We start from the raw sequence: 57,671 nt of genomic DNA, 5'->3' as shown, positions 1-57,671 counted from the left end.
CCAACTGGAACGTCATGAGTCTCTCTGTCCTCAACGAAGGCCGCGAGCTGCCTGCCGAATACACGGAGAAGATGAAGCTGGGCTGGGGACCTGTCCGCGTCATCATTGCCGCCCGCGAGCTGCATGGAGACGAGTACATCAAGCCGCTGTACGACGCGATGGGTTCCCTCATCCATCACGAAGGCATCAAGGATTTCGCCGAGGTCATCTCCAAGGCACTCGCTGAAACCGGGCTGCCGGCCGAGTTGGCCCGCTTCGCCGATTCCGAGGAATACGACGTCCACTTGCGTGCCAGCCACGAATCGGGGATCTCCCTGGTGGGCCAGGATGTCGGCACCCCCGTGGTCGCCGTCAACGGCACGGCCTTCTTCGGCCCTGTCCTGACCCGCATTCCCCGCGGCGAGGAAGCCGGCCGGATCTGGGACGCCACCGTCACCTTGGCCGGTTACCCGCACTTCTTCGAGCTCAAGCGCAGCCGCACGGAAAGCCCGGAATTCAACTAGCCTGAATTCAACCGGCCTGAATCCAACTAGCCCGGGCCGCGGCGGTCGTCTGAGCCGCAGGCACGGCTATTTCAGGAAACGCGACGTTCTACGGTCCGCCAGGATCTTTCCGTTCGTCTGGCAGCCAGGGCAATATTGCAACGCGGTGTCGGCAAAGGACACCTCGCGGATGGTGGTCCCGCACACGGGGCAAGGCTGACCCGCCCTGCCGTGCACCCGCATGGTGTTCCGCTTCGTGTCCTTGAGTTCGCTTGAGGCTTTCCCGACGGCGGCGGCCACAGCCGCACCCAGGACGCTTTCGATGGACTCATAGAGGACATGGGTGGTTTCCTTGTCCAGCGATTTGGCGCTCGCGAACGGTGAAATCCTGGCTGCGTGAAGGATCTCGTCACTGTAGGCGTTCCCGATTCCCGCTATGACACCTTGGCTCCGAAGGAGTCCCTTGATCTGATGCGTGCTTGTGGAAAGGATTCCGGCCAGGGTTTCTTCGGTGAACGCAGGGCTCAGGGGGTCCGGACCGAGTGTCGCGATCCCGGGAACGTCCACGGGGTTGCGCACCACGTACACGGCAAGGCTCTTCTTGGTTCCGGCCTCCGTGAGGTCCACGCCGACGTGGGTTGAGCCGTCGCTCTTGGTGAAGCCGAGCCTCGCGGCAATGTTGCTCCCGCCCATCCGTAGCTGGGTCTGCGATGGCTGCTCCGTGTAGCGGAGCCACCCGGCCTTGGCGAGGTGGAAGATGAAATGGATGCCCTCGGCGTCGAGACTGACGAACTTTCCGAAGCGTTCCACGCGGACGATTTTGCGACCCTCGAGGGCCGAGTAAGGGGGATCGGCTGTCTTCAGTACGGCAAAAGAGGTGATCTGGATCTTCGTCAGTTCGGCACCGAGAAGATTCCTGCCCAGGAAGGCAGTCAGCCCGGCCACTTCGGGAAGTTCTGGCATAGCAACACTGTGCCACAAAGCACCCAACCCCAGTACCCCGGGGGAGCACCACGGGGCGCCCGAATTACATACCAGTAGTTCCTGAATGGGGCTTGTGCTGGCTGGGGAGCGGGTCAACAATAGAACTTACCCACTTCGAAAGAAGAGGGACACGGAAACCAGAGATTCAGTGATATGCATCTGACGCAGCCTTCGGCAAAGTTGGATGCAAGCTACCAGTGACGAGGTAGGAAGACCTGAAAGTCCGAGGATTCCGCCAGACTGCCAAGACGTCACCAGGCAGCCGAAAAGTCGAAGCCCCACCAACGGCTAAACGCTGATGGGGCTTCCCCTTTGCCCGGAAACTCCCCGGCTGTCTTACCCGTAACTACGCTTGAGCGGGCTCCTCGGCAGGTGCCAGGACCACGTCGCTCACCGTAAGTTCGCCGTCGCCGGATACCAGTGAGATCTCCTGCGCGTTGGCCGCGGCCTTCAGGTCTCCCAGTCCGGCTTCCAGCTGTGCAACGAACGACTCGGTAGCGGTGATGGTGGCCGAGAGGACTTCGGTGCGCTGCTTGACCTTGGCCTCGGACTTGGCTTTGCGGATGCCGCTCAGCGCGATGCCGACGGTGCCCAGCATGGTGGTGTCGCCGTCGACGATTTCCACGGCTGCCGGCCACGCCGCGCGGTGGACTGAACCCGTGCGCCACCAGCTCCAGACCTCTTCGGTGGCGAAGGGCAGGAACGGCGCGAACAGGCGCAACAGCGAGTCCAGCGTGGTGGCAAGGGCAGCAAGGACGGATGCCTGCTCAGTCTCGCCGGCGGCACCGTAGGCGCGATCCTTGATGAGCTCCACGTAGTCGTCCGTGAACTGCCAGAAGAACGATTCGGTGATCTGCAGGGCGCGGGCGTAGTCGTAGTTGTCGAACGCCTTGGTGGACTGCGCCACGACGTCGGCCAGCTGGGCGAGAAGCGCACGATCCAGGGGGTTGGTGAGCACTGAGAGGTCGGAGGAGACCACCGAGTTCTCCGTGGCGCCCAGGTTCAACACGAACTTGGAAGCGTTGAGCAGCTTGATGGCCAGACGGCGGCCGATCTTCATCTGGGCGATCTCGTAGGCGGTGTCAGCACCGAGCTTGGCCGAGGCGGCCCAGTAACGGACGGCGTCGGAGCCGAATTCGTTCAGGACGTCGGTGGGAACAACCACGTTGCCCTTGGACTTGGACATCTTCTTGCGGTCCGGGTCCAGGATCCAGCCCGAGATGGCGGCGTGCTTCCACGGCGCGCTGTTCTGCAGGGCATCTGCCCGGACAGCCGAGGAGAAGAGCCAGGTGCGGATGATGTCGTGGCCCTGCGGGCGGAGGTCGAAGGGGTAAACCTTGCCGAACAGATCCTCGTCACGGCTCCAGCCGCCCACGATCTGCGGGGTCAGAGACGACGTGGCCCAGGTATCCAGGACATCCGCGTCACCGATGAAGCCGTTGGGCTGCTCGCGCTGGGACTCGTCGAAGCCGGGGGCCGCGTCCGCCGCAGGGTCCACGGGCAGGGACTCGTCGGATGGCAGGATGGGGTTTTCGTAGTCCGGGTTGCCCTGGGCATCCAACGGGTACCAGACGGGGATCGGCACGCCGAAGAAGCGCTGGCGCGAAACGAGCCAGTCGCCGTTCAGCCCGGAGATCCAGTTCTCGTAGCGGGAGCGCATGAAGGACGGGTGGAACTCGATCTCGTGTCCGCGCGCGATCAGCCGTTCGCGGCGGTCTTCGTCCCGCCCGCCATTGCGGATGTACCACTGGCGCGACGTGACAACTTCAAGGGGCTTGTCGCCCTTCTCGAAGAAGTTCACGGGGTGGGTGATCTTCTTGGGCTCGCCATCCAGCAGCTCGGAGGTAATGAGAAGCTCAACCACCGTCTCCTTGGCAGAGAACGCCGTCTTGCCGGCGATTGCAGCGTAGGCTTCCTTGCCGGCGTCGGTGGTGATCCACTCAGGTGTCTCGGCGATGATGCGGCCGTCGCGGCCCATGATGGCGCGGGTGGGCAACTGCAGCTCGCGCCACCAGGTGACGTCAGTGAGGTCGCCGAAGGTACAGACCATGGCGATGCCGGACCCCTTGTCCGCCTTGGCGAGCGGGTGGGCTTTGACCTCGAGCTCGACGTCGAACAGGGGGGACCTGACGGTCTTGCCGAACAGCGGCTGGTAGCGCTCGTCGTCGGGGTTTGCCACCAATGCGGCGCACGCGGCGAGCAGTTCCGGACGCGTTGTTTCGATGTAGATCTTCTCGCCGTCGGCGGTGAAGAAGGGGTAGCGGTAGTACGCGCCGGCAACTTCGCGGTCCTCCAGCTCGGCTTGCGCGACGGCGGTACGGAACGTCACGTCCCACAGGGTGGGGGCCTCGGCCATGTAGGCGTCCCCGGCGTTCAGGTTGGCGAGGAAGGCGCGCTGGGACACCGCACGGGAAGTGTCGTCGATGGTGCGGTAGGTGAGGTCCCAGTCAACGGACAGGCCGAGGGTCTGGAACAGGTTCTCGAAGACCTTCTCGTCCTCGACGGCGAGTTCTTCGCAGAGTTCGATGAAGTTCTGGCGCGAGACGACGTCGAAGTCGCGCTGGTTCTTCGCCGGCTGTGCCGGCGGGCGGTAGTCGGCGTTGTAGGGGATGGCGGGATCGCAGCGGACGCCGTAGTAGTTCTGGACGCGGCGCTCGGTGGGCAGCCCGTTGTCGTCCCAACCCATCGGGTAGAAGACGTTCTTGCCGGTCATGCGCATGTAGCGGGCCTGGACATCCGTCTGCGTGAACGAGAACATGTGGCCCACGTGGAGCGAACCGGATGCGGTAGGCGGGGGAGTGTCGATCGAGTAGACCTGCTCCCGCGTGGTGTCCGGGTTGAACTTGTAGGTTCCTTCGTCCAGCCAGCGCTGCGTCAGGGCAGCCTCAAGGCCTTCAAGGGCCGGCTTGTCGGGAACGTTGATGGGGGCGGTGGCGGGCGTGTCTGTACCCTGCGTTGATTCAGCCATGGGCCAATTGTTTCATGGCGCCCTTTGTTCCGTGGCACGCGGACATACAGTAGCATGCGGGCCATGACCGAACTCAAGGATGTTTTGGCTATCAAGCGCATCTATGACGAAGCAGCCGACGACGACGGCTACCGGGTTCTGGTGGACCGGCTCTGGCCGCGAGGGGTATCCAAAGAACGCGCACGGCTGGATCTCTGGCTCAAGGAGATCGCGCCCTCGCCGCCGCTGCGCACGGAGTTTGCCCATATGCAGGAGCGATTTGAGGACTTCCGCCGCTCTTACGAGGTCGAACTGGAACAGAATCCCGCGGTGGAGCAGATGCTGGAGCTGGCCGCCGGGAAGAAGCGTGTGACGCTGCTCTACGGCGCCAGGGATCCTGAAGTAAACCACGCCCGCGTGCTGCTCGAGTTCCTGCTGGGAGCCGGGGCGGCGGACAAATGACGACGCCGCAGCATCCGCGCTTTGCCCGGGCCTATGCACGGCCGTTCCGGCGATCAACCTCCGCGGCGGAACTGAGCACCGGCGCAGCTTGCTTGCCGGCCTGCGGGGCCGCGTCATCGAGGTCGGCGCCGGTGAGGGATCGTCGTTCGGACTGTACCCGGCCACCGTCGAAAGCGTCCTTGCGGTTGAACCTGATGACTACCTCAGGGAGCTTGCGGGAGCCAAGGCACAGGCCGCTCCGGTGCCGGTCACGGTTGTTCCGGGAACCTCCGAAAGCATTCCAGCGGCCGACGGCGGGGCGGACGCCGTCGTGGTCAGTCTTGTCCTCTGCAGCGTCGCCGACCAGGCGGCGGCGTTGGCGGAAATCCGCCGCGTGCTGCGTCCCGGCGGAACCCTGGCCTTCTACGAGCACGTGCGCTCGGACAAGCGGTTTCTGGCAGCAGTCGAAGATCTGCTCACTCCGGCCTGGCAGCACATGGCCGGAGGCTGCCATCCCAACCGCAACACCCTCCAGGCGATCGGCGCCGCAGGCTTCCAGGTGGTGCACAACGAGCGGTTCGGCTTCTCTGCCGGTCCGGTGTCCCCGCCGATCGCCCACATCCTTGGCCGTGCGGTTTCTCCTGCTGAACCGCGTTAGGGTGGTGCCATGACTGAGGAAGCACAGACGAAGACCGCAGTAGTGACGGGTGCCAGCACCGGAATCGGCGAAGCCACAGTGCGGGCCCTCACCGCCGATGGATGGAAGGTATTCGCCGTCGCCCGCCGTGCGGAGCGGCTTGAGGCACTCGGCGCTGAGAGCGGCGCTGTGCCGTTCGCCGCGGATATCACCAACGACGACGACGTCGCGGCCCTGCTCTCCGCCGTCACCGAGGCAGGGGGAGCGGACACGCTCATCAACATTGCCGGCGGCGCTCGGGGCGCGGACACCCTGGCCAATGCGCAGACCGAAGACTGGGACTGGATGTACCAAGTCAACGTGCTCGGCACCCTGAAGCTGACCCGGGCCTTCCTCCCCATGCTGCGGGCCAACGGCGAGGGCACAGTTTTGAACCTCACGTCGACTGCGGGATTCACGGCCTACGAGGGCGGCGGCGGGTACAACGCGGCCAAGTTCGCCCAGCACGCCATGACCGGCGCCCTGCGCCTCGAGGAAGCCGAGAACAACATTCGCGTCATCGAGGTGGCGCCAGGCCTCGTCCACACTGAGGAATTCGCTCTCAACCGCCTCGGCGACGCAACTGCGGCAGCCAAGGTGTACGCCGGCGTCGAGAAGCCGCTCACGCCCGAGGACGTCGCCGACGTCGTCAAGTACGCGGTCTCAGTGCCGCACCACATCAACCTGGACGAGATCATCGTCCGCCCGGTGGCGCAGGCCGCTACCCACAAGTTGATCCGCAAGGGCTAAGTTTCCGGCGGCGCGCGCCCCTGCCCTCAAGTGGAGCTCGCGGCGCCGCTGCCGCTAGACTTGTGGCACAAGCTTTGACCCGGACATCACCGGTGAGCTTCCGGAAGAACGCCCCCGCCACCATGGGGGTCAGTAGAACCGGACGGGTAAGCCCGTCACAGCAGCAATGAGCGGCCGACGCCGGAACAGCTCCTCTTCACAAGGGGCAGTGCCAGCGGCGGTAAGTGAGGTGGTACCGCGGTACCGGCGCTGTTGGAAACAACGCAGCTGGCGCCGTCCTCGCATCCTGAATGAAACTTTGTGTTCACCGGCTCAACCCAGGATGAAGAGATGACGTATTACCCGAAGGCCTCCACAGCTCTCTCCGGCACCCCGCGAGGGGTGTCTGCCTCCGTGAAGTTCCCGGAGATCGAAGAGCGCATCCTCAAGTACTGGGATGAAGACGGCACCTTCCAAGCCAGCATCGACAACCGCAGCGCGGGCCACGACGGCAGCAACGAGTTCGTCTTCTACGACGGTCCTCCCTTCGCCAACGGACTGCCCCACTACGGGCACCTCCTGACCGGCTACGCCAAGGACCTCGTAGGCCGCTACCAGACCCAGCGCGGCAAGCGCGTCGAGCGGCGCTTCGGCTGGGATACCCACGGCCTGCCCGCCGAACTCGAAGCCATGAAGCAACTGGGCATGACGGACAAGACCCAGATCGAAGCGATGGGCATCGACAAGTTCAACGACGCCTGCCGTGCCTCGGTTATGAAGTACGCGGACGAATGGAAGAGCTACGTCACGCGCCAGGCACGCTGGGTGGACTTCGACAACGACTACAAGACCCTCAACGTCGAGTACATGGAGTCTGTTCTTTGGGCCTTCAAGCAGCTCCACGAGAAGGGCCTCACCTACAACGGGTACCGCGTCCTGCCGTACTGCTGGAAGGACGAGACGCCGCTGTCCAACCATGAGCTGCGCATGGATGACGATGTCTACAAGAACCGCCAGGACCAGACCGTCACGGTGACCTTCCCCATCGAAGCAGGGGAGTCGGAACTCTCGAAGTCCCTTGAAGGGGTGCAGGCGCTCGCGTGGACCACGACCCCCTGGACGCTGCCCACCAACCTGGCGCTCGCCGTCGGGCCTGACATCTCCTACGCGGTGGTTCCGGCCGGTCCCAACGGCATCAAGGCCGCCTCCCCGGATGCGCCGGTAACGGGCAGCTTCCTGCTGGCCGCCGATCTGCTCGGCACCTACGCGAAGGATCTTGGGTACGGTGATGGTGCCGATGGCGTAGCTGCCGCCACCGCCGCTGTCACGGCCAGCTACACCGGCACCGAGTTGGCCGGCCTGGAGTACGAGCCCCTGTGGGACTACTTCTCCGACACCGAGAAATACGGCACGCAGAACGGCTGGCGTTTCCTCGTCGCTGACTATGTCACCACCACTGACGGTACGGGCATCGTCCACCAGGCTCCGGCCTACGGTGAAGATGACCAGAAAGTCTGCGAGGACGCGGGTATCCCCGTGGTCCTTTCGGTCGACGAAGGCGCCAAATTCCTCCACCTATTCGCGCACGGACCCCTCGCCGAAATCTCCGGGCTGCAGGTGTTCGATGCCAACAAGCCGATCACCCAGGCACTGCGTTCCGGCGGTCGTTTGGTTCGCCAGGCCAGCTACGAACACAGCTACCCGCACTGCTGGCGCTGCCGCAACCCCTTGATCTACCGTGCCGTGTCCTCTTGGTATGTGGAGGTCACCAAGTTCAAGGACCGGATGTCCGAACTGAACCAGGAGATCAACTGGATCCCTGGCAACGTCAAGGACGGACAGTTCGGCAAGTGGCTGGCCAACGCCCGCGACTGGTCCATCAGCCGCAACCGTTACTGGGGCTCGCCCATCCCGGTGTGGCAGTCCGATGACCCCGAGTACCCGCGCACGGACGTTTACGGCTCGCTCGCCGAGATGGAGGCCGATTTTGGCCGCCTTCCGATGAACAACAACGGCCAGGTTGACCTGCACCGCCCGTTCATCGACGAACTCACCCGGCCCAACCCGGACGACCCGCGCTCTCCTGAAGAGGGCCAGTCCACCATGCGCCGAGTCGAGGACGTCCTGGATGTCTGGTTCGACTCGGGTTCCATGCCCTATGGCCAGGTGCACTATCCGTTCCAGAACGAGGAATGGTTCGATACCCACAACCCCGCAGATTTCATCGTCGAGTACATCGGGCAGACCCGCGGCTGGTTCTACATGCTGCACATCCTGTCCACGGCACTCTTCGACCGCCCGGCCTTCCGCAATGTGATCAGCCATGGCATCGTCCTGGGCTCCGACGGGCAGAAGATGTCCAAGAGCCTGCGCAACTACCCGGACGTCTCCGAGGTCCTGGACCGCGACGGCTCCGACGCCATGCGTTGGTTCCTGATGTCCAGCCCCATCCTGCGTGGCGGCAACCTCGTGGTCACCGAACAGGGAATCCGCGACGGCGTCCGCCAAGTCATCCTGCCGTTGTGGAACGTGTACAGCTTCTTCACGCTATACACGAACGCCTCCAATGGTGGCGCCGGCTATGACGCCAAGCTGCGCTACGACGGCTACACGGACACCCTGGACCAGTACTTGCTGGCAAACACCGGGGACCTCGTCCGCAACATCACCTCCAGCCTGGACGAATACGACATTTCCGGAGCCTGCGATGAACTGCGCAGCTACTTGGACATGCTCACCAACTGGTACGTGCGCCGCAGCCGTCAGCGCTTCTTCGATGAGAACACCGACGCTTTCGATGCACTCCACACGGCCCTCGAAGCCGTCTGCCGTGTCGCGGCATCGCTGTTGCCCCTCGTTTCCGAGGAGATCTGGCGCGGCCTGACCGGCGGGCGCTCCGTGCACCTGGCTGACTGGCCCGAGGAGTCGCTGTTCCCGGCAGATCCGGAACTCGTCGAGGCCATGGACCGGGTCCAGCAGATCTGCTCCACGGGTTCCAGCCTTCGCAAAGCCGCCAACCTTCGCGTTCGCCTGCCGCTGCAGGAGCTCACGGTAGTGGCACCCGGCGCGGATGCGCTGGAAGGCTTCGCCGCCGTCGTCGCGGATGAACTGAACCTGCGGTCCGTCCGACTCCTCGACGCCGCGACGGCGTCGCCGGAGGAATTCGGCATCGAGCAGAAACTCGTGGTCAACGCCCGCGCGGCAGGTCCGCGACTGGGCAAGAACGTCCAGCAGGCCATCAAGGGTTCCAAGTCCGGCGACTGGTCGGTTTCCGACGCAGGAGTGGTCACGGCTGGCGGCCTCGAGCTCGAACCGCAGGAGTTCACGCTCGAGACCGTCGTGGCGGAGTCTGCTGACGGTTCGTCCGCGGCCGTCGCTGTCCTTCCGGGCGGTGGCTTCGTGGTCCTGAATACCGAAGTCACTCCGGAATTGGCTGCCGAAGGCCTGGCGCGCGACATGGTTCGTGCCATCCAGCAAGCGCGCAAGGACGCAGGACTCAACGTCAGCGACCGCATCCACACCACGGTCCTGGCTGTCCCCGACGTTGTTGACGCCTTGCGCGCCAATGAAGAGCTGGTCAAGACCGAAACCCTGTCCCTCAAGCTCGACCCCGTCGTCTCCGGCGACGCGGCCGAGCCGCAGATCACCGTGACCAAGATCGAGGCCTAGTACATGAGCGACGAATTCTCCGTAGAAAGCGTCTACGCCGAACTCCTGGGCCGCGCCCCGGAAAACAAAATGGAGCCGCGGCTGGCGCCCCTGTACCGGGCCATGGATGTGCTGGGTGAGCCCAACAAGGCATTCCCGATCATCCACATCACGGGCACCAACGGCAAGACATCCACCGCCCGCATGATCGAGGCGGGGCTTCGCGCCCACGGCTTGAGCACGGGCCGTTACACGAGTCCGCACCTGTCGAAGGTCACCGAGCGCATCAGCATCGACGGCGAGCCGGTGTCGGATGAGACTTTTGTCCGGATCTGGGACGAGATCCGTCCGTACCTCGAGATCGTGGACAAGGAACTCGAGGCCGATGGCCAGCCCAGGCTCACGTACTTCGAGTGCCTGACCATTCTTGGCTTCGCGATCTTCGCTGACCAACCCGTCAATGTCGCTGTGATTGAAGTGGGGTTGGGCGGTATTACCGACGCCACGAATGTGGGCGACGGGCAGGTGTCCGTGGTGACGCCGATTTCGCTGGACCACACGGACCTCCTCGGCGACACCACCGAGGACATCGCCCACGAGAAGGCCGGAATCATCAAACCCGGCGGCTTCCTGATCAGCGCTGCCCAGCCCGTGGACGCCGCCCAGGTGCTCCTGGAGAAGGCACGCGAGGTGGGTGTGCCCTTCCGCTTCGAAGGTGTCGAATTCGGCGTTGAGTCGCGCAGCGTTGCCGTCGGAGGTCAAGTGCTGACGATCCAAGGGCTCGCGGGCCGCTATGAGGACTTGCTGCTGCCCCTGCACGGCGCCCACCAGGCCGAGAACGCCGCGGTCGCCGTCGCCGCCCTGGAGGCTTTCTTCGGCGGCGGCGAGAAAGAGCTCGACGGCGACCTCTTGCGTGAGGCTTTCGGCAACGTCACGTCGCCCGGCCGTCTTGAGGTGGTGCGCACTGCTCCCACGATCATCGTGGATGCCGCGCACAACCCTGATGGCATCCGCGTCTCAGCCGAGGCAATCGAAGAGGCCTTCAGCTTCAGCAAGCTGGTGGTGGTCGTCGGGGTCCTGAAGGAAAAGGACGCGGAAGAAATCCTGCGGCAGCTCAAGGAATCCTTGGGCGGACTGGCAGAGGAATTCTGTTTCACGCAGTCGAGCTCGCCGCGCGCCATCCCGGCCGCGCAACTGGCCGATCTCGCCGTCGACCTTGGCTTCGGTGCCGACAATGTCCACATTGCCGAGAAGCTGGACGACGCGATCGAGTGGGCCGTGGAGCGTGCCGAAGCCAACGATGACCTGGCCGGCGGGGTACTCGTCACGGGTTCCATCACCGTGGTGGCCGAAGCCCGCATGCTCCTCGGGAAGGTTGGTTCCTGAGCATGGCCAAACTCACCAAAGCCCAGCGCGAATGGCGGCCCGGGATGCCCAAGAAGCGCCGCTCCACCAAGGTGATGTTCGCTTCGACCGTTCTGCTTCTGGAGGCCTTCGTCGCGTTCTTCGCCACCTTGGCGGTCTTCGGACTGAAGCGTGGAGAGGTGCAGCCGGCGCTGATCCTGACATTCGGCATCACCCTGAGCCTTGTGCTGATCCTGGCTTGTGCCGTCCTCAGCAAGCCGTGGGGCATCGGTGTCGGCTGGGTATTGCAGCTGGTCTTGATTCTTTCCGGCTTCGTCGAGCCCACGATGTTCGTGGTGGGAGTCCTCTTTGCGGCCTGCTGGTGGTACGGCATCCGTGCCGGCATGAGGATCGACCGCGAGAACGCCCAGCGTGATCGTGAGCAAGCCGAATGGAATGCTTCGCGCGGGGAAGACTCTGCCGGGCAGTCCGCCTGAGCGAAACCCCGTAAACTGGCTGGGAAACCCACACACTCAACATTGGAGCAACCGTGAGCATTGAGCGCACCCTTGTACTGATCAAGCCCGACGGCGTCGCCCGCAACTTGAGCGGCAGCATCCTCGCCCGCATCGAGTCCAAGGGATACTCCTTGGTCGAATTGAAGAAGGTCGACGCCACCCGCGATCTGCTGGAGCAGCACTACGAAGAGCACCTGGGCAAGCCGTTCTACGAGCCGCTGGTTGAGTTCATGCTCAGCGGCCCGGTTGTGGCTGCCATCTTCGAGGGCCACCGCGTGATCGAAGGCTTCCGTTGCCTTGCTGGAACCACGGACCCGACGACGGCGGCGCCCGGCACCATCCGCGGCGACTTCGGCCGTGACTGGGGTCTGGCTGTGCAGCAGAACCTGGTCCACGGTTCCGACTCGGTGGATTCCGCCGAGCGCGAGATCAAGATCTGGTTCGGCGCGTAGCTTCCCGCCAAGACCAACATGGAAGGGGCCCTTGTTCAAGTGAACAAGGGCCCCTTCCGCTGTTAATGGGATAAGTGCTCAGTAACCGGACGTGCCGATGAAGACATTGATGAAGGCGAAGAAAATGCTCGCGATCACGGCAACGTAGAGCAGCGCGGAAATGATCCAACCGGATTCGCTGAGGATCCTGGCCAGGCCCGCGGGGGCTGGAATGACCCCGTGCGCCACGTTCCTGATGGTCACGAAGACGAAGAGCGGGATCATGCAGGCCCACACCACCATGCAGAACGGGCACAGGATGTGAATGACATACAGTGCCTGGGACCACAGCCAGACGATGAAGATGAAGCCCAGCGTGACGCCCGTCTGCAGTCCGATCCAGTACCAGCGGGCGAACTTGGCCCCGGCAAAGATCGCCATGGCGGTGGTGATGATCACGGCGAAGGCGACAATGCCAATGAACATGTTGGGGAAACCGAAAACCGAACTCTGCGGTGTCTTCATGACGCTGCCGCAGGATACCCACGGATTCAGGTCGCAGGCCGTGATGTGGTTGGGGTCGATGAGAACCTGCAGCTTTTCCAGCACGAGCGCCCCTGATGCCAGCCATGCTACGGCGCCGGTGGCGAGCAAGAGCCACGCAAAGGGGCGGTCGCGGACCATGCGTGGCATGGCCCCGTCGGGGCTCCTCCCGGTTTTCTCCTGCCGGAGGGAGCGGGCATCGTTATTGGCCAGGTTCGGGCTGGCGGGGCTCGGCATGGTTGGCTGTCCTTTTCTGGATGGCCCGGCGCAGGACCGGGGACTGCTCTTGGGAGGATTCTAGCCGCGGAGGCTGGAGGACGCGTCCAGCGAGGGTGGCGGCACGGAAGCCTTCAGGGCGTGTTTCCTGCCGGGGGTGCGGGCGTGTGAGAGAATGAACATGGCCGGAAGCCGATCCACATGCGGAATCCGGTCCGGTATCTTGTTCCCAAGACCGCCAGTCATATGCAGGGCATGCCCAGGATCCGATGATCCCCGGTAGGGCCGCAGTGACAATGGACGGCACCTGGTTGTGGCATTAGAACAACGGGTTTGGAGCGAAGCCGGCTTTCCGTGGATGCCGCACCCCCATGCTGGTGCGAACCGGAAAGACTACTACTGACTTCTGTCAACGCCTGCGGGTTTTGACAATATTGCCCCTCTGGGCACCGGATGTGGCGGTTGCGCAAGGGCAGGAGTGTTGCCACATATGGATAACGAGCAAGTTGTAGCCGCCGCCGAAGATGCGGCGTCCACCGAGACCACCGAAGCACCCAAAAAGGTCACCCGCACCCGCCGCAAGGCGGCACCGAAGACGGTCGCCGCGGATGAAGCCCCCGACGCCGGAGCTGCCGCAGCCGCCGCTGAGCCCCTCGCGGAAGCGACGGACACCGAAGCGCCCAAGGCTCCTGTCCGGCGCACCAGGGCTCGAAAGAAGGTCGAAACTTCCGAGCCGCTGCCAGGTTTCGCCGAAGAAGCTTCCACGGAAGGCGGCGAGGCCCCGAAGGCTGCCGCCGTCGTCGAGCCTGAACTAGCGGCAGAAGCCGAAGCTGCCCCCGAGAAGCCGGTCCGCCGCCGTCGTACGACGAGGGCGAAGAGCCCCGAACCCGTCGCCGAAGAAGCCCCGGTTCAAACACCGGCTGCCGAGGTTGCTCCGCGCGAAGAACACGCTGTGGTCGCGGAAGTTGCGCCCGAGGAAGCCACCGAGGAGCCGGCCGTCGAGGCGGAAGCTGCAAGCCCGATCGCTTCGCTGTTCCTGGAACCTGGGTCCGTCACCTCCATGATCTTCCAGGCACCGGACTTGAGCGCAGTTGCCAGGCCGGCCGTCGTCGAAGAAGAACCGCAGGCTGACGCTGAAGAAGTTTCCGAGGACAACGAACTGGACGAAGCCGGCAGCCGCCGTCGGCGTCGCAGCCGTGGGCGTCGTGGACGCCGGGGCAACGAGCGTGATGAAACCGCGGGAGAAGAAGCGTCCGCGGAGTCTGAGGACGAGGCAGAGGCCGGTACCGAGGAGGTCCTCGAAGAGGGCGTGACTTCCCGCCGTCGTCGGCGCCGCCGTCGCGGCGATCAGGACCTGGAGCTGACGGGCGGCGGAGACGACGATCCCCCCAACACCGTCACCCGTGTCCGCGCTCCCCGCGCACACGTTGAGTCCACCACCGGCTCCGACCGCGTCACGAGCGTCAAGGGCTCCACCCGCCTTGAAGCCAAGAAGCAGCGCCGCCGCGAGTCCCGCGAGACCGGCCGCCGCCGCCAGGTCATCACCGAGGCCGAATTCCTGGCTCGCCGTGAGTCCGTCGACCGCCAGATGATCGTCCGTCAGCGCGACGACAGGATCCAGATCGGTGTCCTGGAAGACGGCGTGCTCGCGGAGCACTTCGTGTCGAAGACACAGCAGGATTCCCTGATCGGCAACGTCTACTTGGGCAAGGTCCAGAACGTGCTGCCGTCGATGGAAGCTGCGTTCGTCGACATCGGACGCGGCCGCAACGCCGTGCTGTACGCCGGTGAAGTCAACTGGGATGCCGTCACCCTGGAAGGCAAACCGCGCCGCATCGAAAACGCCCTGAAATCAGGCGATTCCGTGCTGGTCCAGGTCACCAAGGACCCCGTGGGCCACAAGGGCGCACGCCTGACGAGCCAGATTTCGCTTCCCGGCCGCTACCTTGTGTACGTGCCCGGCGGTTCAATGACCGGTATTTCCCGCAAGCTGCCCGACGTCGAGCGCAACCGCCTGAAGAAGATCCTCAAGGATCGCCTCCCGGAGAACGCGGGCGTCATTGTCCGCACCGCCGCCGAGGGTGCTTCCGAGGAAGAGCTGACGCACGATATCAACCGCCTGCGGGCCCAGTGGGAAGGCATCGAAAGCCAGTCCACGTCCACCAAGGTCCTGGCTCCGGAAGTGCTGTACGGCGAACCGGACCTCACCATCAAGGTTGTCCGCGACGTCTTCAATGAGGACTTCTCCAAGCTCATCGTCTCCGGCGATGAAGCATGGGACACCATCGAGGCCTACGTCACCTACGTGGCGCCGGATCTGGTGGGACGCCTCGAAAAGTGGACCTCGGATCAGGACATCTTCTCGGCATGGCGCGTCGACGAACAGATCCACAAGGCATTGGAGCGCAAGGTCTTCCTGCCCTCCGGTGGTTCGCTCGTGATCGACCGCACCGAGGCCATGACGGTTGTTGACGTCAACACTGGGAAGTTCACCGGCAGCGGTGGCAACCTTGAGGAAACCGTCACCAAGAACAACCTTGAGGCTGCCGAGGAAGTGGTGCGCCAGCTTCGCTTGCGCGATATCGGCGGAATCATCGTCATCGACTTCATCGACATGGTCCTGGAATCCAACCGCGATCTCGTGTTGCGCCGCATGGTCGAGTGCCTCGGCCGGGACCGCACCAAGCACCAGGTCGCCGAAGTGACGTCGCTTGGATTGGTGCAGATGACCCGCAAGCGCATGGGCACCGGCCTGCTTGAGGTCTTCGGCGAGCAGTGCGAAACGTGCGCCGGTCGCGGAATCGTCACGCACGACGAGCCTGTGGAGCACCGTCGGGCCAACGTGGTGGCCGCTGAACACCACCACCCGCGGACGGAATCACAGCCGGCCGTCCGCCCGGAGCAGCGCAAGCGTCGCCGCGGCAGGGGGACAGGGCAGGGGACGGCCGAGCTCCCGATCACCCCTCCTGTGCCGGTCCATACAGTGGAATCCACTGATCCGAATCGCCAGGCAGCCACCCGCGCAGCCCTTGCCACCATCGCGGCTGCGGCCCACGCTGCCCACCTGCACGACGACGAGCTCCACCACGCGGCGGAATTGCTCGCCGACCGGCACGTAGCGGAAGCGGCCCCGGTCCAGGCCCCCCCGGCCCCGGCCCAGGCTCCTGCCGCTGCTTCGAGTAGCGAGGAACGTTCGAAGCCTGTGCTGCGATTCGGCGGCGAGGAAGTTGCGTTGCCCTTCGTCCACCACGAAGAGCAGCCAGCGAGTGGTGCACCTGCCATGAGCCTGGACCTGTTGGCACAGGCATTCGCGGGCCTCGGAGGAGCTCCCGACACTGCGACGACGGCAACTGAGGCCGAGGAAGCGCCCGCAGGGACCCCCGCGGCCGTTGCAAGCGGGGAATCCCCGGAAGCGGGTTCGCGTGGACGCCGAGGCCGTCGCAACCGCAGCGCCAGCCGGGCCCAGGGTGCCGCCAACGCCACCAACGTTGAGCACCACGAGGTTGCCGCGGCCGCCTCCGGTGGGGCCGCGCACGAGGCCAAGGCGACGGACGCTGCTCCAGCCAAGTCGACGGCGGCAGCGGAACCGATCATCCTCGGAGTCGGCGTGCCCAAGTCCGAGCTCTAAACGCAGTACCCTGTCCGAAGCCCCGGCCCTTTCCGCTCATGTGGAAACCGCCGGGGCTTCGTCGTTGCCGGCCGATTCACCGGACGGTCAGCACGGTTGCATAGCGCGATTTCAGCGGGCGAGGTGTGATCCGGGTTAAGCTAAGGGACTGACACGGGGTGCCGCGCACCAAGCCGGCTGAGACCAGACCCGTTGAACCTGTCCGGTTAGCACCGGCGAAGGGATGTCTCGCATGACTGTTTCAGCGCAATCAGCTGTCTACCCGCTCAAGGCCGTCCAGCGGGCTATCCCGAGGGTCCTCAGCATTGCCGGCTCTGATCCTTCGGGTGGTGCCGGGATCCAGGCAGACCTCAAGAGCATCGCGGCCAACGGCGGCTATGGCATGGCCGTCATCACTGCGCTCACCGTACAAAACACCCGGGGAGTCACTGCCGTCCATGTGCCTCCCGTGGAGTTCCTGCGCCAGCAATTGGATGCCATTAGCGACGACATCACTGTTGATGCTGTCAAAATCGGCATGCTCGGGGACGCCGCCGTCATCCATGAAGTCCGTCGCTGGCTCGGCGAGGCGCGCCCCGCCGTCGTCGTGCTGGATCCGGTGATGATCGCGACCAGTGGCGACCGGCTCCTCGCGGAGTCCGCTGAAACCGCGCTGCGGGAACTTCTGCCCCTCGCTGACTTGGTGACCCCCAACCTTCCTGAATTGGCCATGCTGCTTGGCGAGCCTGTTGCCATTGACTGGGCATCGGCGTTGGAGCAAGGCAAACGCCTGGCTGCAGCCTGCGGAAACACCGTCCTGGTGAAGGGCGGCCATCTGCAGGGAGAGGGCTGCCCCGACGCCCTGGTTAACACCGAAGGAGTCCTGAGCCAGGACGTGGTGGAATTCGCCGGTCAACGCGTGGAGACCCGCAACAGCCATGGCACGGGATGTTCCTTGTCGTCGGCCATGGCGACGGCCAAGGCACGGCTCGGCGATTGGGAGTCTGCGCTGCGCGTAGTCAAGCCCTGGCTTCAGGGGGCGCTGGCCCAGTCCGAGGTGCTGGAAGTGGGGAAGGGCAATGGGCCGATCCATCATTTCCACGCGCTCCAGCAGGACCTTCATCCGGGGGACTTTGCCGTCCGGATGTGGGACGCCGCCCAAACGGAACTTGCGGCCATTTATGGCCTGGACTTCATCCAGCACTTGCAAACCGGCGGCCTCAGCGAAGCGCAGTTCAGCTATTACCTCTCGCAGGATGCCATCTATCTCAACGGCTATTCCCGGGTCCTGGCGCGGGCAAGCGCCCTCGCCCCCAGCGAAACCGAACAGCTGTTCTGGGCCCGTGGCTCGCAGATGTGCCTTGAAGTCGAGTCCGAGCTGCATCGGAATTGGCTCAGCGGACGCCAGGTAAGCGGAGAGCTGGGCCCAGTCACCAAGGCCTACGTGGACCACTTGCTGGCGGCGTCGGCGTCGGGAAGCTATGCCGTCCTGCTGGCTGCCGTGCTTCCCTGCTACTGGTTGTACGCCGAGGTGGGTCAGCAGCTCCACCTTCGCTATATTCAGGCGGGAGCGTCGGACGAGCACCCTTACGCGGATTGGCTGCGCACCTACGCAGACGAGGCGTTCGCAGAGGCCACCCGCAAGGCGATCGACATCACGGATGCCGCCGCGCAGGCCGCAACACCCACGGAGCGCACGGCGATGATGGAGGCTTTCACCCAATCGTGCCGCTATGAAACGGCCTTCTTCGATGCTCCAAGGTTGCACGGCTGAGCCCGGTTCCTGGCGTGGAAGCACGGGATGATGCGCCTGCTCCGGCGGCGCCGCAGCGTGTCGGGGCGGGGATCCGAGCTTTTTCCCGCCGGCAGGGTAAGGTAGACGGGCACGGTACCGGATGGCGACATAGCCAGTCTGTGGCAGCCATCACGTGGCAGCCTCCGGACCTGGCCTCATTTGCAGCCGAAGGCGAAACTAGCGTAATCTAGATCTTCGGTGCTTACGCCAACACTTGGGTTATGCCCCTAGAAACCTTCATTTGGAACTGACCTTTCATTTGGAACTATTCGAGGGATGACTCATGGATTCCGTACCGGAGTCCACGGCGTTGAGGCACAGCGTGAACCAGGCCCGTTTTCGGATCGGGGTTCCGCACGCAAATTTAGTAATAAACGTCGAGAGAAGTGAGTGCCCAAGTGGTGTACGCGATTGTCCGCGCAGGCGGCCGCCAAGAAAAGGTTTCCGTTGGAGACTACGTAACCCTGAACCGCGTCCCCGGTGGAGCCGGCAGCACCCTTGAGCTGCCCGCACTGCTCCTGGTGGACGGTGACAAGGTCACCTCCGCTGCTGCGGATCTGGCCAAGGTCAAGGTTACGGCTGAGATCCTCGAAGACCTCCGTGGTCCGAAGATCGTCATCCAGAAGTTCAAGAACAAGACCGGCTACAAGAAGCGCCAGGGTCACCGTCAAGAACTCACCAAGATCAAGATCACCGGTATCAAGTAACCACTGGTTGCTGTTCAGGTTTTCAACAGATTCCCCAGAATTTTAAAGGCAGGCATTTCAAATGGCACATAAAAAAGGCGCGAGCTCCACTCGCAACGGTCGTGACTCCAACGCCCAGTACCTCGGCGTAAAGCGCTTCGGTGGCCAGGTCGTTTCCGCAGGCGAGATCATCGTCCGCCAGCGCGGCACCCACTTCCACCCGGGCGCCGGTGTCGGCCGCGGTGGCGACGACACCCTGTTTGCCCTGCAGGCAGGTGCGGTTGAGTTCGGTACTCGCCGCGGCCGTCGCGTAGTGAACATCGTTGCTGCTGCAGCTGCAGAGTAATAACACGTTCTGAACGGGTGGAGCGGGCCGTATGGCCCGCTCCACCTGTCTTTTTAACCGCACTAGAATTTACTAGTGCGGGCGGCGGCGCATCAGCCCGCAACACGCACTTCAAGCAGTAATTTCCAGTTAGAGGAGAAACACGTGGCGACCTTCGTAGACCGGGTAGTACTTCACGTATCCGGCGGAACAGGCGGCCACGGCTGTGTCTCTGTTAAGCGCGAGAAGTTCAAGCCCCTGGGCGGACCCGACGGCGGTAACGGCGGTAACGGCGGCGACGTCATCCTGCGCGTTGATGCCCAGACCACCACTTTGCTTGATTACCACCACGCACCGCACCGCCACGCAACCAACGGTGGCCCCGGCATGGGTGACTGGCGCGGCGGCAAGAACGGTGAAACCCTCGTGCTTCCCGTACCGGACGGCACCGTGGTCAAGACCAAGGACGGCGTCGTCCTTGCTGACCTTGTAGGTGAAGGCACCGAGTTCATCGCCGCTGCAGGCGGCCTGGGCGGCCTTGGCAACTCTTCGCTGTCTTCGCAGAAGCGCAGGGCTCCCGGTTTCGCCCTCCTCGGCACTGAAGGCGACTCCAGCGACATCGTCCTGGAATTGAAGTCCATCGCGGACATCGCGCTGGTCGGCTTCCCCTCCGCGGGCAAGTCCAGCCTTGTCGCGGCGATGTCAGCGGCACGGCCCAAGATCGCCGACTACCCATTCACTACCCTGATCCCCAACCTTGGCGTGGTCCAGGCCGGTGAGGTCCGGTTCACCATTGCAGACGTTCCCGGGCTGATCGAAGGGGCGAGCGAGGGCAAGGGCCTGGGCCACAACTTCCTGCGCCACGTGGAGCGTTGCGCCGCGCTGGTGCACGTGCTGGACTGCGGAACCTTGGAAGCGGACCGGGATCCGCTCTCGGATCTTGCGATCATCGAGCAAGAGCTGGACAAGTACGCGGTGGACATGAGCTACGCCGGCGTTGACGGCGAAGTGGTCCCCCTGAACGAACGTCCCAAGCTTGTTGTCCTGAACAAGGTGGACCTGCCTGATGGTCGGGACATGGCCGAGTTCGTCCGTCCCGAACTGGAACAGCGCGGCTACCGCGTCTTCGAAGTCTCCGCCACGAGCCATGAAGGCCTGCGCCAATTGAGCTTCGCCATGGGCGAGATCGTCATGGCCGCACGCAAGGCGGTTGCCACCGCGCCTCCCAAGGTCGCGGCGCCCGTCCTCCGCCCCCGTGCCGTCAATGAGTCCGGCTTCAAGATCCGCCGCGAGGAGAAGAACCTCGAGCCGCTCTTCCGCGTGCTGGGGGAGAAGCCGGTCCGTTGGGTCAAGCAGACCGACTTCACCAACGAAGAAGCCATCGGCTACCTGGCCGATCGCCTGGCCAAGCTCGGCATCGAAAACGAACTGTTCAAGATGGGTGCCGTCCCGGGCGACACCGTGGTGATCGGCGAAGAGGACGGCGTCGTCTTCGACTGGGAGCCCACCATGATGGCGGGCGCCGAACTGCTGGCGACGCCTCGTGGCACGGACATCCGTGTTGCCGACATCGGCGACCGCCCCACCCGTTCGCAGAAGCGCGACGAGCAGCTCGAACGACGCGAAGCCAAGGCTGCAGCACGCGCCGAGCTCGAAGCCGAGCGGAAGGCGGGCATCTGGACTGAGTCCGTCAGCGGACGTCGTCTACCCAAGCCCCTGAAGGAAAGCGGCCTGGAAGCCGAAAATGACGACTAGCACGGCCCGCATCGCTGAAGTCACCGAAGGCGACGACTCCGCCGAACGCCAGGCACTGGCCGGCGCCAAGCGGATCGTCGTCAAAGTGGGTTCGTCTTCGCTGACCAGCATCAAAGGCGGCATCTCGGAGAAAGCGCTGACGGCACTCGTCCACGCCCTGGCTGAGAAGCGCAATTCCGGGACGGAGATCATCCTCGTCTCTTCCGGTGCCATCGCGGCGGGTCTCGCGCCGCTCGGCCTCGCCAAGCGTCCCAAGGACCTCGCCACGCAGCAGGCTGCGGCCAGTGTGGGCCAAGGGCTTTTGATGGCGCGCTATTCGCAGGCTTTTGCCGCTCACGGGGTCACGGTCAGCCAGGTCCTCTTGACGGCGGATGACTTGATGCGGCGCACGCAGCACAGCAACGCATACCGTGCGCTGGACCGTTTGCTGAACCTCGGCGTCGTGCCCGTCGTGAACGAAAACGACACCGTGGCAACGCACGAAATCCGTTTTGGCGACAACGATCGCCTGGCCGCTTTGGTGGCCCACCTTGTCCGGGCGGACGCCTTGGTCCTGTTGTCTGACGTCGACGCCCTCTACGATGGTCCGCCGTCATTGGGTGCCAAGCGCATTCCGCTCGTCACCGGTCCCGCTGACCTCGTCGACGTGACCATCGGTAAGGCCGGTAAAGCCGGCGTCGGAACCGGAGGCATGACCACCAAGGTGGAGGCTGCGTCGATCGCCGCAGGCTCCGGCATCCACGCCCTCGTCACCTCCACGGCCAATGCCGCCGCCGCACTGGCAGGCGAGGACGTGGGCACGTGGTTCGCCATCAACGGCAACCGCAAACCCGTCCGGCTGCTCTGGCTGGCCCACCTCGCTTCGGTCCGGGGCCGTTTGGTGCTCGACGACGGCGCCGTCAAGGCCGTGCGCGACCGCCACACCTCCCTGTTGCCCGCCGGAATATCGTCGGTGCAGGGAGACTTCGAGCCTGGCGATCCAGTGGAGATGGTTTCTGTCGAAGGCACTGTGATTGCCAGGGGATTGGTGAACTACTCCGCGGAGGAGCTTCCCCGCATGCTTGGCCGTTCCACCAAGGAACTCGCCAAGGACCTTGGCCGCGGATATGACCGCGTAGTTGTTCATGTTGACGACCTCGTGCTGGTCCAGCAGGCCCGCTCCACTAAACTTGGAGAATGACTGAGGCCCTTACCCCTGATTCTCCTGTGATGACTGACGCCCTGGCTGCTGGCAATGCCGCCCAGGTGCCGGAAACTCCGGAGACGGGAAACGCGCCGCTCACCCCCGAGCAAGTGGAGGCGGCCGTGCATTCGATCGCGGACCGCTCACGGCAGGCCGCGCGGCACATGGCGCAGGCGAACCGTGCCTGGAAGGACCGCGCCCTGCACGCTATTGGCGCAGCCCTCCGGGAAAAGCAGGGGTCCATCCTCGCCGCCAACGCGAAGGATGTTGAGTCCGGCCGCAACAACGGAACCTCCGCTGCCATGCTGGACCGCCTGACCCTGACACCTGCCCGCATCGACGGCCTTGTGGCGGCCCTTGAAAACCTGGCGGGCCTGCCGGATCCCGTGGGAAACGTCGTCCGGGGCCAGACCCTCCCCAACGGACTTCGCTTGCGCCAAGTCAATGTGCCCATGGGAGTCGTCGCAGCGATCTATGAGGCCCGCCCCAACGTCACGGTCGACATCGCAGGACTCGCCTTGAAGAGCGGCAATGCAGTGATCCTGCGCGGCGGATCGGCCGCTGCCCACACCAACGCAGCCCTTGTGACCATCCTCCGCGATGCGCTGGAATCCGTCGGACTCCCGGCCGACGCCGTCCAGAGCGTCGACCAATTCGGCCGCGAAGGCGCGAACGTCCTGATGCGTGCCCGTGGCCGGGTGGACGTGCTGATTCCCCGCGGTGGACGGGAGCTGATTCAGACTGTGGTGAACAACTCTTCCGTGCCCGTCATTGAGACCGGCGAGGGAAATGTGCATATCTTCATCGACGAGTCCGCCAGCGAAGAGATGGCCGTCGATATCCTGCTTAACGCCAAGACCCAGCGGCCCAGCGTTTGCAACACTGTGGAGACTCTCCTGGTGCACTCGAAATCCACTGTGCTTCCCGCCGTTGCCACCGCGCTTCGTTCCGCGGGGGTCACATTACACGTCGACTCCAGGATTCAGGCGGCGCTGTCCGGTTCGGTGGACACGGTCCCCGCCGACGACGTCGATTGGGCCACGGAATACATGGACCTCGACCTCGCAGTTGCCATGGTGGACAACCTCGACGAGGCAGTCGCGCACATCCGCAAATGGTCGACCGGCCACACGGAGGCCATCCTGACGAACAATCTGGCGAACGCGGAGAAGTTCATTGCGGACATCGATTCTGCGGCGGTCATCGTGAACGCGTCCACGCGTTTCACTGATGGGGGCGAGCTCGGCCTTGGTGCCGAGGTGGGAATCTCTACCCAGAAGCTGCACGCACGCGGTCCCATGGGCCTCACGGAGTTGACCACCACGAAGTGGATTGTCCAGGGTGAAGGCCAGGTCCGCGGCTAGCGACGCTGTAACATAGAACAGAAGTCCTGGACGGTGGGAGGATCCGCCGTCGAAATCCTTTGAACCGCTAGGGGAGAAAATGCAGTTTCAGCAGATCGCCATTTCCATTCTCGCTCAAGGGGGCGAGAGCGAGGCGCCGGCGCCGTTGTGGGCTCCTCCTTTCGTCTTCGGCATCACCATCTTCTGCATCCTCCTGGTCCTGATGTTCGTGGCGGTCTCCTACACGAACCTTGGCAACCGTCACGACGCCGCCGAAGAGCACTCGGATCCGCACCGCCAGCACCCGGCCAAGCACCCAGGGCTGGGTCACTAACATTTCCGCCGCAAAACCCTTCGAGGAAACGGGGCGCCGACTTCGCTTGGGTGTAATGGGTGGAACCTTCGATCCCATTCACCACGGCCACTTGGTTGCTGCCAGTGAGGTTGCCGCCAAGTTCCGCTTGGACGAGGTGGTCTTCGTGCCCACCGGCGAGCCCTGGCAGAAATCGCACAAGCAGGTCAGTGAAGCCGAGCACCGGTACCTGATGACGGTCATTGCCACGGCGTCCAACCCCAATTTCACGGTGAGCCGCGTGGACGTGGACCGCCCCGGTCCCACGTTCACCATCGATACCCTGCGGGATCTCCGGACCCAGCGGCCGGACGCGGACTTGTTCTTCATCACGGGCGCTGACGCCCTCGCGCAGATCCTGTCCTGGAAAGATGTCGACGAGCTTTGGACCTTGGCGCACTTTGTCGGTGTCACCCGGCCCGGTCATGTTCTTGACGGCATGGGCAGGGAGGACGTCAGTCTGTTGGAAGTGCCCGCCATGGCGATTTCTTCGACTGACTGCCGCGCCCGCGTGGGTGCAGGCAATCCGGTCTGGTACCTCGTGCCTGATGGAGTAGTGCAGTACATCGCCAAATACAAGCTGTACTCGGGCAAACCCGGCATGGGGGAGCCCCTGCATGCTATGACCGGATCAGAACACCAAGCCCGTACCGAGTGAGTTTTGAATGAGCCAGGAACAGCCCCCCATCCCTAGCCGGCGCGAGCTTCGACGAGCCCGGGACGCACGCGTGGAAGAAACCGGCGCACGTCCCGCGGTAGCCGAGGCCGTTACCTCCGACGACGCCAACCCCGCGTCCGGTGGCGCTTCGGTCAATCGGGTGCGCCGGGTGGCCGATGCTCCGCTGGACGCTAAACCCACCTCGGAACGTTCCTCGCAGGCCCGTGCACGCGACCGCGCCGCACTCCGCGCCATCAAGGAACTCGCGGATAAGGAGCAGCAGCTTTCCCGCGGCGGTCCGCCCACGCGCCGCCAGTTGCGCCTGCAGCAATTGCAGGAAGAAGTTGCCCCGGGCACCTCGGCGATCCCCGTTGTCCCGGCACCCGGATCCGGGCCGAGGACGTCCAGTGTCCCGGTCCAGGCTCCCGGCAGGCAGCAATCCGGCCCTGATCGCCCGGGCGTATCGCCTGGCGGCGGTGTCCGGGTCACGGCAGGCCCGCCTCCCGGCGCCCCCGAAATGACCGTGGAGCAGGCCTTGATGGCCCGCGAGCTTTTGGCCGCCCAAGCGAACAATCAGTCCAATAAGCTTGAGCACATCGCGGCAATGGAATCAGCCGTGCAGAAAGTCCCGGCCGGTGAATCCGGGGTTTCCCAAACCGACGTTGAGCCAACGGATCCAGAGGCCCTAGCCGAACAGATCGCCCAAGCTGAACGCGAGGCCATCCTCAACAAGAGGGCCATGGCGAAGCAGAAGCTCGCCGAGCAGAACAGCCGTCCTTCAGGTCCGGTCCGTGCTGAACCCTCGGTGGCCAGCAACCTGGCCATGGTGACGCCCTTGGAATTCGTGAAGGTTCCGGGACTCGATCGTCCCGTCATGAAGCCGCCTGGCACCACCTTTGTTCCACTCGTGACCTCACCTGCGCCGAAACTGAAGCCCGGGCAGTCCGCGTCGGGCAAGTCCCGCAGCCTGCGCGGCCGCGCAGGAGTGCTGGCGCGCGCAGAGGCCGCTGCGAAAGCGGCGGGTCGACGCCCGGCGTCGGACTCAGCATCGGATGGCGAGGCATTCGCGGAAGCGGCCGAACATCCGCCCATTTCGGCAAGTTCGGCGTACGGACTTGAACCGCTCGACGCCGCGACGGCGGGACTTGGGCGCGCCCAGCGTACCCGGCTTCTGGTCCTGGGACTCATTGGCATCGGAGCCATCGCCCTGATTGCGGGCATCATCATGATCAACAGCGGACTTTCCCGCTGACCACAAAGGCTTTTGCCACCAAACAGGCTTCGTCTATTCTCGAAGCCGCATACAAGGAGTCCCGTGACTGCACATGAACAATCCGTCCTCTTGGCCCGCCACGCCGCCCGCGCGGCAGCGGACAAGCTGGCCGAGGACATCATCGCCTTGGACGTCAGCGAACGTCTGGCCCTGACCGACGTCTTCCTGATCGCCTCGGCTCCGACCGAACGCCAGGTCAATGCCATCGTCGACGGCATCGAGGAAGAGCTGCTCAAGCAGGATCTGCGCCCGGTCCGCCGCGAAGGACGTTCCGAAGGCCGCTGGGTCCTGTTGGACTACGCCGACATCGTGGTGCACGTCCAGCACTCCGAGGACAGGGTCTTCTACGCCCTGGAACGCCTGTGGAAAGACTGCCCGGTAGTGGATCTGGAACTCGGTGACGACGCCTCGGCGAAGGCTCCCGCCGTCGAGGAATCCTAGGCGCCAAGCCGCAAACCAACTGAATATGCCCGATTTGGAATTTTCGGAAATGCTGTTCTAAGATATTTGAGTTGCTTCGGAGGAATCCGAAACCGAGGAAGGGTTTCAAGCCCTTGCGGAGTTCATAAAGCAGCAAGAATATGGGGCTGTGGCGCAGCTGGTAGCGCACCTGCATGGCATGCAGGGGGTCAGGGGTTCGAGTCCCCTCAGCTCCACCATAGAGGCCTTGCCTGGAACGTGGACGTGGTTCCGAGCAAGGCCTACTTTTTTAGATGTCTAAAGGGCCACCCCGCTGGGGTGGCTCTTTCGTTTTCTAACCATGACAAAGTTCGGTGCGGCCGTCATTCGCCAGCGATCCGCGCCGCTTGTTGGCTGATGAAGTCCAGGGTGTGGGAGATCGCCAGCTCACGTTGCGGCAGCTGCGCCCAGCCGTGGTCGGCGCCTTGCACGACGATCAGCTCTGCTTTGTCACCATAGACCTGGAGGTAGCGCTCAGCGTAGGACAATGGAACGAAGTCCGCGGTGCCGTGTATGAGGCGAACCGGTCCCGCGTAGGCGGATGCGCGACCGTAGACATCGAACGACTCCGCGTCGTCGCGCAGCGCAGGCCCCATCCGCATGCCGAGGAAGTCGAAATACCCCTTAGACTCCAAGGTTCCTAGTGATCGTCCCTGGAGGAACCCACTCCGGATCTCGTCCGCGAACACGGCTGCCGTCGACCACATCGTCAGTGAGCGAAGCGGCAGTGAGGACTCCGCCGCGACCACGGATGCGATGACCGATCCCAGACTCATGCCGACGAGGTGCAGATTGCCTGCATCCACTGTGTCCAGGTCCGTGATCGCCGCCAGGACGTGGTGCGCCTGACGGACATCCAGAGAGACGGAGGTGTCGAAGAACTCTCCGTCACTCTCACCGTGGCCGGCGCGATCGTAGGCGATCACTCCGATGCCATTGGCGACGAGTCGGCGTGCGAGGGTGACGAACATGCATGTTGTTTCTACTCGCGAGTTGCCGAAGCCGTGGAAGAGCGCTGCGGTCGGGCCCCGCTGGTGTGGCGATGGTGAGTAGTGGGTGCCGCGCAGGCGGAGCCCGTCTACGGTGGTCTGAAACGGCCGAATCACGGTCACGATTGCTCCCTCGGAATGGATGGTCGCGCTGTGTTCATGCGTTGACGGATTTGGGGGTGTCGGGTTCGGGTTCCACTTCCGGCGAGACAAGCGCCGACTCAAGGTCGAATTCGTTACGGGCGTTCCGGCGGAAACCGAGCCAGCCGATGAAGAACCCTGTTGCTGCGAGGACTGATACGCCGAGGTAGAGTGCGCTCGGGTTAAGCAAGACGAGCGTCGGCGTGACGATGTTCAGACCTGCGGTCGCGAACCGGGAGATGGCGTAGACAGTTCCTTGCGCCGTTGCCCGCAGCATTGTCGGAAACGATTCCTGGGTCCAGACCTTCATGATCGTCTCGAAGCAGAACGCGCTGAAGAACACTGTGGCCACCGTGCTGACGATGAGCATGGGAAGGCTGAATCCGAAGACGACGGGAAGCAGGTTCGCGACGACAACTCCAATGGAACCCGCCACGTAATAGGACATCCGAAGTTTCGTGTCCACAACGGCCATGAACCAGATCGCAGCGACGATTGCGGCGGGCATCGCAAGAGTGGTCCACGAGTTGTACTCCGCGATCGAGGCGCCTGTGACGTTGACCGCGACGAAGGTGCCGAAGCTTCCCGCGACGCTGGTGGCCATCGCGGCAAGCATGTAATAGCCGATCAGGGTCAAGAACGGACGACGATACGGGGCCTGCCCGAAGTCGCGCAGACGGACAAGCTCCGCACGAACAGTGTGGATTCCAGCGCGGCGCTCGTTCCGCGCGGCGAGCCAGACCGCGGATTCAGGAATCGTCAGACGCAGCAGGAGTACACCAAGGGCCACCGCCGCGAAGGTACCGAAGATGACCAGTCCGCCTGTGGGGCCGGTGGCACCGAAATTGATGGCCAGCAGCACAGCGAGGAGGATGCCGAAACCGCCCAGCAGGTTGGAGAAAACCAGGATCTTGCCGCGATTGCGGTCCGTCGCCGCCTCGGAGATCGTTGCCAGCGCGACCGGGAGATCCGCCCCCACGCCGATTCCGATCAGGATGACGCCGATGAGGAGGGTCGGAAAGGTCGCGTCGAGGAGAGGGATGGCGGCGCCGACGGCGGTGAGGGCCATGGTGGCTATAAAAACCGTGCGGCGGCCCCAGCGGTCGCCCAACCTGCCGCCCACCAGCGATCCGATCGCCACGCCTGCAGTGAGCGCACCGGTGAGCAGACCGACGTCGTTTGGGGTGAGGCCCGGCATGTCGGGTTTGAGGGCCTGGAACAGCACCAGCGCGATCGGAATCCCGGTCGTGATGCCGGTGTCCACGAATGTTGCCAGGCCGCAGACGATACCGACCCACCATGCATTCGGTGCTGGCCTACCTTTGTCTGACTTGGACATGCGAATACCCCTTTGTAGTCGGATTGCCGTACGCACAGAACGAACTGGTCGGCCTGTGTCGGCGCCCAGCCATCGTGCTACATCGATTCTGCAACCGTCAAGATCAGAATAATTATATTTCGAATGATTGACATTCTGAACTATATGGGTTGTCATTGAGGTCAATCTGGTGCGCGACGGACGTGTACAGAATCGCCGTGCACCGCAGAACCCCAAGGAGACAGATGATCCTCGAAGGAAAAGTTGCAATCGTCACTGGTAGTGGCAGGGGATTGGGTTTGGCATATGCCCAAGAGCTTGCGCGGCAGGGCGCTGCCGTGGTGATCAATGATGTTGACGAAGCCGTTGCGGACGAAGCAGTGGCAAGTATTGTCGCTGCGGGCGGCAAGGCTGTTGCCGTCGCGGGGGCGGTGGGCTCTACGGCGACCGCCAAAGAGTTGGTGAGCGCTGCCGTCGGGACTTTCGGACGCTTGGACATTCTGGTGACCAACGCGGGTGTGCTGCGGGACAAGTCTCTGCTGAAGATGACCGATGAAGACTTTGACCTGGTCATCAATGTTCACCTGCGCGGCACCTTTACCTGCGTCCGTGAGGCTTTCGGCTATTTCAACGAAAACGGTGTGGCCGGGCGCATCATTGCCATCGGGTCTCCGACCGGGCAGCGCGGCAACTTCGGCCAAACTAACTACGCCGCTGCCAAGGCGGGAATTGTAGGTATGGTGCGTACTTGGGCCCTTGAAATGAAGCGATCCAATGTGACCGCCAACGTGGTGATCCCCGTGGCAGCCACCGCGATGACGGAAACCATTCCCTTCTTCGAAAGGGCTGTCCAGGCTTCTGCCCGTGGCGAAGCGATGCCGGACTTTTTCCGGAAGGATCTCGGTTTTGGCACAGCAGCCGACGTCGCAGGGCTGGTGGCATTCCTCGCCAGCAGCGCGGCTGCGAAGATCACCGGGCAGGCGATCGGTGTGGGCGGTGACCGTTTGCAGCTCTGGTCCCACCCCGAAGCCGTAGCCACCGAATACCACGACGGCGGCTGGAGCTCTGAGAAGCTCGTCTCCTCGTTTGACCGCCTCTTCGGAGATAGGCTCCAGAGCGTCGGCGAGACCTTCCCAGAGTTGCCCGCAGAGTTGCGTCCCGAACCGGCACCGGCTAAGTAAAGCGCCATGAGCTACGTATCGGCTTTGGACCTTGCTTCGCTCACGGCGATTGACATGCACGTGCATGTGGAGGTGGACGACCACGGGCACCACGCCCTGCCACCGGAACTCGTTGACGCGGCAAGCAAGTACTTCAAGACGGACGGCCCCCGACCCGGTTTGGACGACATCGCGGAGATCTACCGCGAACGGAAGATGGCCGCCGTCGTCTTCACCGTTGACGCCCGCCGCGCGTTGAACCATTTGCCCAACAGCAGTGAAGAAATCGCAGTGGGCGCTGCCCGCAATAACGATGTGCTGATTCCGTTCGGTTCCGTGGATCCCACCACCAGCACGCAAGCCCTTGAAAGGGCTCGGCTGCTAGCAGGGGACTACGGCGTCAGGGGCTTCAAGTTCCATCCAACGGTACAGAACTTCGATCCTTCCGAGCAGCAGTTCTACCCACTGTGGGACCTCCTACAATCGCTGGGACTTCCGGCCCTTTTCCACACAGGCCAGACAGGTATCGGTTCCGGGTTTTCGGGCGGATTCGGCTTCAAGCTGGGTCTGTCCAATCCGATGCTGCTTGACGCCGTGGCGGCGGACTTTCCGGAATTGCAGATCATCATGGCGCACCCTTCGGTGCCATGGCAGGACGAGGCCATTGCCGTAGCCACGCATAAAGCAAATGTGTGGATCGACCTTTCCGGATGGTCGCCGAAGTACTTCCCGGAGAAGCTAGTCCAGCAGGCTAACTCAGTCCTGCAAAACAAAGTGTTGTTCGGTTCCGATTTCCCCTTGATCACGCCGGACCGCTGGATGAACGACTTCGCTGCCCTCACCATCAAGGACGAGATTCGGCCCAAGATCCTCAAGGACAACGCTGTGCGGCTGCTCCGGCTGGACAACCAAGCATCGTCATGACCGGCCCGTAGCCGGCCACCCCTAACACTCAAGGAGCATTATGAGCACCACAACTGTAACTTTTGAAGAACTGGCCGGTATGGAAGGCCATGACCTGGGCCATACCGATTACATCGAGATCACCCAGGAGCAGATCAACACTTTCGCCGACGCCACAGGCGACCACCAGTGGATCCACACGGATCCGGAAAAGGCCAAGGACGGCCCCTTTGGGGCGCCTATCGCGCACGGCTTCCTCACCCTCTCCCTGGCCATCCCGTTCTGGACGGAACTGCTGGACGTGACGGGTGTGAAGACCAAGGTCAACTATGGGTTGGAAAAGGTCCGCTTCCCGTCCCCGGTAAAAGTGGGCTCAAGGATTCGCATGGGCGCAACCATCGCAGGTGTTAGGGAAATCGCCGGGGGCGTTCAGATCGGCGTAGACCAGATCATCGAGGTTGAAGACGGCACCAAGCCAGCCGTCGTCGCACACTCCCTCTACCGCTTTTACGCCTAGCGAGCGTTCGACGGCGGATGCGCCGGCAACGCCGCCGGTGGAGCCGTCGATCATCGCTCCAATCACAGGAAGGCCCGGTTCATATGGACAATCAAGGTGTGGGTTCGTGGCTGCAACGACGCAGGCACAAATCCGCCGCTAAAACCGCATTGATCTTCTGCGGCTCCGCCACCAGTTACGATGAGCTGGCCGAGCGGGCAGACCGGCTGGCCAATGCGTTGCGTTCCCGCGGCGTACAGCGAGGCGACCGCGTGGCCTATCTCGGCGAAAACCATCCCTCGTTCCTGGAGACTTTTTTCGCCGCGGGCACACTCGGGGCCATTTTCGTACCATTGAACACCAGGCTCGCTCCACCGGAAATCCAATTCGCACTGCAGGACTCGGGATCGGTGGTCCTAATCAACGCCGAGGGCTTTGAAGCGCTGGCCTTCGCGGGCAGCATTGACACGGACGTTGGGTATCGTCTTATTGTCCGGGATGCGGAATCAGTGCCGGTCGGGGCAGGCGCGGAAGATTACTCGGGGACGCTGGCAGCTGCTTCCGCTGACCGTATTGACGTCCCGATCACCTTGGACGACACCGCCATGATCCTCTACACCTCGGGCACCACGGGGCGTCCCAAGGGTGCCGTGCTGACCCACGGCAACATCACCTGGAATTCCTACAACGTGCTGGTGGACTATGACGTGCTCAGCACGGACGTGGCGCTGGTCATCTCACCCATGTTCCATGTTGCCTCCCTGGGCATGGCCGTCCTGCCGGTGCTGCTCAAAGGCGGAACGGTTCTGCTTGAACCGGGGTTTATCCCGGACCGTGCACTGTCCCTGATTGAAAAGTACGGTGCCACCATGATCAGCGGTGTCCCGACGACCTTTCAAATGCTGGCTGAGCACGAGGGGTGGGCATCCACCGATATCAGTTCATTGAAGAAGCTCACCTGCGGCGGTTCTGCGGTTCCGGTCCGCGTGATGGAAGCCTACGAGAACCGCGGGCTGTCCTTCTCGGGCGGCTACGGCATGACCGAAACCGCTCCGGGCGCCACCAGCATGCACGCGGAACGGAGCCGGGACAAAATGGGTTCGGTGGGTCTGCCGCATTTCTTCACCGATGTCCGTATCGTTGATCCGCTAGGCGCCGTTCAGGAACCCCATGCTGTTGGGGAGATCCAGATCAAGGGCCCCAACGTCATCCGCGAATACTGGCGCCGGCCGGAGTCTACAGAGAGCAGTTTTGTCGACGGAGTATGGTTCCGCTCCGGAGACATCGGATACGCCGACGACGAAGGTTTCGTCTACGTCTCGGATCGGCTCAAGGACATGATCATCTCCGGCGGGGAGAATATCTATCCGGCCGAAGTGGAACAGATCATCATCGAGCTCGAAGGGGTAAGCGGTGTTGCCGTCGTCGGCATCCCGGACGAGAAGTGGGGCGAGGTCCCGCGGGCCGTCATTACCGTGCGCGAGGGATTCAATGTCACCGAAGACGACGTCCGGGCACACCTGGACGGCCGGGTAGCCCGCTACAAGATCCCCAAGTCTGTAGTGATCGTGGACGAATTGCCGCGGACAGCCAGTGGAAAGATCCGCAAAGCGGCGTTGCGTGAGCGGTACACGGAAAGTCGGGGAGCCGGGCCCCATCACCCATTCCGTGCCGTCGAAGATGACGGCTCTTAAGGACAAGACATGGCCGTGGACGAAATGAAGGCAGGGACCCGTCTTGCTGTCCTATCGGCGATGCCTTTCGTTCGCTGGAGCGCACGATACGACGAAGTATCCCTACGAAAGGATTGCCTTGGATATTAAGGATGAGATCAAAAACTCACCAATGAGTCGCTTTCAGATCGTGACTGTCTCGATCTGCCTGATCCTGATCATGATCGACGGCTTCGACGTGCTGGTCATGTCATTCACAGCCCCAGCCCTCTCGGCAGAATGGAAGGTCCCGCCCATCGAGCTGGGATACCTCCTCAGTGCCGGGTTGTTCGGCATGTCGGCAGGCTCCATTTTCCTGACACCACTCGCAGACAAGATTGGCCGCCGGAACCTGACCTTGGTGGCGCTGTCCATCATTTCGGTAGGTATGACCCTGTCCGTGTTGGCGGCGGACGTCCCCCAGCTGATCGCCTGCAGGGTCTTCACCGGTCTGGGGATTGGCGGCATGATCGCCAATCTCAGCGTCATTGTGTCCGAGTACTCTTCAGACCGGCGGCGTGGCCTGGCCATGGGAATCTTCTCCGCCGGCTATCCGATCGGCGGCGCGATTGGCGGTGTCATCGCCGCGGCGTTGATCGCCGGATACGGCTGGCGGGCCGCCTTTGCTTTCGGTGCCGTCATCAGCGTGGCCATGCTGGTTGCCAGCTGGTTCCTCCTTCCCGAATCCCTGGAATATCTGGCCGAGAAGGGCGCTGCCAGCTCGCTTCCCCAGATCAACAGGATTCTCGGCAGAATGGGCCGTCCCCTTCTTACGGCGCTCCCTCCGGCCGCTTCTTCGAAACAAGTATCGGGAAGTGTGTTCAAGGAGGTGTTCGGGCCGAAGATGTTGAGCCGAACGGTCCTCATGTGGATCGGCTATGCGTTCCTCATCGCAGCGTTTTATTTCGCCAATACGTGGACACCGAAGATCATGGCCGAGGCCGCAGGCAACAACCAGATCGGAGTAACGGCCGGCATCCTTATCAGCACGGGCGGCATTGTGGGCGCCCTTGGATTCGGGATTCTTTCGACTTGGATCAACAGCCGCCTCCTGAACACCCTCTGCCTCGTTCTTGCCGGCATCGCCTATGTCGGCTTCGCCAGTTCCTTCGGTACTACGGGACTTGCGTTGGCTCTGGCTGCCATCGTCGGCATGCTCACCAACGCAGGAGTGGCCGGCTACTACACGATTGTGCCTCCGTTGTATTCGGCAAGGGCGCGGGCTTCGGGATTCGGTTGGATGATCGGCGTCGGGCGTCTGATCTCCATTGCCGCGCCCATCCTGGTGGGATATCTCATCGCAGCCGGCATGCCGCCCGTCACCATTTTCTACGTGTTTGCCGTCCCGCTGCTCCTGTCCGCTCTTTGCTGCATTGCCCTGGGACAGGTGCTTCGTCGTCAAGAGGCATGGAACGTTGCGGGTGCGGAAAAGAATGCTGCCGTGCGGGCCACAAAAGGGCGCTAGACGTTCCGCTATTCGTGACAGGTGGATCAGGTGTGGATCAGGCTCACTGATCACCAACTGCGAAGCAGGCGCGAAATTTGATATCCACGGCTTCGATGTAGGTCCGGATACCGCTCGTTAGTATCTTGCATCCGCTGGCGCGAAAATGGATCACGCCGGGATATTCTCGCCAAAGACAAGGCGAAGAACAGGCAGCGCATTGCCAGCGGCCGCGTCCGATCGTGGGGGTAGGGGTGCGACAGCTAATACAGGCTCAGCGCCCGCACATCGAATGACCGATCCGCCGCGGGATCGAGCCTGGACTTGTGCCGCCGCGACCGCTTCCCGGGCCTCACCTCTGCGCCGGCGACCGGCTCCGTCCCGAGCGACCGGCCAATTGCCGTTCTATTCGTCACTTCCAAAAGATGGTCCGTTAGTCCGTGGGAGTGAATGCAGTTCGTCGAAGGAGGCTGCGGAGTTGCTCGCGTTCTTCCGCACTCAGTTCCCGGAGCGAGATATCCTCGGCTTTTCGAACGGTTTCGGACGCGCGCTTGTAAAGCCTCCTGCCCGATCCGGTTGCACGGATGGCTCTGGAGCGCCGGTCGCTCTGGTCGTTGAGTCTTTCCACAAGGCCTCGGAGTTCCAAGCCGTCCACCAGCGTGACGATCTGGCTCGGCGCCAGGCATAGGAAGTCGGCCAGCTCACGCTGGGACGGCGGGTTGGGCGTGCAAGCGAGGGCCAGGACCGAGTAGGACCGCACCTTCAACTCCAAAGGCGCCAGCATTGCGTTGGCCCGTGCGGTTCCGATGCTCAGTGTCCGTGCCGCCAGGAACTCGGTTTCATTGACAAGGGGGCTGGCGAGCAAACCGTCGGCCGGCCCGGCTACTGAACGCCCGAACCGGTTCTCGACGATCTCTGTATTTACTCCGGTCACTGGTCCAGCATGCCTTTCGTCGGGAGCCACCAAACATGACTTTCCCAACGATACCCCGAGACTGATAAGCAGAATAGTTTCATTTAGGATGATCTGTTTCCTCATGTGAATCCCTCCGGATGAGCAGCAATGACACGGCGACGGTCATACGGATTTCGGGCAGGAAGATGTCCGGGGTGAAGGCTTCGACACCGATACCTCCGGCCGTCAGGGCCAGCGAGGTACGGATCCAGGGATCAGTCTCCCTGCTGAACGTGGGTATCTCGGCTACCGGATAAGGGGGCGGGGACGTTCTCGTTACTGAGAACGGGGCACGCACGTCCGCTCACACGCAGGTGGGAACCGCCACCGGTTCCGACCTGCGTGTGAGCTTTTCGTAATCTACGGTCGGACCAGGCTGTGGGGGAGTCCCTTGATCATCTACAGGTTCCTGTCTTTTCCTTCCCTGGCGAAGATCAGGGCTAGGGCGCTGAGCGCAGAGAACCCGATCCACGCGATAGCCACCATCCACAAGGAGCCGCCGGCAGCGATCACGAGGCCGGTGGCGATCAGGGGGGTGAAGCCGGCACCCAGCGTGCTGGCCAGTTGGTAGCCGAGGGACGTTCCCGTGTAGCGGATGTTGGCGGGATATAGCTCGGCGGCGAAGGCACCGTATGGGCCGGCGGTGAGGCCCTGGATGACGCTCAGGCCCAGGATGAGGGCCAGGAAGAAGCCCCAGACGGACCCGGCCTCGATCAGCCACATGATGGGGAAAGCCAGGACCATGGCGGCGATGGTGCCGCCGAGCATCACCTTCTTACGGCCGATCCTGTCGCTGAGGCGGGCGGCGAAGATGATCATGGCAATGGTGGCCACGCCGGCGAGTGCCTTGACGTTCAGCACCGAGGTCTGTGCGAGGGTGGCCTGTTCCACGGCGTAGGAGATGGCCCAAGCGCCCATGAGGCCCTGTGCGGCCTGGCCGGCGATGCCTGCGAAGACGGAGATGAAGAAACTGCGGGGGTGCTTGGTGATGACCTCGGCAGCGGGGACCTTGACCGGTTTGGTTTTGGCGACCTCTTTGAAGACGGGGGACTCGGAAACCTTGAGTCGGATGATCAGGCCCACCACTACCAAGACGGCGCTGAAGAGGAACGGCAGGCGCCAGCCCCAGGCCAGGAAGTCTTCCTTTGGCAGGGTGGACATGGCGCTCAATACAAGGGTGGCGATAATGGTTCCGGCAGGGGCTCCCATGTACGCGAAGGAGGCGGCGAAGCCGCGGCTCTTTTTCCTGGAGTGCTCGAAGGCGAGGAGCATGGCACCGCCCCATTCGCCGCCCACGGCGATGCCCTGCATGATGCGGAGAATCACCAGCAGGATCGGCGCGGCGACGCCGATCTGGGCTGTGGTGGGAAGTAGGCCGATCAGCACGCTCGCCACGCCGATCATCACCACGGTGACGACCAGCATGGCTTTGCGGCCCAGCTTGTCGCCGAGGTGGCCGAAGATGAGGCCTCCCAGTGGACGGGCCACGTACCCGGCGGCCAGGGTGGTGAAGGAAAGCATGAGCCCCACGCCCTGGTCTACGCCGGTGAAGAACACCTTGCTGAACACCAGGCTCGCTGCCGTGGCGTAGAGGATGAAGTCGTAGTACTCGATCGCTGTGCCCAGGAAGCTGGAGGTGAGGATCTTGCGCATTTCGCGGGGATCTACCCCGGATCTGCCACCGGGTGGCGCCGGTGACGGTGCGGCCGGCAAGTTCTGGATGTTGCTGTTGGTCATGAGATTGCCTTTACGGTTTCGACGGCGGTGTCGGAGGTAGTGCGCGGGATTGAGGCGAAGGAAATGGTTTCGAGGTCTTCCGGTACGAAGAGCTGGCCGGTGAAGGTCTCCTGCGCCTTGAGCCATGATTCGGCAGGGGCGAAGGCGGGTACCAGGTGGTGGAGCACCAGTGAACCGGCCCCGGCCTGGGTGGCGAGTTCACCGGCCTGCCGTGCCGTGGTGTGGGCGCGGCGGTGGTGGTCCATGGTGGCGTTCATGAGGGCCTGGTCCGTGTACTGCGCGGCGATGATCTCCAGATCGATCGCTTCGTGCATGAGCAGGTCGGTGCCCTTGGCGATCCGGACCAGGTTCCGGCACGGCGCGGTGTCCCCGGAGATAGTCACTGAACCCTCCGCAGTGTCGAAGCGGAAAGCAAAGGCCGGAGCTGTGGGGTGGTGGGACACCAGGATGGCGGTGACTTCTACATGGTCATCCTTGAAGATGGTGAACGGCTCCATGTCCGGGCAGACGTTGTCGTTGGGGTCAAAGTCGGTTCCCTCGGGAATCACGATGTCGTGGACGTCGAAGTGCGTGGACGGCGGCCGGGTGAGGGAATCAAAGATACGGTCGTTGATGTCCGTGGCGTATGCGGTAGACAGCGCTTCGAACAGCTGCTCGATGCCGGGACCCGGGTTGGCCGGCGCCACCGCCTCGGGTACGGACGTGGCACGAGCGGAAAGAGGGGGGAGCTTCCCGCGCGGCCCAGGTCCGTAGACGGCGATCGGCCCAAGGGTCGGCTTCTTGCGCTCGAACTGGCTGAAAAGAATCATGGAGGCCAGGTCAACCGTGTGGTCCGAGTGCATGTGGGTGATAAAAAGGCCGCGCACCTGGTCCATTTCGAATCCGGCGTTCTTGAGTTGCCGGCCTGTTCCTTGGCCGCAGTCCACCAGGTAGACCCGGCCCTGAACTACAACCGCCGTGCTGATGCCGCTGCGCTGGGATCCCCCGGGTGAGTTCCACCAGCGGGGCCCTCCGGCGGTGCCCAACGTCACTACGTGCGGCCCGAGCCGTGCTTCCGAGGCGTTCATCCCACTCCTTTGTGTGCTGCATCTGATCACTTCACAAGAGTGGTCCACGTCTCATTAGATGTAAAACAAATACAATTAGCTCATAACCTATGATTTCCTTATGAAGGAAATGACGTTGCGGCAACTCCAGTATTTCGTGGCTGTGGCGGAGTCTCAGTCCATTACCCAGGCCGCTCTCAAGTGCCATGTTTCCCAGGCCGGCATCAGCATCGCTCTTAAGGAACTGGAGTCCGCTCTGGGCGTGCAGTTGGCCATCCGGCGCAAGTCCAAGGGCGTGTACCTCACGCCGGCGGGCAGCATCGTAGCCACCCGCGCCCGCGCCATCATCAGCGAAACCCAGCACCTGATCGCGGCCCTGGATGCCGGCACCGAGGGGTACGCTGGCACCTTCACCGTGGGCTGCTTTACCACTCTGTCCATGCTGATCCTGCCGGAGGTAGCCGAGTTCTTCGCCCGCAAGCACCCCAACGTGACCCTGGAATTCGTGGAGGGCTCTGGCCCGGAGATTCAGGAGAAGATGCTGCGCGGCCAGATCGACGTCTGCTTCATCTATGAAGTCCAACGGCACCCCGAGGTTGAGGCCGTCATCCTGTGCAGGCGCGAGTTCCTGGTGGCACTATCGCCCGATCATCCGCTGGCGGACCGGGAATCCATTGACCTCCGTGATCTGGCCTCCTACCCGGCCGCGCTGCTGAACGTGGAGCCGGCTTCCTACCTGAACGAGGCCATGCTGCGCCGCTTCGGGGTAGAACCCAACGTCGCCTACCGCAGCTCCAACGTCAACACCATCCGCGCCATTGTGGGCCGCAACCTCGCTTACTCACTGTTGATGGAAGGCGTGTCCGAGAGCCACGAGAACCGCCCGCTGAAGTACCTGCCCGTCGAACAGGAGACCGGCACCAATTCGCTGCTGGTCGCGTATCCCCGGAGCGTCAGGCTATCCGGACTCTCTCAGGAACTGATCACGCATTGCGCCCGGCACCTGGACCACCATGTGGGCGGAAGCCCGCTCCCCGCAGGGGACTAAGTACCTTGTGGATTAACGACGACGACGGCGGCACCAGCTGCCGTCGTCGTCGTTCACTCTGCAGTGGCCCACCTCGGATGTGTCAGGAAACAGCGATGGTCACTATCGCCTGCCCGGTAGCAGAGGCCTCCGCGGCCAGGCCGGTCTTTGAGGTGACCGCCCGGGAAACGCAGCAGGCCATTTTCTCCGTGGCACTCTTCTGCCGGGCACTGTAGAAGACATCGCGATGGTCGATGTCGCCCTCAAGCTGGAGGATCCTGACCTCGCAGAGGCCACACTCGCCCTTGCGGCAGTCGAACATCATGTCGGCCCCGGCGTCCTCAAGGGCTTCGAGCATGGAGTGTCCCGCCCCCACCGGAACCTGTAGTCCCAGGCTCGGGATCTTGACGATGAATTCCTCCGGGTCATACCAGCCGCTGTTGCCAAACGTCTCAAAGCGGAGATTGGGATAGCTTAGCTCACGCTCGGTCCAGGTGCGGCGGACGGCGTCCATGAGCCGGATTGGACCGCACATGTACAGTTCCGTGTCTTCCGTGGTGCCGGCCACGAGCTCGTTCACGTCCAGGGATGTGCCTTCGTCATCGATGTGGACCACGAGGTTCGCGCCGTGAAGCTCGTGCAGTTCCTCCAGGTAGGCCATGGCCGTCCGGGTGCGGCCTGCATACACGAAGGTGTAGTCCGCTTTGAGGTTTCTGAGCACCCGGGCCATGTTGATCATGGCTGTTATGCCAATCCCGCCTGCCAGCAGGGTGTACCGTCGTGCGCCCACGCGGAGCGGGAAGTTCTGCAGCGGCTGGGTGATCTCCAGCTGGTCCCCCGGCTGGAGTGTGTGGATGAAACGGGAGCCGCCGCGGGACAGAGGCGCTTTCAACACGCTGATCACAAGACGGGCGCCGTCCTCGCTTGACTCCACGATGGAGTAGGAGCGTTTGTCCTCGTGTCCGTCGATGTTGACCATGACGTCGACATGCGAGCCCGGTTCGGCCTTCTTGGGCTGGGACGGCTCTATCACGACGCGCTTGATATCTGTCGCGACGCTCCGGACCTCGACGACCGTTCCCAGCTGCCAGACCTCAATATTTGTTGCTGCCATTGCTTGTTCACACCTGTCTCGTAACTGGTCGTCCCCTGCTAGGCGACGGGAACCATGCGGCCTTCGGATTCGAGCTGGCGTTCGATGAGGCGCCGCACCCACATGCCGCCTGCGTCGATGTTGAGGTTGTAGAACTCGTAGTCCGGGTTGGCATCGATGGCCGTCTGCTGCGCAGCGAGCATGGCCTCGTCTTCCCCGAATACGCCGTGCACGCCCTCACGCAGTTGGGTGGTGATGAGCTGGCTGTCCAGGCGGTAGTTGCGCATGAACGCCCAGAAGTAGTGGCAGGACTTGTCGTTTTCGGGCGTGATCGCGTTCATCACGAACCCGTTGACCCCTTGGCTGCGGTCACCTTCGAAGGCGCCGGTGCCGGCCTTGGCAACTCCGACGTCGATGTTGATGACGGATGGTGACCGGAAGGTGATGATCTGCCAGCGGTCCACTTTGCCTTCGAATCCGGGGAATTTGTCGCGCATGTTCTTGAGCCAGAAGGGAGGTGCGTCGATGTTGAACATCCATCGGGACACCGTTACGGTCCCGTCGTCGTGGGTGACCGTGAAGTCCGATTCACTCAGCTCGTCCTGGCCGATCGAGGAGGAGTGGATGAATTCCTCGTGCGTGAGGTCCATGAGGTTGTCCAGGACCAGCTGGAAGTTGCACGGGGCGTAGATGGTTTCGCCATCTCCTGCCCATTCCGGGGAGTCCAGCTGGTGCATGTCCGGAACCAGTCCCGGGTCGGCTTTGGTGGGGTCCCCGAGCCACACCCAGACATAGCGGTGGCGCTCGACGACGGGGAAGGACGGCACGGTAGCGCTGGGATTGATGGTCTCTTGCGCCGGCATGGAGACGCAGCGACCGGCGGAGTTGTAGACGATGCCATGGTACGGGCACTGGATCTGGTCCTTGGCGAGGGTCTTGCCCATGGACAGCGGGGCCAGCCGGTGCCAGCACGCGTCAGCCAGGGCCACCGCTTTGCCGTCCTCTGTGCGGTACAGCGCCAGCGAGCGGCCGGCCACCTTGCGCGGCATCGGCTTGCGTGTCACTTCCTTGTCCCAGGCGGCGACGTACCAGACGTTCAGCGGGTAGCCGAGGACCTTGTTGGTGGTGGAGCTCTGGGTCCGGACTTCAGTCACGGTTCTTCCTTCCAGTCGCCGGGCCGGCGTCGGCGATGACGCCGCCGGGTGGGTCGTGTTGGAATGCTGTGTTTCGCCCTGCTATGAATGAATACCTATGTCCATAGTTAGTGCGTTGGATCACAGACTATCTATAGATATAGTTATTGGCAAGAGCTAGGAATGGGGTCATCCATGAGTCTTCGGTACGCGCTGCTGGCATTGCTGTCTGTTGAGCCAATGACCGGTTACGACTTGTCCAAGCGTTTCGAGTCGTCGGTGGCCTACGTCTGGCACGCCCCCGATTCGCAGATCTATCCGGAGTTGCGGAAGATGGAAAAGGACGGGCTGCTGGCCGGCGAGGAAATCCCCTGGGGGCCGCGCGGCAAAAAGACGCAATACCGGATCACCGCGGAAGGCCGGGCAGCCTTCCGGGAATGGATGAATACGCCCCTGGAGTACTCCCGTGAGCGCGATCCCGTTCACCTCAAGGCGGCCTACCTGGAATGGGCGGACCCTGACGCCGCTCGAGCCCACATGCGGGCACACATCGACTGCCACACGCTGCGCCGAGAGCAGTGGGCAGGGATGATCGAGGAACTGAAGAACGGCACGAACGTCATGCTGAGAAAACGGCTGGCCGTGACTCCGGAGGCAGACCGCCGTCGCACCTTGGAGTACAAGATCTTCACCTACGAGGGCTTGGTTGCCCGCGCGGACACCGAAATAGAATGGGCCCGCCGCGGACTGGAACTCATCGACTCCCTGGACGAAGCACCATGACCGCAGCGGGGCTCAGCATGTCGGTTTTTGGAGTCCTGACCTTTTAATTTCCGGGGTATTGCTGGCGCAGGACTGCCTTGGGGTTCTCACCGGTACCGTCCACGAGAGGTCGACCCCTATGACTTGTAGCGCGCTACCTGGCCGCCCGGATGCGCTCGCGCCTGCTCTTCGCTGATGGCATGTTCGTTCCGGACCTTGATGATCGCGCGCGGCACCTCACCCCGGCTAGTGGCGAGTGCCAGTTCCTGGCTCGTCGCGGCTTGCGGAGCGTCCATGCCCGTCTCTTCGACATGAACCCCAAACCCTGCGCCTGAGAGATGACATCTAGCAGGCCATGGTTGTCCTCGACTATAAGCCAGTACCGTGTGATGCCATCTCTGCGGAAGTCATCGGTTCCTGCCATGACCTGTGGTGCGTCGAGCGGTTCTTCCGGATGAGCAAAACGGACCTGCGCGAGGCCCAAATTCCACCGCAGGCGCGATGCGATCGAGGCAGGCCTGGCGATCGCGTTCCTTGCGCTTGTCATCTTCGGGACTCTTCGAATCAGGACAGGGCTCGCGGTTCCCAAGGTCATCAAACAGCTCCGGCCCTGCGCTCAGCGACCATCACCTTCAACGGCACCACAAAGAGATTCTCCCCAGACCTCGACGCCGAGCGGCATGCCAACCTCGGGGCAACCCGAATGAGCTAAGTCAGGGCCAGCACCCTTGCCCATATGCCGGTTAGCCCCTTTCGGGCTTGACATCCTGCACGCGGGGCTTGAACATTGTGCTAAATGCATTTAGCCCGGATTGCGGACAGCATCTTGTGAATTCAGTTCAGAACAAAGACAAAGGAGCCCTTCATGCCTTCCGCCACCCTCGGGACACGGGAATCCGATGCAACGCACCGGCGGGTGGTGGCCGGATGACCTTCGAGAAAGACGACCACTGGGTGTGGGATTTCTGGATCGCCGACGATGGCGAGGCATACCATCTGTACTACCTACAGGCCCCGAAATCGCTCGGCCACCCCGACCTTCGACACCGCAACGCATCCATCGGCCATGCCACCTCCGCGGATCTGCGTATTTGGCGGGACCACGGCACGGTCCTCGTCCACGGAGGACCGTCGGAACCGGATGCCTCGGCAACCTGGACGGGAAGTGTTGTGCGTGGCGATGATGGGCTCTGGCGGATGTTCTACACCGGTTCGAGATTCCTGCGTTCGGACGCGATCACTAATATCGAGACCATTTGCGTAGCGGTTTCGCCCGACCTGCATGCTTGGCACAAGTCCGCTGACTTCGCCCTGAATGCTGATCCGCGCTGCTATGAAACCTTGGACGACGGCGTCTGGCACGAAGAGGCTTGGCGCGACCCTTGGGTATTTCAGAGTTTGCCGGGATCCTGGCATATGCTCATCACTGCCCGCGGCCGGAGTGGAACAGGCGAACGAAACCGAGGTGTTATCGGATATGCGCGTTCCGACGACCTTGAGAACTGGAGTGTGGGCGCAGCGCTGACGGGAAGTGCTGGGTTTGCTCACCTCGAAGTTCCCCAGATCGTCGAGCTGTCCGGGAGCCACTGGCTGCTTTTTTCGTGCGACGGGAGTCATCTCGCCGGGCCGCGGGCGGGGCTACCAGGCGGCATATGGCTCGCCCCGGCAGTCTCCCCGCTCGGTCCCTTCGACCTCGACCAGGCCAGACTTCTGGCAGACGAGCACCTCTATAGTGGTCGGATCGTGCATAACCGTTCAGGGCGTCCGGTTCTTCTTGCCTTCGAGAACCTTTCCGGCACCGGTGACTTCGGCGGGCGCATTTCCGATCCGCGCGAGGTGGAATGGGATGGTCAGGCTTTTGTGCTCGCCTCAAAGCCTCAAGAGAGGCAGGCCGTTAGGTGACGCATACACAGACACAAGGAATCGTCGCATCTGGGTACGAGCCGGTGGCCGAAGCTTTCGCCCGAGCCTTCTCCGGCCGTCCAACGATGGGTGCAGCCCTGGCCGTCCTCGTCGGCGGAGAAACCGTGGTGGACCTCTGGGGCGGAGTCGCCGATGAAAGAACGGGATCGCTGTGGGAGCAAGGCACGGCTACCGTGGTGTTTTCCTGTACCAAAGGACTCGTCTCGATCCTTGCCGCCCGGCTGGTCCAGGAAGGCCGGCTGTGCTACGACGCCCCCGTCCACCGCTACTGGCCCGAGTTCGCCACGGCGGGCAAGGGGAATGTCACGGTGGGAGAGCTCCTCGCCCACAGAGCCGGCCTTTCGGCTCCCCGGACTCCATTCACTACCGAGCAGATCCTCGACTGGGACTATGTGACCTCCCGGCTGGCCCTGCAGGACCCCCTCTGGGAACCGGGCACCGGCTATGCCTACCACGCAATCACGCACGGGTGGCTCGCCGGGGAAGTCATCCGCCGTGTCGCATCCGAGTCAATCGGCGACTACTTCGGACGCGCAACGGCTCGGTGGACCGGGGACGCCTGGATCGGGCTACCGGCCTCCGAATCGCATCGGGTCGCGCACGTCCAAGTGAGTGAGAGCCAAGCGCAAGCCGGGCGCGCGCTTGCGGACATGCCGGATCGGTGGAACCTGCAGGCGATGACTCTCGGGGGTGCGCTGCCACCTGAGCTCGTCGGGGACAACACCGGTTTCAACGACCCGCGAGTGCGCGCAGCTCAGATTCCTGGAGCCGGAGGTGTGGCCACCGCACATGCCCTCGCGTCTATTTGGTCTGCAACCGTCATTGAAACTGAAGGTGACCGCATCCTTGACGATGTGACGCTTGACCGTGCTCTCCTGCCCATGAGCGAAGGCGTGCCGGTCTACCGTGCGACCGGTCCGTGGCCGCGCTGGGGCGCGGGATTCCAGCTCGACTCCGCGGCCCGCCGCTACCTCAGCCCCCGAAGCTTCGGCCATGATGGCGCCGGCGGACAGGTAGCCTTCGCCGACCCCGATTCGGGGACCGGCTTTGCCTTCCTCACCAACTGGATGGAAGCCGGCGACGATCGCGCGACCCAGATTATTGACGCGCTCCGCACCGTCCATCGGGACTGAGTCGGCCCCGCAAGCTTCCTGCCAAGTCGCACCCTGAAACAAAAAAGACCACTCTTGACAACCTGGGAGAGGTCCGAAACCATAGCTAAATCCATTTAGCAAATTTTTCAACCTTAGCCCCTACACGACGAAGGAGTCACCCGCTATGACACTAAGTACCCTCCGCTCAACCCCGCGTCCGCGGCGGCGAAGCATCGCAGCGGGCGGCCTCGCTGCGCTCGTCTCGGTCGCCTTGGCGGCTTGCGGCGCACCATCGGCCTCCGATTCGCCCTCGGCAGCATCGAACATTTCGGCAGGGTCCGGCACGGGCACCCTGAAGGTCTGGGCGCTGGACGGCCAGTCCGCGGAGAACACCGCGATCCAGAAGATCGTCTCCGACTTCGAATCCACCCACCCGGACATTAAAGTCAAGATGCAGTTCCTGCCAGCCGACTCGTTCGTGAAGGCCCTGCAGACCTCCAGTCCTGCCGACCTTCCCGATGTCCTGGAAGTGGACGGACCGCAGATCGCGAACCTCGCCTACGGACAGAAGATCGCTCCACTGACGGACTACGTCTCAGCGGCCACGGTGGAGAACCAGACCGAAGCCGTCAAAGGCCAGAACACCGTGGATGGAAAACTCTACGCAGTGAGCATGATGAACTCCGGTCTGGCCATGTGGGGCAACAAGAAGCTGCTCGACAAGGCCGGGGTGACGATGCCGAAGACCGCGGCAGAGGCCTGGACGGCAGACGAATTCACCGAGGTCCTCAAGAAGCTCTCCGCCGTGGTGCCGAACGGCAAGCCTCTCGGCATCGCGGAGAACAACGGACTGAGCTCCGAATACGGCATTTACGGCTTCTCTCCGGTCCTGTGGTCCGCCGGGACGCCGATGATAGCCAACGGCAAGGCCTCCGGTGCGCTTGATTCGGACACGGCGGTGAACGCCCTCAAGAAGTTCGCCTCGTGGAAGCAGTTCACCAACCCGGACAGCGACGGCACGGCATTCCAGTCCGGTCAGGTGGCGCTGAACTGGATGGGCAACTGGATGTACCCGGCCTACGACAAGGCACTCGGGAACGACCTCGTCGTGGGCCCGCTGCCCAACTTCGGCAAGGGGGCAAAGACCGGTTCTGGAACGATCGCATGGAGCCTTGGAGGGCACACGAAGAACGGGGCGGCAGCAGGCAAATTGCTTGACTTCCTCATGAGCGATCCCGTCGTTTCCGCTTACACCGCAGCCAATGGGGCGCCCCCGGCGACGAAAACAACCGCGGCCTCCTCACCGCTCTACGGGGCAGGCAAGCCCCTGGCCTTCCTGCGGAACCAGCTCGACGCAGCATGCCCCACCGAGGACCGGCTGACCCAGCAGTGCGTTGCCGTATCGCGTCCCGTGACGGCGGGCTACCCCGTCGTGACGTCATCCTTCGGCAAAGCTCTTACCGCCATCTGGGGCGGGGCTGATGTGGCTGCAAGTCTGCAGGCAGCGGCACGAGCGATCGATCGCGATTTCGCGGACAACAACAACTACAAGTGATTGCTACCGTACGGGGTGGGCTTGCCCACCCCGTACGGTGACCGTCGAAAGCAAGGTTATGACTCTTCTTATTCGATCCGAGGCCCGGCGGACGGCGCCGCCCACCGAGCGGCCGAGGCGACTCTCGTCCCGTGCCATCATGGGCCCCCTGATGGCAGCCCCCGCACTTATCCTTCTCGTGGTCTTCCTCGCCATCCCGTTCTTTGGCGCGATCGCGATGTCGTTCTACCGGCTCCAGCTCAATAGCACCCGCGCCCCCCGATTCATCGGCCTGGAGCAATATTCAAGGCTCTTCACCGACCCTGATATCAGCGCGGCCTTCCTGCATTCGCTGGCCAACAACTTCACCTTCGCTGCCATCGTGGTGCCGGTCCAGACATCGCTGGCACTGGGGCTAGCGCTCCTCGTGAACCGCAAGCTCCGCGGCATGGCAGTCTTCCGCACAGTCTTCTTCATGCCCCTTGTCTTCCCGCTGGCCCTCGTTGCCGTCGTTTGGCGGCTCATTTTCGCACGGGATGACCACGGACTGCTGAATTCCGCAATCTCCCTGTTCGCGGGCGGTTCCATCGGTCCGCACGATTGGCTAGGAAGCAGCGCCACTGCCATGGGGGCGATCATCGTGATGTCGATTTGGCAGAGCGTCAGCTTCCAGATGATCATCCTCCTCGGGGGACTGCAGGCTGTTCCCCATGACCTGTACGAGGCCGCCTCCCTGGACCGCGCTGGACGATGGAGTCAATTCCTGCACGTCACTGTGCCCGGAATTCGAAACACCCTCATCTTCGTGGCCCTGTTGACCACCGTCTTCTCTTTCCGCCTCTTTGACCAGGTGTACCTTCTCGGCCAGAGCGGATCCGTCGATATCGAATCGACCCAAACAATGATGTACCAGGTAATCACCACGGGCTATGACCAGAACAATATCGGCCAAGGCGCAGCCATGGCCGTGGTCTTCCTCATCATCGTCACCATCGTCGCCGTTATCCAACGCCGCCTGGTCCGTCAGGAGGGAAGCATCCGATGAGCCGCGTCCGAAGCATCAAACGTTCCCGGCTGCTCTCAAAGGCCGGACACTATGCCCTGCTTGTCTTCTTCGGCCTGATCTTCTTCGTTCCGGTCTACTACCTGCTGGTCGGAAGCCTCCGGCCTGGCGACAAGGTCCTGGGCGGCCTGAGCGCCTTGGTTCCCGCGGACCTGTCGCTGGACAACTATGCCGGCGTGTTCAACCGGTTCTCCAACGACACCACGGGATATGTGTGGCAGTTCGCCGGGGTCTCCCTGGCGGTGACCGCCATAGTGGTACTCGGAGGCCTCCTCGTGAACTCACTCGCCGGTTACGCGCTAGCGCGGATGAAGTGGCGGGGACGCAACACCGTACTCCTGCTGGTGACCATCATGACAATCATCCCGTTCGAGGCGGTCGCCCTGCCTCTCTACTACATGCTCTCCGGCCAACGGAACACCCTGTACGTCCAGGCCCTGCCTTTCCTGGCCAATGCGTTCTCGATTTTCCTCTTCTACACGTACTTCCTCAGCATCCCCGTAGAAGTTGAAGAAGCAGCAACAATCGACGGCGCTGGACCAGTGCGGACGCTCTTCCAAGTGGTGGCACCCATGAGCCTGCCCGCCTACGCGACTGTCGCGATTCTGACGTTCCTGGGCCAGTGGGGACAATACTTGTGGCCGGTGCTGATGATTACCGACACCAAGCTTCGGCCCCTTCCGCTGGAGCTGAGCGTCTTCCAGAACTCGCAGCCGCCGGAGTGGGGACTGGTGCTCGCGTTCGGTGTCCTTTTCGTGCTGCCGGTGCTAGTTGTCTTCTTGATCTTCCAGAGATCGTTCGTCGCCAGCGTGGCCAGTTCCGGCGTGAAGGGTTGAGCTTCGCGCCCCGATTCCGCCAAATCCCAGGAGAAAATGCACATGACTGAAGTAAATGGATTCGCCGCTGAAGGCTTCGGAGCAGTGGCCGATGCATACCGAGAGAGCGTCGGTGACGGCGGAGACGGATCTGCCCTGAGCATCAGGGTGGACGGTAAGACGGTGGTCGACCTGTGGGCCGGCCTAGCCGACCGGCCAGCGAGAAGACTATGGACGGGTGACACGCCTACCGTGATCTTTTCCTGCACCAAAGGCCTGGTCGCGGTCCTGGCCGCCATCCTCGTTGGCCAGGGCCGGCTCGGGCTGGACAGGCCGGTTGCCGATTACTGGCCGGAGTTCGCGGCTGCTGGCAAGGAGGCGGTCACAGTTCGTCAACTCCTGAGCCACCGCGCCGGGCTTGCCGCGCCCCGCGAAGACATCAGCCTCGAGACCGCGCTCGACTGGCCCTCGATTGTATCCGTCCTGGCCTCGCAGGAACCGCTGTGGAAACCCGGAACGGCGTATGGCTACCACGCATTGACTTACGGCTGGTACGTAGGCGAGGTCATCCGCCGCATTACCGGTACCAGCGTGGGCTCGTTCCTGCAACAGTCCGTCAGTGGTCCGTTGGGGACCGACGCATGGATCGGGGTCCCGCCGTCGGTGGAGCCGCGGGTGGCCAGACTCCATGCGGGGGACAGCATCCAGAATCCGCCAGCGGCCGGCGCCCGGCAACCAGATGAGGACGACCTCTACTGGGCCGGCCGGACGATGACGCTGGGAACGGCCTTCCCGCCCGAGCTAGTGGTTGCAGGCGCAGGATTCGACTCGTCCGAGGTGCATCAGGCCGAAGTTCCGGGCGCAGGCGGAATCGCCACCGCCGCAGGCCTCGCCACGATCTGGTCGGCGACAGTGGCTCCGACGGAGGGCGTGACCCTCATGGATAGCGATGTCCTCAACGATATGACCCAGGTCCAGAGCGAGGGGGAGCCCGTTTGGTGGCTTCCTGGCCCGTACCCTCGATGGGGAACTGGGTTCATGCTCTCGTCTCCACGCCGGGAGTTCCTCACGTCCTCTTCGTTCGGACACGACGGCGCGGGAGGTCAGGTCGCTTTCGCAGATCCCGTTCATAACGTCGGCTTTGGCTACGTCACGAACACCCTCGAAAACCAAGACGATCCACGGGCGAGATCTATCGTGCGAGCCCTGCGAAGAATCATGGAAGCCTAGCCAATGACCGATGAACGCTCAATCAACGGCATCGGAACCAGCCGCTCGCCTGGAACCGCATCATCGGATAGCAGCAAACCGACCGCATCCCTGCCCATCTGTTCGTGGGGGAGGGCAACCGTGGTGAGGCCCGGACGTAGATATGAGGCCAGTTCGTCGTTATCGAATGACACGAGCGAAATGTCGTTCGGAATCCGAAGACCCTTCTCCTGAAGCGCCTGATAAGCGCCGAACGCGAGCCGGTCGTTCATGCACAGCAGAGCGCGGATATCCGGGTGCCGACGGAGGATTTTCTTCGCCGCCGTATACCCGGTATCCGCGTCCCAGAGCCAGACTGATTCCCAGACAGCGACTTCGATGCCGTGCTCGGTGAGGGAGTCTCTAATTCCCGCCACCCGGCGATTGACGGCGACGGAACGGAACAGGCCCCGCTCGGTCTCTTCGGAGTACCCAAGCACGGCCACCTTGTTGGCGATGCCGTGGCGGGCGAGTACTTCCACTGCGGTCCTCCCCCCGGTGTACTCGTCGGACAACACACTGACCGCGTGCCCCTGACTCGTGGCGTTCAAGAGAACCGAACGCGTCCCGGCAGGTAGTTCCGGAATGTACAGCTCGCGGGCACGCATTGAGGCAAAGACGATTCCGTCCACCTGCCTATCGAGTACTGCTTCGAGGGCCGAGGCTTCCAGTTTCGCGTCGCCACCGGTCTCGAGCACAAGCATGACATGGCCGGCCGCTCCCGCTGCCGCGAGAGCACCTTCAATCAGGCCGCTTGCAAACCTGGTTGTGGCAACGCGGTCCGAGATGAAACCGATGGTCCGTGTCTTCTGAGTCCTCAACCCCCTTGCCGCTACATTGGGGCGATAGCCCAACTCGGCCGCGGCCGCGAGCACACGCTCGTGCGCATCCTTGGACAGCCGGGTATCCGGACGTCCATTGAGGATCATCGAGGCGGCAGTGGTCGAAAGCCCGGCCAGCTTTGCAACATCTGCCAAAGTAACGCGCTTGGGCGCCATATGCACTCCTTCGGGGCCGCACGTGCCCCCGGGCAGGACAAGGTGCCCTCCCAGTATATTTGCTAAATCCATTCAACCCTGGCTAGCGGCGCCCTGAGCCGCCGCCGCAGTCGCATTCGACGATACTGAAATCCGCCGTCATCGAGAACAGTATCGGATACAGCGGAGGCCCTGACTGAGGCCCAACGACTCCGGTGCGACAAACGGACGGACGGCGCAGCCCATTCATTTCTAAGTTGCCGTTGACAGTCTCGCATTCACGATGCTCTGGGCACGATTCAGCTATTACAAGCGCTTGACCTTGATACACCCGACGTGCTGAACGTCAAGTTCCGAAAGCCCGAGGAGCGAGGCTGCGTCAGCCTTGAGGACCTATCTTATGGCCAAAAATGTACGGCGATTCTGGTGATCCTTTTGGCCGACGGCGAGTCCAGTTCTCATCGATCAGCCAGAGAATGCCTTACACCCGCCTTGGATCGAGGAGTATCTAGTCGACCGCTTGCGACAGCTGCGAGGAGCGCGGCGGTATATCTTTGCGACCAGGACCCCTGGACTCGTTGTTGGTGCCGATTCCGAGCGGCTGCTTCCGTGATTTGCTGTTCATCCAGGCCGACCTTGTGTGGGCTGATCGCCTGCCGGCGCAGGTGCTTGCTGACGGTCTCCCGGCTGATCCTGTACTTGCTGGCCAGCTCCTTAACCCGCGTCCCTGCCTGGTAGTCCTCGGCCAGTGCCGCGGCCTGTTCGGCACTGAGTTAGGTGAAACGGCGGGGGATGGGCGGCTCCTCCCGCACTGTCTCGGGCCTGATCCGGATCTTGTCTATCAAGGAACGAAGTTTGACGGACCCCCTACCTTGTTTCGAATAGGCTTGTAGGACGCCCACCATGGAGGCCTTGCTTGGAACTTGGACTTAGGTTCATGTTCCGGGCAGGGCCTCGATTATTGGAATTGAAAGAGCCACCCCGATGGGGTGGCTCTTTCGTATTCTCCGGCGTCTTCAGCGGGGCGAGCCCGCCGTCCTGCTAGATGAGGGGCGTTTGGATGGTGCGGATGGTGCCGTCGCCAAGGTTGGCGAGTGCCCGTCCTGGGATGCCGCTCTGGCTGAGGTGGGTTCGGGTCAGGGAGACGCCGATCTGTCCGCCTTGCAGGGTTGCGGTTGGACTGAGCAGGGCTCCCCGGCGGTTGGTTTTCATATCGATCTCCCAGCCGCTGAACACACTGGTGCCGAAGTCTTCCACGCTTCCTGCGGCGATGAGGGCACGTTCGTTTCCTCGGGCTGACCGCAGGTAGGTTTTGAGCCATTGGCGTGCGTCCGGGTCCTGAATCAGCTCGGCATCGTCGATGATCAATGCCAGATTTCCGGGTCCTGCGGTCGCATCCGCGAGGTTTTCCACGTTGAGGTTGAGCGGGTCAAACGCGGCCCGGGACCGCTCTGCTTGTTGCCACAAGGGAGAGGCCTGCGGGGCGATGATGACAAGTTCTGTGTCTACGTGCTGCGCGCCAACGCCACGCTCACCTCCACCGTCAGTACCGGTGTCGCGGGCGGCTACAGCACCACGATTAGCGGTGCCGGATTCTCGGCCGGTTCTTACGCGCTCGATCTGACGCTCTACAACTCTGACGGGACCACCGTCGTGTCCCAGCTGGCGCAAAGCGTTGCCGTACAGAATGGCGCGCTGGCGAGCACCTCCGTGACGATCCCGGCAACCACCCCGCCCGGGCTGTACCAGGTTGCCGCCACCTCGGGGGATGCCCGTTTGGCCGCGACGTGGATCGCGGTGTTCCCGAAGCCCACCGTGCCCGCTCCCGTCACCCCGGCCGCCCCGGTGGTAGCTATCGTCCCGGTAGCCCCTTTGCCGACGGACCCCACGGTGAAAGCACCCGCGCCCGCACCGGTTCCGCTGGTCCACCAGATTATTGCCGCACCCGCCACCGACCCCTTCGCGCAACTGGCTAATACCCAGGTTCCTGACCTGAATTCGTCCTCGACCAACGCCGCGAACGGCGGACTCCTCGGCAAAGACCCCACGCCCACCGCCCTCGGGCAAGCGTCGGGATCCCCGAGCAGCCCAGCAACGCAGGACGCCCCCGCTGCGGCGGCCTCAACGCAGGTGAGCACAACTTCGGACTTCCCGTGGTGGATCCTGGTCCTGGTGGCCCTGATCGCTGTCGCGATCGGCCTCGCCGGCGGGTACGGCATCGCTGCGGCCGGCCGCAAGCGACCCTAAGGCAGTGTCTCCGGGCAGCACCGTAACGCGACGCTGTGTGGTTGTCCGGAATATGTCCATCCTTTAGCCTAATTACGAGTCGATTCCTTTTCCGAACATTCAGGTGGTGACCAGCATGGCCGATGTGCGCGTCGATGGCGGGGCCCTGGGCGGCTTTTCCGGGTCGTTGTCCGCCCACGCAGGGGAACTCGAGCGCCGGGTTATGGCGCTGCAAGCCCGTGCAGGCCAGGTACTGGGGACTTCTTGGCAAGGAATCACGGCGGATGAACTCAACGCAACCTTCGGGCGTTGGGTTGACGGGTCCCGTGGCGTGTGGGAAGCACTTACCGCCCTGTCGGGGTTCGCCGGCGTGAGTGCCTCCTCCTTCACCATTACCGACGAAAGCCTGGCCAGAATCGCCGCGGCCGCCACGGGCGCCGCCGGTGTGAAAGTCACGCCGGCGCCGGCGCCGGCGACGCCCGTCCCGTCCCACGGACGCCCCGGTCTGCAATGAGCTCGAAATTCGAAGCAGACGAATCCGAGATCGCCGTTCTTCTGGAGGAACTCGCGGCAGTGACCTCCTACGCCCGGGAACTCCGGATCAGGTAACCTCCGGGTCGGCCACGATCACCGCCGGGTGGGAAGGGGCCGCCGCCCGGGCCTTCGAAACCCAGATGGTCCGGTGGCAGAACGAATCCAACGCCATGATCGCCGAGGTCGATACCTTCATCGGCCAGGTTTCCCATGCCAGAGAGCAGTATGTTCAGGCGGCCGAGGCTTTGAAACAAGGCTGGATCTGAGACCATGCACCTCATTGTCAATACCTCGGCCTACGTTGCGGCATCGGCCGAGTTGTACTCGGCGCAGGTCTTCGTCCATCAGGCGCTCGACGGGCTGGGCAGCGGTCTGGCCGGGGCCGCCCAGATGGCCGGCAACGATGACGCGGGGGTCAAGTTCGCCCACGACTACGACGACGCCGCCCGGAACCTGGTCGGCGGGATCACTGACTCCCTGACCGGTGCCGGGGTGTTGTCGAGGCTCCTGGCGGACACGGCGAATGTGTGGGCCGATGCCGAGCACTATGCTTCGGGCGGGGTCGCGTCGCTCGGTCTTGCCGCCAGTGCGGCCGATACCTCGGACTTGTCCGTGACCTGCTCGGTGGTATCGCCCACGGCGCTGGGCGGGCGGACTGATTTTGTTCCCGAGGGATGGGAATGGGTGCAATCGGTCGTGGGGGCCGTGTGGCCGAATGGGGACACGGGCAAGCTTCGGTCGGCCCAGGAGGCGTGGGAGCGTGCCGGGGATGACCTGCGGAGTGCTTCATGGAAGGTCGACGCCGCCGGCGCGGCGCTTGCCGGGCTGGTGACCCCCGAACTCGGTCTGGTGCAGGCCAAACTTGACCAGTACCGGGGCTACCTGAATGATCTGTCGGCCAGTGCCTATGCGCTGGGTCAGGGTTGCACCTCGTACGCGGAAGGGATCGAGGAAGCCCACACGGCAATCATCAACGAACTCCAGGAACTCCTGATCACCACTGTCGCCCTGGAAGCCGGCGCGGCGCTGTTGGCGGTGTTCACCGTGGGTGCGTCCGAGGTGGTCGGCAACGCTGCCCTTATGGCGCGGATCGGGCTCACCGGTGCACGGGTCAGCGCGATGATCGCCCGGCTGGTGGAAGTCGCGGCGACGGTCGGTGCCAGGCTTGCCGGGATCACCGCGGCCATCACCCGCACGCTGGGCCTGCTCCGTGAGCTCAAGGTCGTCAAAGTCCTCACCTACCTCGGGACCAAGGCCCCGGCCCCGATCCGGGCCATGACCGGGATCAGCTTCAACTCCGCAGTCAGCGTTGGCGTCGACGCCGCCATGCACGGCGGAACACCAGCCAACGCAGCTCATGCCATCCTCCTCGACGGAATCTCACCAGTCGGCGTCGGAGCTGCAGTGAACAGTTTCAAGGCCGGAACGAGGGCTGCCATTGACGCGGAGAAAGTCGCGGTGGCAGCAGAAGGCGGTACTTCTATCGCAGGCAAGCTGCCTGGCTGGATGACCGAAAAGACTCCGCAGTGGATTAAGAACAAGCTTATATCTCCAGCGATGAAGCCTTTTGAGGAGAAGATCTGGCTAGGCCAGGCATTCAACTACGAAAACCGGGCAAGGTACCCCCTCAATGAACTCGTCCTCAGCAACGGCAAACGCCTCGATTCCTACATTCCCGGCGAAGAGATCATTTCCCGGAAATACACCCAGCTCTGGGAAATCCAGGACACCACCGCTCTTGGCTACCTCAAAGAACTTCAAGATAAATACGCACCGGGGGAAATCGCTGCCCGAACCGGAAGGCCAATCGATAGAAAATGGATACTAGAGGTTCCGCCTCAAATTAATCCAATTCCTCAAAACGTATTGGATTATGCAACTAAGGACGAAATAACCATTCGCGATATCAGCGGTAAGCTGTATAATGATCCTTACAAATAACCAACCGGCGCTGACGAGAGCCAGGAATTGAAGATATGAAGTATGTGTACGGCCAGCGTTGGCACCCCACCCGCAACCAACCCACCGAGGCCTTCGACGAGGCCGAGGCTCGTGCGAGATTCAACGGGGAACGTCGCAAGCCGGATTGGTTCACGGTAGCTGCATTCGCAGACGACGCAATCCAAGAACAAGTGCCTGAGTTTTACGCCGAAGTTACACCACGCGGGGCCTATGCCAAAGTGTTCTTTATTGATCCCTTCGGATCTATTCACTATATTTTCGGTTTTCGCAAGACCGGGGACCGGCTATTCCTCGAATACATTACCAGTTACGCCTACCCCGACATGACGAAGCACTACGGTCAGAATGAGTGCATCAAGATCGTGTCCATGTATTACAAGACGGACGGCATTGTTGAGGTTGAAACAAATGACAAGTCACAGCGGGATATCTCTGTCGTTCACTATAGGGACGTCGACGTGTCCGCTCACTGGGAGCCGATCCCGGAGTTTGGGAACTGGGAGTCGTTGGGTCGTTTCAACGGCCGGTGGAACCCACTGAGCTAGTTTATGAATGAACGAATAAATGAGCTGCCGAGCGTATTAGGCAATTCATTTGCCTCCGGCTACTCCCTTTTCGAGAGAGGACCTTCGGGGATGCCAGGAAGGCGCGTGTAAGGGATTCTTTGACTTGTTCCGGCAAAAACAACAGCCAAGCGTGGCCAGCTCCCCAGCCGTCGGTTACAGGTTCCTGGAGGAAGCGGTGCCTGTTGAGAAGCTTGACGGGTGGGGCGTGCTGCAGGAAGCGTTCACCCACATCGTCGGCTTGTCCGGCCTCGGCCACCTTTTCCTCGTGAACGCCGGGACCGATGAGTACGCGGTGCATCATCCGGTTCTGGGCGGGTACAAGTCTTACGGCTCGTTTGACTCGCTCAGTGCTTTCGAGAGTTCCATCCTTATGGAACCTGGCTTCGCGATTCTGGTGCTCAGGCTTGACCTTCAGCGAGAGATCGCAGCGCGGCTAGGTTCGCTCGAAGGAGACCAGGTCTACATCCCTACCCCGTACCCATTCCTGGGCGGCGACGACAACGACCCTACCTCTTACAACAAGGGTGATGTGTGGGTGTTCCTGTCGATCGTTCACCAGATGCTTTATTGACGGCGGACAAAGTTGTCCCGAACAAGCCTGCTCCGCGCCTTTTCACAATTGAACAGGCGGCCACGGAACTGAACATCGGCCAACCCTTGATACGCGCCTTGCTGAAGAACGTTGAACTGCGTGGTTTTCAGTTGGGCGGGAGGAGCATCTGGCGCATCGGGGCCGATGATCTGCAGAACTACATCGACGATGCATACAGGAAGACAGGGGAACGAATTGCGGCCGGCGACCTTGATGAGTCGCCGACTGAAGAAGTCTGATCGCTGGCCGCTCATTCGAGAGCCGTGAAGACTGGAATGAAAATGGGGAAGGAATTGGCCTGGATCTAGGCAAACGTACAGAAACCGCCCTCCGCGAAAAAGCACTCTCCGTCAGCCTGGTACATCGAGCATCAGTAGCTCGCCGACTTGGCAATTGAGTTCCTCGCAGATCGCCGTAAGTGTGGAGAACCGGATGGCTCTGGCCCGGTCGCTTTTCAGGACGTGCAGATTCACTTGAGTGATGCCGATTCGGCGACTGAGTTCGGCCACGGTCATTCCCCGTTCTGCCAGGAGCTCGTCAAGCCTGCAGTGGATCCCGGTTGTGTCGTCGACTAGCATCAGACCAGACCCTTGGTATCTAGCCTCTAAAATTTCGAGACTTCGAGAACTAGGATTTCTAATGGGTGAAAAAATAATAGAATTACAAAACACTTTAGGGGCTCATCGCATTTGAGGGTGTAGCCGGGGTCTGAATCCGCCGGTCTCGAGGAGTGATCGGGCGATGTAGTTGGCAAGGTTCCGGAAGCCGAGGGCGGAGCCGCGGAGGTGTTCGAGCCTGCCATTGAGCGCTTCCGTGGGGCCGTTGC

Annotated in this window: 54 protein-coding genes, 1 tRNA gene, 1 pseudogene and 1 riboswitch (1 of these 57 running past the window's edge); of the genes and pseudogenes, 41 read left to right on the top strand and 15 right to left on the bottom strand. The window is 62.8% G+C overall.

All coding sequences use genetic code 11. The annotated features are described in order from the left end of the window. On the top strand, positions 1-503 hold the 3' portion of the coding sequence (locus AB4074_RS11615; RefSeq protein WP_441413549.1) for a mycothiol-dependent nitroreductase Rv2466c family protein. Its footprint begins 67 nt before the window's first position; only the last 503 of its 570 coding nucleotides appear in the window; its start codon lies beyond the left edge, outside the window; its stop codon occupies positions 501-503. Positions 504-569: 66 nt separating this feature from the next. Here AB4074_RS11615 and AB4074_RS11610 read toward each other — a convergent pair whose 3' ends face one another. Together AB4074_RS11610 and valS are read right to left on the bottom strand one after the other, a co-directional pair. Further along, positions 570-1,445: an Fpg/Nei family DNA glycosylase gene (locus AB4074_RS11610; protein WP_441413504.1), complete on the bottom strand. Its 876-nt coding sequence runs from the start codon at positions 1,443-1,445 to the stop codon at positions 570-572. A 367-nt stretch (positions 1,446-1,812) separates the two neighbouring features. Next, positions 1,813-4,434 (bottom strand): valine--tRNA ligase, encoded by a 2,622-nt coding sequence (gene valS, locus AB4074_RS11605; RefSeq protein WP_441413503.1) that lies wholly within the window; start codon positions 4,432-4,434, stop codon positions 1,813-1,815. A gap of 63 nt (positions 4,435-4,497) precedes the next feature. Here valS and AB4074_RS11600 point away from each other — a divergent pair, with 63 nt between their 5' ends. The 7 genes from AB4074_RS11600 (at position 4,498) to ndk (ending at position 12,221) form a co-directional block, all read left to right on the top strand. Beyond that, entirely contained in the window at positions 4,498-4,875 is a 378-nt protein-coding gene (locus tag AB4074_RS11600) for a DUF488 domain-containing protein (protein ID WP_441413502.1), read from the top strand. 88 nt (positions 4,876-4,963) lie between these two features. Next, a complete protein-coding gene (locus tag AB4074_RS11595) occupies positions 4,964-5,512 on the top strand; it encodes a class I SAM-dependent methyltransferase (protein WP_441413501.1) in 549 nt (182 codons plus the stop codon). A 9-nt stretch (positions 5,513-5,521) separates the two neighbouring features. Continuing rightward, positions 5,522-6,280 (top strand): SDR family oxidoreductase, encoded by a 759-nt coding sequence (locus AB4074_RS11590; RefSeq protein WP_437770543.1) that lies wholly within the window; start codon positions 5,522-5,524, stop codon positions 6,278-6,280. 330 nt (positions 6,281-6,610) lie between these two features. Further along, on the top strand, positions 6,611-9,928 hold the full coding sequence (ileS, locus tag AB4074_RS11585) for an isoleucine--tRNA ligase (protein WP_441413500.1): 3,318 nt from the start codon (positions 6,611-6,613) through the stop codon (positions 9,926-9,928). 3 nt (positions 9,929-9,931) lie between these two features. Further along, positions 9,932-11,293 (top strand): bifunctional folylpolyglutamate synthase/dihydrofolate synthase, encoded by a 1,362-nt coding sequence (locus AB4074_RS11580; protein WP_441413499.1) that lies wholly within the window; start codon positions 9,932-9,934, stop codon positions 11,291-11,293. A 2-nt stretch (positions 11,294-11,295) separates the two neighbouring features. After that, positions 11,296-11,748 (top strand): DUF4233 domain-containing protein, encoded by a 453-nt coding sequence (locus AB4074_RS11575; protein WP_441413498.1) that lies wholly within the window; start codon positions 11,296-11,298, stop codon positions 11,746-11,748. 53 nt (positions 11,749-11,801) lie between these two features. Continuing rightward, positions 11,802-12,221, top strand: coding sequence for a nucleoside-diphosphate kinase (ndk, locus tag AB4074_RS11570; RefSeq protein ID WP_441413497.1), 420 nt, complete (start codon positions 11,802-11,804; stop codon positions 12,219-12,221). A gap of 78 nt (positions 12,222-12,299) precedes the next feature. On the opposite strand, the gene AB4074_RS11565 is transcribed toward ndk, so the two are convergent. Further along, complete coding sequence (locus tag AB4074_RS11565) at positions 12,300-12,980, bottom strand: vitamin K epoxide reductase family protein (RefSeq protein ID WP_441413496.1); 681 nt, start codon at positions 12,978-12,980, stop codon at positions 12,300-12,302. A gap of 469 nt (positions 12,981-13,449) precedes the next feature. Here AB4074_RS11565 and AB4074_RS11560 point away from each other — a divergent pair, with 469 nt between their 5' ends. From AB4074_RS11560 to AB4074_RS11505, 12 genes are all read left to right on the top strand, one after another. Further along, a complete protein-coding gene (locus AB4074_RS11560; protein ID WP_441413495.1) occupies positions 13,450-16,587 on the top strand; it encodes an Rne/Rng family ribonuclease in 3,138 nt (1,045 codons plus the stop codon). Positions 16,588-16,731: 144 nt separating this feature from the next. After that, a riboswitch (TPP riboswitch) is annotated at positions 16,732-16,828 on the top strand. Continuing rightward, complete coding sequence (gene thiD / locus AB4074_RS11555) at positions 16,820-18,340, top strand: bifunctional hydroxymethylpyrimidine kinase/phosphomethylpyrimidine kinase (RefSeq protein ID WP_441413494.1); 1,521 nt, start codon at positions 16,820-16,822, stop codon at positions 18,338-18,340. (Overlaps the previous riboswitch by 9 nt.) A gap of 419 nt (positions 18,341-18,759) precedes the next feature. After that, entirely contained in the window at positions 18,760-19,068 is a 309-nt protein-coding gene (rplU, locus tag AB4074_RS11550) for a 50S ribosomal protein L21 (protein WP_028267456.1), read from the top strand. A 61-nt stretch (positions 19,069-19,129) separates the two neighbouring features. Then, on the top strand, positions 19,130-19,393 hold the full coding sequence (gene rpmA / locus AB4074_RS11545) for a 50S ribosomal protein L27 (protein WP_003803426.1): 264 nt from the start codon (positions 19,130-19,132) through the stop codon (positions 19,391-19,393). A 144-nt stretch (positions 19,394-19,537) separates the two neighbouring features. Continuing rightward, on the top strand, positions 19,538-21,127 hold the full coding sequence (gene obgE / locus AB4074_RS11540; protein ID WP_441413493.1) for a GTPase ObgE: 1,590 nt from the start codon (positions 19,538-19,540) through the stop codon (positions 21,125-21,127). After that, positions 21,117-22,307, top strand: coding sequence for a glutamate 5-kinase (gene proB / locus AB4074_RS11535; RefSeq protein WP_437770535.1), 1,191 nt, complete (start codon positions 21,117-21,119; stop codon positions 22,305-22,307). The genes obgE and proB overlap by 11 nt, the downstream gene beginning before the upstream one ends. Continuing rightward, positions 22,304-23,674, top strand: a complete 1,371-nt coding sequence (locus AB4074_RS11530) for a glutamate-5-semialdehyde dehydrogenase (RefSeq protein WP_441413492.1) — start codon at positions 22,304-22,306, stop codon at positions 23,672-23,674. Before proB ends, AB4074_RS11530 begins: the two co-directional genes overlap by 4 nt. 79 nt (positions 23,675-23,753) lie before the next feature. Beyond that, a complete protein-coding gene (locus AB4074_RS11525) occupies positions 23,754-23,987 on the top strand; it encodes a hypothetical protein (RefSeq protein ID WP_441413491.1) in 234 nt (77 codons plus the stop codon). Between the two features lie 55 nt (positions 23,988-24,042). Continuing rightward, complete coding sequence (gene nadD, locus AB4074_RS11520) at positions 24,043-24,663, top strand: nicotinate-nucleotide adenylyltransferase (protein WP_236811369.1); 621 nt, start codon at positions 24,043-24,045, stop codon at positions 24,661-24,663. Between the two features lie 7 nt (positions 24,664-24,670). After that, entirely contained in the window at positions 24,671-25,915 is a 1,245-nt protein-coding gene (locus AB4074_RS11515; RefSeq protein WP_441413490.1) for a hypothetical protein, read from the top strand. A gap of 63 nt (positions 25,916-25,978) precedes the next feature. Beyond that, a complete protein-coding gene (gene rsfS / locus AB4074_RS11510; protein WP_059389355.1) occupies positions 25,979-26,377 on the top strand; it encodes a ribosome silencing factor in 399 nt (132 codons plus the stop codon). A gap of 142 nt (positions 26,378-26,519) precedes the next feature. Then, a tRNA-Ala gene (locus AB4074_RS11505) sits at positions 26,520-26,595 on the top strand. 123 nt (positions 26,596-26,718) lie between these two features. Here AB4074_RS11505 and AB4074_RS11500 read toward each other — a convergent pair. Further along, positions 26,719-27,507 (bottom strand): alpha/beta hydrolase, encoded by a 789-nt coding sequence (locus tag AB4074_RS11500; RefSeq protein WP_441413489.1) that lies wholly within the window; start codon positions 27,505-27,507, stop codon positions 26,719-26,721. Between the two features lie 34 nt (positions 27,508-27,541). Beyond that, positions 27,542-28,864 (bottom strand): MFS transporter, encoded by a 1,323-nt coding sequence (locus tag AB4074_RS11495; RefSeq protein WP_441413488.1) that lies wholly within the window; start codon positions 28,862-28,864, stop codon positions 27,542-27,544. Between the two features lie 224 nt (positions 28,865-29,088). On the opposite strand from AB4074_RS11495, the gene AB4074_RS11490 reads away from it, so the two are divergent. The 5 genes from AB4074_RS11490 to AB4074_RS11470 all read left to right on the top strand — a co-directional run bounded on the left by AB4074_RS11490 (position 29,089) and on the right by AB4074_RS11470 (position 34,579). Beyond that, positions 29,089-30,024, top strand: a complete 936-nt coding sequence (locus AB4074_RS11490; protein WP_441413487.1) for an SDR family NAD(P)-dependent oxidoreductase — start codon at positions 29,089-29,091, stop codon at positions 30,022-30,024. 6 nt (positions 30,025-30,030) lie between these two features. Continuing rightward, entirely contained in the window at positions 30,031-30,927 is an 897-nt protein-coding gene (locus AB4074_RS11485; protein WP_441413486.1) for an amidohydrolase family protein, read from the top strand. A gap of 40 nt (positions 30,928-30,967) precedes the next feature. Beyond that, positions 30,968-31,423: a MaoC family dehydratase gene (locus AB4074_RS11480; protein WP_441413485.1), complete on the top strand. Its 456-nt coding sequence runs from the start codon at positions 30,968-30,970 to the stop codon at positions 31,421-31,423. An 83-nt stretch (positions 31,424-31,506) separates the two neighbouring features. Beyond that, positions 31,507-33,096, top strand: coding sequence for an acyl-CoA synthetase (locus tag AB4074_RS11475; protein WP_441413484.1), 1,590 nt, complete (start codon positions 31,507-31,509; stop codon positions 33,094-33,096). A 151-nt stretch (positions 33,097-33,247) separates the two neighbouring features. Then, on the top strand, positions 33,248-34,579 hold the full coding sequence (locus AB4074_RS11470; protein WP_441413483.1) for an MFS transporter: 1,332 nt from the start codon (positions 33,248-33,250) through the stop codon (positions 34,577-34,579). A gap of 412 nt (positions 34,580-34,991) precedes the next feature. Here AB4074_RS11470 and AB4074_RS11465 read toward each other — a convergent pair whose 3' ends face one another. The 3 genes from AB4074_RS11465 to AB4074_RS11455 form a co-directional block, all read right to left on the bottom strand. Further along, complete coding sequence (locus AB4074_RS11465) at positions 34,992-35,492, bottom strand: MarR family winged helix-turn-helix transcriptional regulator (RefSeq protein ID WP_441413482.1); 501 nt, start codon at positions 35,490-35,492, stop codon at positions 34,992-34,994. A 420-nt stretch (positions 35,493-35,912) separates the two neighbouring features. Further along, entirely contained in the window at positions 35,913-37,250 is a 1,338-nt protein-coding gene (locus AB4074_RS11460; protein ID WP_441413481.1) for an MFS transporter, read from the bottom strand. Then, the gene (locus tag AB4074_RS11455; RefSeq protein ID WP_441413480.1) at positions 37,247-38,317 is read right to left on the bottom strand and encodes an MBL fold metallo-hydrolase; all 1,071 of its coding nucleotides are present in this window, start codon (positions 38,315-38,317) and stop codon (positions 37,247-37,249) included. Before AB4074_RS11455 ends, AB4074_RS11460 begins: the two co-directional genes overlap by 4 nt. Before the next feature lie 100 nt (positions 38,318-38,417). Between AB4074_RS11455 and AB4074_RS11450 the strand changes: the two genes are divergently transcribed. Further along, on the top strand, positions 38,418-39,344 hold the full coding sequence (locus tag AB4074_RS11450) for a LysR family transcriptional regulator (RefSeq protein WP_441413479.1): 927 nt from the start codon (positions 38,418-38,420) through the stop codon (positions 39,342-39,344). Positions 39,345-39,426: 82 nt separating this feature from the next. Here the strand turns inward: AB4074_RS11450 and AB4074_RS11445 are convergent, their stop codons facing one another. Then, complete coding sequence (locus tag AB4074_RS11445) at positions 39,427-40,437, bottom strand: PDR/VanB family oxidoreductase (RefSeq protein WP_441413478.1); 1,011 nt, start codon at positions 40,435-40,437, stop codon at positions 39,427-39,429. A gap of 38 nt (positions 40,438-40,475) precedes the next feature. Beyond that, the gene (locus AB4074_RS11440) at positions 40,476-41,570 is read right to left on the bottom strand and encodes an aromatic ring-hydroxylating dioxygenase subunit alpha (RefSeq protein WP_441413477.1); all 1,095 of its coding nucleotides are present in this window, start codon (positions 41,568-41,570) and stop codon (positions 40,476-40,478) included. A gap of 174 nt (positions 41,571-41,744) precedes the next feature. Here AB4074_RS11440 and AB4074_RS11435 point away from each other — a divergent pair, with 174 nt between their 5' ends. Beyond that, on the top strand, positions 41,745-42,332 hold the full coding sequence (locus AB4074_RS11435) for a PadR family transcriptional regulator (RefSeq protein WP_441413476.1): 588 nt from the start codon (positions 41,745-41,747) through the stop codon (positions 42,330-42,332). Positions 42,333-42,448: 116 nt separating this feature from the next. On the opposite strand, the gene AB4074_RS11430 is transcribed toward AB4074_RS11435, so the two are convergent. Continuing rightward, a complete protein-coding gene (locus tag AB4074_RS11430; protein ID WP_441413475.1) occupies positions 42,449-42,607 on the bottom strand; it encodes a hypothetical protein in 159 nt (52 codons plus the stop codon). 101 nt (positions 42,608-42,708) lie between these two features. Between AB4074_RS11430 and AB4074_RS11425 the strand changes: the two are divergent. From AB4074_RS11425 to AB4074_RS11395, 7 genes and pseudogenes are all read left to right on the top strand, one after another. Continuing rightward, positions 42,709-43,023, top strand: a pseudogene (locus AB4074_RS11425) (IS1634 family transposase); the annotation flags it as partial. Positions 43,024-43,238: 215 nt separating this feature from the next. Then, positions 43,239-44,213, top strand: a complete 975-nt coding sequence (locus AB4074_RS11420) for a glycosyl hydrolase family 32 (protein WP_441413474.1) — start codon at positions 43,239-43,241, stop codon at positions 44,211-44,213. Further along, positions 44,210-45,367 carry a serine hydrolase domain-containing protein gene (locus tag AB4074_RS11415; protein WP_441413473.1) on the top strand — a complete coding sequence of 386 codons (1,158 nt, stop codon included), beginning with the start codon at positions 44,210-44,212 and terminating at the stop codon, positions 45,365-45,367. Before AB4074_RS11420 ends, AB4074_RS11415 begins: the two co-directional genes overlap by 4 nt. 145 nt (positions 45,368-45,512) lie before the next feature. After that, a complete protein-coding gene (locus AB4074_RS11410; RefSeq protein WP_441413472.1) occupies positions 45,513-46,883 on the top strand; it encodes an ABC transporter substrate-binding protein in 1,371 nt (456 codons plus the stop codon). Positions 46,884-46,941: 58 nt separating this feature from the next. Then, on the top strand, positions 46,942-47,907 hold the full coding sequence (locus tag AB4074_RS11405) for a carbohydrate ABC transporter permease (protein ID WP_441413471.1): 966 nt from the start codon (positions 46,942-46,944) through the stop codon (positions 47,905-47,907). Next, the gene (locus tag AB4074_RS11400) at positions 47,904-48,761 is read left to right on the top strand and encodes a carbohydrate ABC transporter permease (RefSeq protein ID WP_441413470.1); all 858 of its coding nucleotides are present in this window, start codon (positions 47,904-47,906) and stop codon (positions 48,759-48,761) included. Before AB4074_RS11405 ends, AB4074_RS11400 begins: the two co-directional genes overlap by 4 nt. A gap of 42 nt (positions 48,762-48,803) precedes the next feature. Next, complete coding sequence (locus tag AB4074_RS11395) at positions 48,804-49,970, top strand: serine hydrolase domain-containing protein (RefSeq protein ID WP_441413469.1); 1,167 nt, start codon at positions 48,804-48,806, stop codon at positions 49,968-49,970. On the opposite strand, the gene AB4074_RS11390 is transcribed toward AB4074_RS11395, so the two are convergent. Both AB4074_RS11390 and AB4074_RS11385 read right to left on the bottom strand, forming a co-directional pair. After that, positions 49,967-50,986 (bottom strand): LacI family DNA-binding transcriptional regulator, encoded by a 1,020-nt coding sequence (locus AB4074_RS11390; RefSeq protein WP_441413468.1) that lies wholly within the window; start codon positions 50,984-50,986, stop codon positions 49,967-49,969. The genes AB4074_RS11395 and AB4074_RS11390 overlap by 4 nt on opposite strands. Before the next feature lie 1,020 nt (positions 50,987-52,006). Continuing rightward, the gene (locus AB4074_RS11385; RefSeq protein WP_441413467.1) at positions 52,007-52,432 is read right to left on the bottom strand and encodes a hypothetical protein; all 426 of its coding nucleotides are present in this window, start codon (positions 52,430-52,432) and stop codon (positions 52,007-52,009) included. Positions 52,433-52,474: 42 nt separating this feature from the next. Here AB4074_RS11385 and AB4074_RS11380 point away from each other — a divergent pair, with 42 nt between their 5' ends. The 7 genes from AB4074_RS11380 (at position 52,475) to AB4074_RS11350 (ending at position 57,084) form a co-directional block, all read left to right on the top strand. Next, on the top strand, positions 52,475-53,212 hold the full coding sequence (locus tag AB4074_RS11380) for a hypothetical protein (RefSeq protein ID WP_441413466.1): 738 nt from the start codon (positions 52,475-52,477) through the stop codon (positions 53,210-53,212). 115 nt (positions 53,213-53,327) lie between these two features. After that, complete coding sequence (locus tag AB4074_RS11375; RefSeq protein ID WP_441413548.1) at positions 53,328-53,705, top strand: WXG100 family type VII secretion target; 378 nt, start codon at positions 53,328-53,330, stop codon at positions 53,703-53,705. Positions 53,706-53,817: 112 nt separating this feature from the next. Continuing rightward, positions 53,818-53,991 (top strand): hypothetical protein, encoded by a 174-nt coding sequence (locus AB4074_RS11370; protein WP_441413547.1) that lies wholly within the window; start codon positions 53,818-53,820, stop codon positions 53,989-53,991. Positions 53,992-53,995: 4 nt separating this feature from the next. Further along, complete coding sequence (locus AB4074_RS11365) at positions 53,996-55,666, top strand: WXG100-like domain-containing protein (RefSeq protein WP_441413465.1); 1,671 nt, start codon at positions 53,996-53,998, stop codon at positions 55,664-55,666. A 35-nt stretch (positions 55,667-55,701) separates the two neighbouring features. Continuing rightward, the gene (locus tag AB4074_RS11360; protein WP_441413464.1) at positions 55,702-56,232 is read left to right on the top strand and encodes a hypothetical protein; all 531 of its coding nucleotides are present in this window, start codon (positions 55,702-55,704) and stop codon (positions 56,230-56,232) included. Between the two features lie 151 nt (positions 56,233-56,383). Next, positions 56,384-56,824 carry a T6SS immunity protein Tdi1 domain-containing protein gene (locus tag AB4074_RS11355; protein WP_441413463.1) on the top strand — a complete coding sequence of 147 codons (441 nt, stop codon included), beginning with the start codon at positions 56,384-56,386 and terminating at the stop codon, positions 56,822-56,824. Continuing rightward, positions 56,785-57,084 (top strand): helix-turn-helix domain-containing protein, encoded by a 300-nt coding sequence (locus tag AB4074_RS11350; protein ID WP_441413462.1) that lies wholly within the window; start codon positions 56,785-56,787, stop codon positions 57,082-57,084. Before AB4074_RS11355 ends, AB4074_RS11350 begins: the two co-directional genes overlap by 40 nt. A 111-nt stretch (positions 57,085-57,195) precedes the next feature. Here AB4074_RS11350 and AB4074_RS11345 read toward each other — a convergent pair whose 3' ends face one another. After that, positions 57,196-57,423, bottom strand: a complete 228-nt coding sequence (locus tag AB4074_RS11345) for a helix-turn-helix domain-containing protein (protein ID WP_441413461.1) — start codon at positions 57,421-57,423, stop codon at positions 57,196-57,198. A gap of 102 nt (positions 57,424-57,525) precedes the next feature. Continuing rightward, positions 57,526-57,671, bottom strand: a 146-nt coding sequence (locus tag AB4074_RS11340; RefSeq protein ID WP_441412282.1) for a transposase, incomplete at its 5' end; no start/stop codon positions are given.

Origin of the sequence: Arthrobacter sp. 2MCAF14 (genome assembly GCF_052115645.1) — a bacterium.
GTDB lineage: Bacteria > Actinomycetota > Actinomycetes > Actinomycetales > Micrococcaceae > Arthrobacter.
This window is presented reverse-complemented; position numbering and strand designations above follow the sequence as displayed.

Bases quoted from the DNA above. Each gene is read 5' to 3' on its own strand.
- AB4074_RS11395 (WP_441413469.1), top strand. From the start codon at position 48,804: ATGACTGAAGTAAATGGATTCGCCGCTGAAGGCTTCGGAGCAGTGGCC.
- AB4074_RS11530 (WP_441413492.1), top strand. From the start codon at position 22,304: ATGACTGAGGCCCTTACCCCTGATTCTCCTGTGATGACTGACGCCCTG.
- AB4074_RS11610 (WP_441413504.1), bottom strand. From the start codon at position 1,445: ATGCCAGAACTTCCCGAAGTGGCCGGGCTGACTGCCTTCCTGGGCAGG.
- AB4074_RS11495 (WP_441413488.1), bottom strand. From the start codon at position 28,864: ATGTCCAAGTCAGACAAAGGTAGGCCAGCACCGAATGCATGGTGGGTC.
- AB4074_RS11480 (WP_441413485.1), top strand. From the start codon at position 30,968: ATGAGCACCACAACTGTAACTTTTGAAGAACTGGCCGGTATGGAAGGC.
- AB4074_RS11590 (WP_437770543.1), top strand. From the start codon at position 5,522: ATGACTGAGGAAGCACAGACGAAGACCGCAGTAGTGACGGGTGCCAGC.
- AB4074_RS11560 (WP_441413495.1), top strand. From the start codon at position 13,450: ATGGATAACGAGCAAGTTGTAGCCGCCGCCGAAGATGCGGCGTCCACC.
- AB4074_RS11360 (WP_441413464.1), top strand. From the start codon at position 55,702: ATGAAGTATGTGTACGGCCAGCGTTGGCACCCCACCCGCAACCAACCC.
- AB4074_RS11345 (WP_441413461.1), bottom strand. From the start codon at position 57,423: ATGCTAGTCGACGACACAACCGGGATCCACTGCAGGCTTGACGAGCTC.
- rpmA (WP_003803426.1), top strand. From the start codon at position 19,130: ATGGCACATAAAAAAGGCGCGAGCTCCACTCGCAACGGTCGTGACTCC.
- AB4074_RS11430 (WP_441413475.1), bottom strand. From the start codon at position 42,607: ATGGACGCTCCGCAAGCCGCGACGAGCCAGGAACTGGCACTCGCCACT.
- thiD (WP_441413494.1), top strand. From the start codon at position 16,820: ATGACTGTTTCAGCGCAATCAGCTGTCTACCCGCTCAAGGCCGTCCAG.
- ileS (WP_441413500.1), top strand. From the start codon at position 6,611: ATGACGTATTACCCGAAGGCCTCCACAGCTCTCTCCGGCACCCCGCGA.
- proB (WP_437770535.1), top strand. From the start codon at position 21,117: ATGACGACTAGCACGGCCCGCATCGCTGAAGTCACCGAAGGCGACGAC.
- AB4074_RS11445 (WP_441413478.1), bottom strand. From the start codon at position 40,437: ATGGCAGCAACAAATATTGAGGTCTGGCAGCTGGGAACGGTCGTCGAG.
- AB4074_RS11420 (WP_441413474.1), top strand. From the start codon at position 43,239: ATGACCTTCGAGAAAGACGACCACTGGGTGTGGGATTTCTGGATCGCC.
- AB4074_RS11405 (WP_441413471.1), top strand. From the start codon at position 46,942: ATGACTCTTCTTATTCGATCCGAGGCCCGGCGGACGGCGCCGCCCACC.
- AB4074_RS11435 (WP_441413476.1), top strand. From the start codon at position 41,745: ATGAGTCTTCGGTACGCGCTGCTGGCATTGCTGTCTGTTGAGCCAATG.
- AB4074_RS11400 (WP_441413470.1), top strand. From the start codon at position 47,904: ATGAGCCGCGTCCGAAGCATCAAACGTTCCCGGCTGCTCTCAAAGGCC.
- AB4074_RS11410 (WP_441413472.1), top strand. From the start codon at position 45,513: ATGACACTAAGTACCCTCCGCTCAACCCCGCGTCCGCGGCGGCGAAGC.
- AB4074_RS11485 (WP_441413486.1), top strand. From the start codon at position 30,031: ATGAGCTACGTATCGGCTTTGGACCTTGCTTCGCTCACGGCGATTGAC.
- AB4074_RS11565 (WP_441413496.1), bottom strand. From the start codon at position 12,980: ATGCCGAGCCCCGCCAGCCCGAACCTGGCCAATAACGATGCCCGCTCC.
- AB4074_RS11600 (WP_441413502.1), top strand. From the start codon at position 4,498: ATGACCGAACTCAAGGATGTTTTGGCTATCAAGCGCATCTATGACGAA.
- AB4074_RS11525 (WP_441413491.1), top strand. From the start codon at position 23,754: ATGCAGTTTCAGCAGATCGCCATTTCCATTCTCGCTCAAGGGGGCGAG.
- valS (WP_441413503.1), bottom strand. From the start codon at position 4,434: ATGGCTGAATCAACGCAGGGTACAGACACGCCCGCCACCGCCCCCATC.
- AB4074_RS11470 (WP_441413483.1), top strand. From the start codon at position 33,248: ATGAGTCGCTTTCAGATCGTGACTGTCTCGATCTGCCTGATCCTGATC.
- AB4074_RS11450 (WP_441413479.1), top strand. From the start codon at position 38,418: ATGAAGGAAATGACGTTGCGGCAACTCCAGTATTTCGTGGCTGTGGCG.
- AB4074_RS11580 (WP_441413499.1), top strand. From the start codon at position 9,932: ATGAGCGACGAATTCTCCGTAGAAAGCGTCTACGCCGAACTCCTGGGC.
- AB4074_RS11365 (WP_441413465.1), top strand. From the start codon at position 53,996: ATGCACCTCATTGTCAATACCTCGGCCTACGTTGCGGCATCGGCCGAG.
- AB4074_RS11375 (WP_441413548.1), top strand. From the start codon at position 53,328: ATGGCCGATGTGCGCGTCGATGGCGGGGCCCTGGGCGGCTTTTCCGGG.
- AB4074_RS11460 (WP_441413481.1), bottom strand. From the start codon at position 37,250: ATGACCAACAGCAACATCCAGAACTTGCCGGCCGCACCGTCACCGGCG.
- AB4074_RS11390 (WP_441413468.1), bottom strand. From the start codon at position 50,986: ATGGCGCCCAAGCGCGTTACTTTGGCAGATGTTGCAAAGCTGGCCGGG.
- AB4074_RS11575 (WP_441413498.1), top strand. From the start codon at position 11,296: ATGGCCAAACTCACCAAAGCCCAGCGCGAATGGCGGCCCGGGATGCCC.
- AB4074_RS11515 (WP_441413490.1), top strand. From the start codon at position 24,671: ATGAGCCAGGAACAGCCCCCCATCCCTAGCCGGCGCGAGCTTCGACGA.
- AB4074_RS11475 (WP_441413484.1), top strand. From the start codon at position 31,507: ATGGACAATCAAGGTGTGGGTTCGTGGCTGCAACGACGCAGGCACAAA.
- AB4074_RS11455 (WP_441413480.1), bottom strand. From the start codon at position 38,317: ATGAACGCCTCGGAAGCACGGCTCGGGCCGCACGTAGTGACGTTGGGC.
- AB4074_RS11490 (WP_441413487.1), top strand. From the start codon at position 29,089: ATGATCCTCGAAGGAAAAGTTGCAATCGTCACTGGTAGTGGCAGGGGA.
- nadD (WP_236811369.1), top strand. From the start codon at position 24,043: ATGGGTGGAACCTTCGATCCCATTCACCACGGCCACTTGGTTGCTGCC.